The organism is Planctobacterium marinum, assembly GCF_020687805.1.
In the GTDB taxonomy this organism is placed as follows: Bacteria; Pseudomonadota; Gammaproteobacteria; order Enterobacterales; family Alteromonadaceae; genus Planctobacterium; species Planctobacterium marinum.
On record NZ_JAJEWQ010000001.1, the window covers coordinates 883,918 to 941,588 of the forward strand.

The 57,671-nt window shown below is 46.2% G+C and carries 47 protein-coding genes (2 of these 47 only partly in view); 28 read left to right on the forward strand and 19 right to left on the reverse strand.

Annotated features, from left to right (window positions below):
* From cysD to LJ740_RS23255, 6 genes are all read left to right on the forward strand, one after another.
* Positions 1-653, forward strand: the 3' portion of a protein-coding gene (gene cysD, locus LJ740_RS04045; RefSeq protein WP_229527763.1) for a sulfate adenylyltransferase subunit CysD. 262 nt of this gene lie to the left of the window's left edge; the window shows 653 of its 915 coding nt (coding positions 263-915); its start codon lies beyond the left edge, outside the window; it ends in the stop codon at positions 651-653.
* Entirely contained in the window at positions 653-1,246 is a 594-nt protein-coding gene (gene cysC, locus LJ740_RS04050; RefSeq protein ID WP_229527764.1) for an adenylyl-sulfate kinase, read from the forward strand. The genes cysD and cysC overlap by 1 nt, the downstream gene beginning before the upstream one ends.
* 6 nt (positions 1,247-1,252) lie before the next feature.
* Positions 1,253-2,053, forward strand: coding sequence for a 3'(2'),5'-bisphosphate nucleotidase CysQ (gene cysQ / locus LJ740_RS04055; RefSeq protein ID WP_229528040.1), 801 nt, complete (start codon positions 1,253-1,255; stop codon positions 2,051-2,053).
* Between the two features lie 3 nt (positions 2,054-2,056).
* Positions 2,057-3,478, forward strand: coding sequence for a sulfate adenylyltransferase subunit CysN (gene cysN / locus LJ740_RS04060; protein ID WP_229527765.1), 1,422 nt, complete (start codon positions 2,057-2,059; stop codon positions 3,476-3,478).
* A gap of 6 nt (positions 3,479-3,484) precedes the next feature.
* Positions 3,485-5,212, forward strand: a complete 1,728-nt coding sequence (locus tag LJ740_RS04065) for an SLC13 family permease (protein WP_229527766.1) — start codon at positions 3,485-3,487, stop codon at positions 5,210-5,212.
* Positions 5,213-5,864: 652 nt separating this feature from the next.
* Positions 5,865-8,327 (forward strand): S8 family serine peptidase, encoded by a 2,463-nt coding sequence (locus LJ740_RS23255; protein WP_324255589.1) that lies wholly within the window; start codon positions 5,865-5,867, stop codon positions 8,325-8,327.
* Positions 8,328-8,444: 117 nt separating this feature from the next.
* Here the strand turns inward: LJ740_RS23255 and cysS are convergent, their stop codons facing one another.
* Positions 8,445-9,821 carry a cysteine--tRNA ligase gene (gene cysS / locus LJ740_RS04085; protein ID WP_229527767.1) on the reverse strand — a complete coding sequence of 459 codons (1,377 nt, stop codon included), beginning with the start codon at positions 9,819-9,821 and terminating at the stop codon, positions 8,445-8,447.
* A 179-nt stretch (positions 9,822-10,000) separates the two neighbouring features.
* On the opposite strand from cysS, the gene LJ740_RS04090 reads away from it, so the two are divergent.
* Positions 10,001-10,492: a peptidylprolyl isomerase gene (locus LJ740_RS04090; RefSeq protein ID WP_229527768.1), complete on the forward strand. Its 492-nt coding sequence runs from the start codon at positions 10,001-10,003 to the stop codon at positions 10,490-10,492.
* 93 nt (positions 10,493-10,585) lie between these two features.
* On the forward strand, positions 10,586-11,323 hold the full coding sequence (lpxH, locus tag LJ740_RS04095) for a UDP-2,3-diacylglucosamine diphosphatase (protein WP_229527769.1): 738 nt from the start codon (positions 10,586-10,588) through the stop codon (positions 11,321-11,323).
* A 1-nt stretch (position 11,324) separates the two neighbouring features.
* Here the strand turns inward: lpxH and LJ740_RS04100 are convergent, their stop codons facing one another.
* The 4 genes from LJ740_RS04100 to LJ740_RS04115 form a co-directional block, all read right to left on the reverse strand.
* A complete protein-coding gene (locus LJ740_RS04100) occupies positions 11,325-11,957 on the reverse strand; it encodes a hypothetical protein (RefSeq protein WP_229527770.1) in 633 nt (210 codons plus the stop codon).
* 135 nt (positions 11,958-12,092) lie between these two features.
* Positions 12,093-12,797 (reverse strand): hypothetical protein, encoded by a 705-nt coding sequence (locus tag LJ740_RS04105; protein ID WP_229527771.1) that lies wholly within the window; start codon positions 12,795-12,797, stop codon positions 12,093-12,095.
* Positions 12,798-12,938: 141 nt separating this feature from the next.
* Entirely contained in the window at positions 12,939-14,372 is a 1,434-nt protein-coding gene (locus LJ740_RS04110) for an MBL fold metallo-hydrolase (protein ID WP_229527772.1), read from the reverse strand.
* 155 nt (positions 14,373-14,527) lie between these two features.
* A complete protein-coding gene (locus LJ740_RS04115) occupies positions 14,528-15,979 on the reverse strand; it encodes an alpha/beta fold hydrolase (protein ID WP_229527773.1) in 1,452 nt (483 codons plus the stop codon).
* A 142-nt stretch (positions 15,980-16,121) separates the two neighbouring features.
* Between LJ740_RS04115 and LJ740_RS04120 the strand changes: the two genes are divergently transcribed.
* A complete protein-coding gene (locus tag LJ740_RS04120) occupies positions 16,122-17,684 on the forward strand; it encodes a LytR/AlgR family response regulator transcription factor (RefSeq protein WP_229527774.1) in 1,563 nt (520 codons plus the stop codon).
* Here the strand turns inward: LJ740_RS04120 and LJ740_RS04125 are convergent, their stop codons facing one another.
* The 5 genes from LJ740_RS04125 to LJ740_RS04145 form a co-directional block, all read right to left on the reverse strand.
* The gene (locus tag LJ740_RS04125; protein ID WP_229527775.1) at positions 17,685-18,251 is read right to left on the reverse strand and encodes a DUF922 domain-containing protein; all 567 of its coding nucleotides are present in this window, start codon (positions 18,249-18,251) and stop codon (positions 17,685-17,687) included. It abuts the gene before it with no gap.
* A 45-nt stretch (positions 18,252-18,296) separates the two neighbouring features.
* Positions 18,297-20,225, reverse strand: a complete 1,929-nt coding sequence (gene recD, locus LJ740_RS04130; RefSeq protein ID WP_229527776.1) for an exodeoxyribonuclease V subunit alpha — start codon at positions 20,223-20,225, stop codon at positions 18,297-18,299.
* Positions 20,218-23,820: an exodeoxyribonuclease V subunit beta gene (gene recB / locus LJ740_RS04135; RefSeq protein ID WP_229527777.1), complete on the reverse strand. Its 3,603-nt coding sequence runs from the start codon at positions 23,818-23,820 to the stop codon at positions 20,218-20,220. The genes recD and recB overlap by 8 nt, the downstream gene beginning before the upstream one ends.
* Complete coding sequence (gene recC / locus LJ740_RS04140; RefSeq protein ID WP_229527778.1) at positions 23,817-27,242, reverse strand: exodeoxyribonuclease V subunit gamma; 3,426 nt, start codon at positions 27,240-27,242, stop codon at positions 23,817-23,819. The genes recB and recC overlap by 4 nt, the downstream gene beginning before the upstream one ends.
* A gap of 93 nt (positions 27,243-27,335) precedes the next feature.
* A complete protein-coding gene (locus LJ740_RS04145; protein ID WP_377307032.1) occupies positions 27,336-28,025 on the reverse strand; it encodes a methyltransferase domain-containing protein in 690 nt (229 codons plus the stop codon).
* A 120-nt stretch (positions 28,026-28,145) separates the two neighbouring features.
* Here LJ740_RS04145 and xthA point away from each other — a divergent pair, with 120 nt between their 5' ends.
* Both xthA and LJ740_RS04155 read left to right on the forward strand, forming a co-directional pair.
* Entirely contained in the window at positions 28,146-28,952 is an 807-nt protein-coding gene (xthA, locus tag LJ740_RS04150) for an exodeoxyribonuclease III (protein ID WP_229527779.1), read from the forward strand.
* A 17-nt stretch (positions 28,953-28,969) separates the two neighbouring features.
* Positions 28,970-29,614, forward strand: coding sequence for an energy-coupling factor ABC transporter permease (locus LJ740_RS04155; protein WP_229527780.1), 645 nt, complete (start codon positions 28,970-28,972; stop codon positions 29,612-29,614).
* Here LJ740_RS04155 and LJ740_RS04160 read toward each other — a convergent pair whose 3' ends face one another.
* The 3 genes from LJ740_RS04160 to yfbV form a co-directional block, all read right to left on the reverse strand.
* Positions 29,615-31,000, reverse strand: coding sequence for a GGDEF domain-containing protein (locus tag LJ740_RS04160; RefSeq protein WP_229527781.1), 1,386 nt, complete (start codon positions 30,998-31,000; stop codon positions 29,615-29,617).
* Positions 31,001-31,217: 217 nt separating this feature from the next.
* Positions 31,218-31,775, reverse strand: a complete 558-nt coding sequence (locus tag LJ740_RS04165; protein WP_229527782.1) for a phosphoribosyltransferase — start codon at positions 31,773-31,775, stop codon at positions 31,218-31,220.
* Between the two features lie 152 nt (positions 31,776-31,927).
* Positions 31,928-32,374, reverse strand: a complete 447-nt coding sequence (yfbV, locus tag LJ740_RS04170) for a terminus macrodomain insulation protein YfbV (protein WP_229527783.1) — start codon at positions 32,372-32,374, stop codon at positions 31,928-31,930.
* A gap of 522 nt (positions 32,375-32,896) precedes the next feature.
* Between yfbV and trxB the strand changes: the two genes are divergently transcribed.
* From trxB to infA, 6 genes are all read left to right on the forward strand, one after another.
* Positions 32,897-33,853 (forward strand): thioredoxin-disulfide reductase, encoded by a 957-nt coding sequence (gene trxB, locus LJ740_RS04175; RefSeq protein ID WP_229527784.1) that lies wholly within the window; start codon positions 32,897-32,899, stop codon positions 33,851-33,853.
* Between the two features lie 142 nt (positions 33,854-33,995).
* Positions 33,996-34,511 carry a hypothetical protein gene (locus LJ740_RS04180; protein ID WP_229527785.1) on the forward strand — a complete coding sequence of 172 codons (516 nt, stop codon included), beginning with the start codon at positions 33,996-33,998 and terminating at the stop codon, positions 34,509-34,511.
* Between the two features lie 2 nt (positions 34,512-34,513).
* Positions 34,514-35,362, forward strand: a complete 849-nt coding sequence (locus tag LJ740_RS04185) for a tetratricopeptide repeat protein (protein ID WP_229527786.1) — start codon at positions 34,514-34,516, stop codon at positions 35,360-35,362.
* A 124-nt stretch (positions 35,363-35,486) separates the two neighbouring features.
* A complete protein-coding gene (aat, locus tag LJ740_RS04190; protein ID WP_229527787.1) occupies positions 35,487-36,215 on the forward strand; it encodes a leucyl/phenylalanyl-tRNA--protein transferase in 729 nt (242 codons plus the stop codon).
* Complete coding sequence (locus LJ740_RS04195) at positions 36,215-36,907, forward strand: arginyltransferase (RefSeq protein WP_229527788.1); 693 nt, start codon at positions 36,215-36,217, stop codon at positions 36,905-36,907. Before aat ends, LJ740_RS04195 begins: the two co-directional genes overlap by 1 nt.
* Positions 36,908-37,001: 94 nt before the next feature.
* Entirely contained in the window at positions 37,002-37,220 is a 219-nt protein-coding gene (gene infA / locus LJ740_RS04200; RefSeq protein WP_229527789.1) for a translation initiation factor IF-1, read from the forward strand.
* Positions 37,221-37,346: 126 nt separating this feature from the next.
* Here infA and clpA read toward each other — a convergent pair whose 3' ends face one another.
* Both clpA and clpS read right to left on the reverse strand, forming a co-directional pair.
* A complete protein-coding gene (gene clpA, locus LJ740_RS04205; protein ID WP_229527790.1) occupies positions 37,347-39,620 on the reverse strand; it encodes an ATP-dependent Clp protease ATP-binding subunit ClpA in 2,274 nt (757 codons plus the stop codon).
* 17 nt (positions 39,621-39,637) lie between these two features.
* Positions 39,638-39,958: an ATP-dependent Clp protease adapter ClpS gene (gene clpS, locus LJ740_RS04210; RefSeq protein ID WP_229527791.1), complete on the reverse strand. Its 321-nt coding sequence runs from the start codon at positions 39,956-39,958 to the stop codon at positions 39,638-39,640.
* A gap of 193 nt (positions 39,959-40,151) precedes the next feature.
* On the opposite strand from clpS, the gene cspD reads away from it, so the two are divergent.
* Positions 40,152-40,370, forward strand: a complete 219-nt coding sequence (gene cspD / locus LJ740_RS04215) for a cold shock domain-containing protein CspD (RefSeq protein ID WP_229527792.1) — start codon at positions 40,152-40,154, stop codon at positions 40,368-40,370.
* Between the two features lie 209 nt (positions 40,371-40,579).
* On the opposite strand, the gene LJ740_RS04220 is transcribed toward cspD, so the two are convergent.
* Positions 40,580-42,808 carry an NADP-dependent isocitrate dehydrogenase gene (locus LJ740_RS04220; protein WP_229527793.1) on the reverse strand — a complete coding sequence of 743 codons (2,229 nt, stop codon included), beginning with the start codon at positions 42,806-42,808 and terminating at the stop codon, positions 40,580-40,582.
* Positions 42,809-43,088: 280 nt separating this feature from the next.
* Here LJ740_RS04220 and LJ740_RS04225 point away from each other — a divergent pair, with 280 nt between their 5' ends.
* The 8 genes from LJ740_RS04225 to LJ740_RS04260 all read left to right on the forward strand — a co-directional run bounded on the left by LJ740_RS04225 (position 43,089) and on the right by LJ740_RS04260 (position 50,878).
* On the forward strand, positions 43,089-43,736 hold the full coding sequence (locus tag LJ740_RS04225) for a pseudouridine synthase (RefSeq protein ID WP_229527794.1): 648 nt from the start codon (positions 43,089-43,091) through the stop codon (positions 43,734-43,736).
* 68 nt (positions 43,737-43,804) lie between these two features.
* Positions 43,805-44,368: a sugar O-acetyltransferase gene (locus tag LJ740_RS04230; protein ID WP_229527795.1), complete on the forward strand. Its 564-nt coding sequence runs from the start codon at positions 43,805-43,807 to the stop codon at positions 44,366-44,368.
* A gap of 245 nt (positions 44,369-44,613) precedes the next feature.
* Entirely contained in the window at positions 44,614-45,765 is a 1,152-nt protein-coding gene (gene mnmA, locus LJ740_RS04235) for a tRNA 2-thiouridine(34) synthase MnmA (RefSeq protein WP_267498132.1), read from the forward strand.
* On the forward strand, positions 45,765-46,394 hold the full coding sequence (gene hflD / locus LJ740_RS04240) for a high frequency lysogenization protein HflD (RefSeq protein ID WP_229527796.1): 630 nt from the start codon (positions 45,765-45,767) through the stop codon (positions 46,392-46,394). Before mnmA ends, hflD begins: the two co-directional genes overlap by 1 nt.
* A 15-nt stretch (positions 46,395-46,409) precedes the next feature.
* A complete protein-coding gene (gene purB, locus LJ740_RS04245; RefSeq protein ID WP_229527797.1) occupies positions 46,410-47,777 on the forward strand; it encodes an adenylosuccinate lyase in 1,368 nt (455 codons plus the stop codon).
* A gap of 125 nt (positions 47,778-47,902) precedes the next feature.
* Positions 47,903-49,132 carry an adenylate/guanylate cyclase domain-containing protein gene (locus LJ740_RS23260; protein WP_229527798.1) on the forward strand — a complete coding sequence of 410 codons (1,230 nt, stop codon included), beginning with the start codon at positions 47,903-47,905 and terminating at the stop codon, positions 49,130-49,132.
* Positions 49,132-50,274, forward strand: coding sequence for a cupin domain-containing protein (locus LJ740_RS04255; RefSeq protein ID WP_229527799.1), 1,143 nt, complete (start codon positions 49,132-49,134; stop codon positions 50,272-50,274). The genes LJ740_RS23260 and LJ740_RS04255 overlap by 1 nt, the downstream gene beginning before the upstream one ends.
* A gap of 142 nt (positions 50,275-50,416) precedes the next feature.
* On the forward strand, positions 50,417-50,878 hold the full coding sequence (locus LJ740_RS04260) for a GNAT family N-acetyltransferase (RefSeq protein ID WP_229527800.1): 462 nt from the start codon (positions 50,417-50,419) through the stop codon (positions 50,876-50,878).
* A gap of 156 nt (positions 50,879-51,034) precedes the next feature.
* Here the strand turns inward: LJ740_RS04260 and LJ740_RS04265 are convergent, their stop codons facing one another.
* On the reverse strand, positions 51,035-51,331 hold the full coding sequence (locus tag LJ740_RS04265; RefSeq protein ID WP_229527801.1) for a hypothetical protein: 297 nt from the start codon (positions 51,329-51,331) through the stop codon (positions 51,035-51,037).
* A gap of 66 nt (positions 51,332-51,397) precedes the next feature.
* Positions 51,398-54,409 (reverse strand): D-2-hydroxyglutarate dehydrogenase YdiJ, encoded by a 3,012-nt coding sequence (ydiJ, locus tag LJ740_RS04270; RefSeq protein ID WP_229527802.1) that lies wholly within the window; start codon positions 54,407-54,409, stop codon positions 51,398-51,400.
* Positions 54,410-54,573: 164 nt separating this feature from the next.
* On the opposite strand from ydiJ, the gene LJ740_RS04275 reads away from it, so the two are divergent.
* Complete coding sequence (locus LJ740_RS04275) at positions 54,574-54,789, forward strand: PGPGW domain-containing protein (protein ID WP_229527803.1); 216 nt, start codon at positions 54,574-54,576, stop codon at positions 54,787-54,789.
* Positions 54,790-54,898: 109 nt separating this feature from the next.
* Here LJ740_RS04275 and ppsA read toward each other — a convergent pair whose 3' ends face one another.
* Entirely contained in the window at positions 54,899-57,271 is a 2,373-nt protein-coding gene (gene ppsA / locus LJ740_RS04280) for a phosphoenolpyruvate synthase (protein WP_229527804.1), read from the reverse strand.
* 238 nt (positions 57,272-57,509) lie between these two features.
* Between ppsA and ppsR the strand changes: the two genes are divergently transcribed.
* A protein-coding gene (gene ppsR / locus LJ740_RS04285; protein WP_229527805.1) for a posphoenolpyruvate synthetase regulatory kinase/phosphorylase PpsR crosses the window boundary here: on the forward strand, positions 57,510-57,671 show its start. The gene runs 651 nt beyond the window's last position; only the first 162 of its 813 coding nucleotides appear in the window; its start codon is at positions 57,510-57,512; the stop codon falls past the right edge of the window.

A 57,671-nucleotide genomic window follows, 5' to 3' on the forward strand; every position in this document is an offset into this window, starting at 1 on the left:
AACTGATCAGTTATACCAACCCTGAAGGGGCAGATAACAAAGTAACGCCCTTCACCCATGGCAGTGCCAAATACACTGACATCATGAAAACGCAGGCGTTAAAGCAGGCTCTGGACAAGTACCAGTTTGATGCCGCATTTGGGGGTGCTCGCCGGGATGAAGAAAAATCTCGCGCCAAAGAAAGGGTTTTTTCCTTCCGTGATAAAAATCACCGTTGGGACCCGAAAAACCAGCGTCCGGAGTTGTGGAACATTTACAACGCTCAGATAAACAAGGGCGAAAGCATTCGGGTATTCCCCATGTCAAACTGGACCGAGCTGGATATCTGGCAATACATCTACATGGAAAATATTGATATCCCAAGTTTGTATCTGGCCAAACCCAGACCGGTTGTGGAACGAGACGGCGTTAAAATTATGGTAGACGATGAACGTATGCCGTTACTTGAGGGTGAAGAACCTCAAATGCTTTCGGTGCGATTCCGTACCCTGGGTTGTTACCCCCTTACCGGCGCAGTCGAATCGACTGCCAGCACATTACCGGAAGTTATTCAGGAAATGCTGTTGACCAAAACGTCGGAAAGACAAGGCCGGGTTATCGACCATGATTCTGCCGGTTCAATGGAGAAGAAAAAAATGGAGGGTTATTTCTGATGAGTCGCGATATCGTGTGGCACGAGCACAAAGTTGATAAAAACAGCAGAGCAAAACAGAATAAGCAAAAGCCCCTGGCCATTTGGTTTACCGGGTTAAGTGGTTCAGGCAAATCCACGTTAGCCGGGTTGCTGGAACAAAAGTTACAGGCTGAAGGAAAACACACCTATCTACTGGACGGTGACAATATTCGTCATGGTTTATGTGGTGACCTGGGTTTTTCAGACAAAGACCGGGTGGAGAATATTCGCCGTATCAGTGAAGTAGTGAAGTTATTTGTAGACGCCGGGCAAATTGTACTCACCGCCTTTATCTCACCTTTCAAAGCTGATCGCGCTTTCTGCCGGGAATTACTGGACGCACAGGAATTTGTAGAAGTATTCGTGGATGTGCCACTTGAGATCTGTGAACAACGCGATCCCAAGGGGCTGTATAAAAAAGCCCGTTCTGGTGATATCAAACACTTTACCGGATTGGATAGCCCTTACGAAGCACCGCTTTCTCCGGAGATTCACCTGAAAGTTAGCGACCAAACTGCAGAAGCCGTGACCGAAGACTTATACCAACAATTACTGCAAAAAGGATTTATTTAAGTGAGTATTTCTGAACAATTAAACACACTCCTGGAGCCCGTGATTGATATCACCCGTTCAGCGGGTGACGCCATTATGGAAATTTATCAGAAAGACTTCTCTATCTACGAAAAATCCGATGAAAGCCCGTTGACTGAGGCGGATTTGGCGGCTCATAAGATTATTGTGCAGCGTCTGGCTGACATTTCAGACTACCCCATACTGTCCGAAGAATCAGCGGATATCAGTTGGCAGGAAAGACAAACCTGGCAAACTTATTGGCTGGTAGATCCGTTAGACGGCACAAAAGAGTTTATTAAAAAGAATGGTGAATTCACCGTGAACATCGCCCTGATACACCAGGGAAGTCCGGTGCTTGGTGTAGTTAACGCCCCTGCCATTAACGAGATTTATGCCGGCGTTATTGGTGGTAGCTGTTTTAAAGAGCACAGTGACAAAAGCCGAAATGCGTTGCAACCGGCTAATTCAACACAGGCGCAACAACTCAAAGTGGTTGGTAGCCGTTCTCACCAAAGCCCCGAAATTGCAGGGTTTCTGGAAGCGCTGGGCAAAGACAGCGAACTGGTTGCAATGGGAAGTTCATTGAAATTATGTTTGGTGGCAGAAGGTAAAGCACACCTGTACCCTCGCCTTGGCCCAACCTCTGAGTGGGATACTGCCGCAGCACATGCGGTTGTGAATGCGGCCGGTGGTAAGGTAACTCTGATGCAGCAAAATGATGCTGGCATCTGGCAAGACTCCGGAGACGAGTTGCTCTACAACCAAAAAGAATCTGTTTTAAACCCCTATTTTTTAGTGAGTGCATAAACGATGCATAACGAAAACGAATTACTTCAAAAAGATGTATTAGCGTATCTTGAACAACATGAGCAAAAAGACCTGCTTCGATTTTTAACCTGCGGTAGCGTCGATGATGGTAAGAGCACTTTAATTGGTCGCCTGCTGCACGACTCCAAAATGATCTATGAGGATCAACTTGCCGCCGTTGTTAAAGACAGTAAAAAAGTGGGAACAACCGGTGAAAAAGTTGACCTTGCATTACTGGTAGATGGTTTGCAATCGGAACGAGAGCAAGGTATTACCATTGATGTTGCCTACCGTTATTTTTCTACGGATAAGCGCAAATTCATCATTGCGGATACGCCCGGGCACGAACAATATACCCGCAACATGGTAACAGGCGCTTCCACCTGTGATCTGGCTATCATTTTGGTAGATGCCAGACACGGCGTTCAGGTTCAGACTAAACGTCACTCTTTCCTGGTTTCACTACTGGGCATCAAAAATATTGTGGTTGCCATCAACAAGATGGATTTGATGGATTACAGACAAGACGTGTTCGAAAAGATCCGTTCTGATTTTAAGGCCTTCTCGAAAGATCTGGCCTTTGAAGACGTCAACTTTGTGCCTATTTCGGCCCTCAATGGCGACAATGTCGTTAACCCTTCCGAACATCTGGGTTGGTATCAGGGTGCGCCATTGATGCAAATCCTCGAAACTATCGAAATTGACCGCAATAAAAACAAAGAAGACTTCCGCTTCCCGGTACAGTATGTAACGCGTCCAAACCTTAACTTCAGAGGATTTGCAGGTACTATCGTATCCGGTGAAATTAAGATTGGCGACCAGATTACGGCACTGCCGTCCGGTAAAACATCGAAGGTGAAATCCGTTGTAACGTTTGATGGCGATTTACAATATGCTCACACGCCGCAAGCCGTCACCCTGACGTTAGAAGACGAAATTGATATTTCCCGCGGAGACATGATCGTCAAATCCGACAATCAACCGCTGAATTCTGACACCTACACAGCGCATCTGGTGTGGATGGCTGAAGAAGCCTTAATGCCTAACAAGCAGTATGCGATTAAGTTTGCAACGAAAAAAGTAACGGGTAGTATTTCATCCATTGAACACAAAATTGATGTTAATACCCTGGAAAAGAGTGACGCTGTACACCTGGAGTTAAATGAAATTGCCGAAGTGCAACTCAAATTAACCGAATCAGTGGCTGCTGACCCTTATACCCTAAATCGCGCCACCGGTGCCTTTATTGTTATTGATCGTATCTCAAACGCCACAGTGGGATCCGGGATGATAATTAAAGCCAATGAATCTCAAAAAAGCGCCGATTCGCAGGACTTTTCCGAATTTGAGCTTGAGTTTAATGCTTTAGTGCGCAAACATTTCCCTAATTGGCAGGCAATTGATATCTCGCAACTCAAAAAATAAGGTGATATGGAGTTAAATCAAATACTGGTACTTGGCATATTCCTGAGTACCATTTTGGGACTGGTATTTTCGAGTCGAAGTCCCAGCCTTATTTTTACCCTGGCGACAATGTCCCTGTTAATCACAGGGACATTATCTATGAGTAATGTACTGGGTAACCTGAGTAACAAAGGACTGGTTATTCTGGTACTTTTACTATTGGTCAGTATTGGCGTAGATAAATCCCGGGTTATGAAAACGCTGGCACGCAAGCTCATTACAGCAAACAAGCGTCTTTCAACTATAAAAGTCATCGTAATATCCTTTTTTAGCTCAGCCATTCTCAACAATACTGCCGTGGTTGCAACCCTGACCGGTCCTTTGATTCACAACCAGCATATCGCCCCTTCCCGCTTGCTCATTCCCTTGTCGTATGCGGCTATTTTAGGTGGCACAGTTACCCTAATAGGCACTTCAACGAATCTGATCGTAGACAGCTTTTTAATTGAACATGGGCAACCAGGATTTCAGTTCTGGGACTTTACACTGTATGGATTAACCGCCGGATTAACCTGTTGTGTGCTCATTTTCCTGCTCCAAAAGCTCTTGCCTGAGCTTGAGCCCAGAGCAAATGAGTTTAAAAACTACATCATTGAGGCAAAAGTTGAGGAAGATTCGCCACTGGTGGGGAAAACCATCGAGGACAATCACCTCAGAAACCTGCCCGAACTATTTTTAGTGGAAATTGTACGAAAACGGCAGTTAATCAGTCCGGTGCATCCGGAAACCATGATTCAGGCCGGTGACAAATTAATATTTTCGGGCAATATTGAACGTGTTGACAGTCTTGATCACTTGCCCGGATTGAGTTTTTTTGCAGACAGTAACGGCCTGTTAAGAGAAAATCTCACAGAGGTTATTATCACTAACCGCGCACCAATAATAGGAAAAACGCTTAAATCTGTGGGTTTCCGCTCTATGTTTGACGCCGCGGTAATGGGTGTTCGACGAGACGGTGAAAGGCTCAGTGGTAAGCTGGGGGAAATCAAACTCAAAGCCGGTGATTTTCTACTGTTAGCCACAGGAGCAGACTTTAAAACCCGCCCCAATCTAAACAATAACTTCTTTTTACTCAACGAATTGAAGGTAGAAAAGAAGCTGGATGGCTGGCAAGATATTCTCGCTGTCGGAGGATTTTTACTCTCTGTCGCATTGGCCGCCTTTAATATATTAGCGTTAGAACTCACCCTTATTTTTTTACTGGTAACCTTGGTGCTAACTAAGGTAGTCACCAGCAATGAACTAAAACGCAGCTTACCCACCAATTTGATAATCGTTATCGTCAGTGCTCTGTCTCTTTCCAGTGCCCTAGAAAGTACCGGCACGATAGATTTGTTCACAGAGGCACTGCAACCACTGTTGCTGAATGCATCACCATTTGCCGTGCTGGTTACTGTGTATCTGTGTACCCTGTTATTAACCGAACTAGTCACTAACAATGCGGCTGCAGCCCTGATGTTTCCATTTGCCTGGGGGATCAGTGCGGCAATGAATTTACCCATCATGCCCTTTGCTCTGGCAGTGGCCTTTGCCGCCAGTGCCAGCTTTATCTCACCCTGGGGCTACCAAACCAACTTGCTGGTTTTTAGTGCCGGCGAATATCGGTTCAGAGATTTTGTCAAAATAGGGTTCCCTATCTCAGTCTGCTTTTCTGCCATTGTGCTGTTTATGTTAAAGCTTCAATATGGCTTTTAACAGATCCCAGGTTTAATGACTGTTCAACGCGAAGTCTTGTACAAAAAAATGCTCGTTAGTGCAATCTAAGTGGCACTAAACCAACATCACCAACCAGAACGCCAATGCAGATACTTTTGTAAAAAACAACTATTCTGTAGCTTTATTACATAAATCCAGTTCCTGCGGAAATAAACCTCCCGATAGCAATACAAGCCAAATTCTGTAAACCCACCATTAAATTGCACAAAGCGTAATCAAAGACACTCGCAGGCCACAGATATAAATAGCTCCGACAAAAATATCCGGACAAAAATCTACCTGATAAGGTTATTTTTTAGTGTCGTTTCCAAATAATTTGAATTACATTTGATTACATTATGACTAATTGTGTAATCTTTTATTTACATAAGCTTACTTTTTTTAATCTTTTGAAAATCCTGCAGACCAACAAACACAACGTCTCCCACTTAATTCAGAAAAACAACAGAAATATTTAGGTGTTTATTCTTCTCATTCCTTCATTCTATTTACAGTGCATTTTCACAGTGATAAAAACTTTGTTCGAAATTAATTTACCCGGACATCAGGTCTGATCAGTCAGAAAAATCTAAAAAGATTCGGGGTGTTATTTTCGTACAAAAAACAACAAGTGTTTAAGGAAACAACAATAATGATATTCAATAAAACTACGGTTGCTTTGCTTTGCGCCGCCACTCTTGGCGCAACAGCTCATGCAGCACCAATGACAGTTGCAGAGCAAAAAGCATCAGCCCATGACCAAAACGCAAAACCCACCGGTTTTGCGCAATGGCGTGCAGAACAAAAAAGACAAAAGTACGCTGATACTACTGACCAAATCGTCGTTAAGCTTCGTAGCTCAAATGACGTTACTGCGTTAAAGATGGCTGGTGAAACCAGCAATACTATGAGTAAGGAAACCAACCGTACCGGTGAGACCAGCCTTGCTGATCGCGGTCAGAAAATTATGATGGATTTTGCTTTCAGAGCAGGAACCCCACTCTCTTTTGTAAAAAGTCACGGACAGGACAGTGTCGTTTTAAAGCTGCCTGCTGAATTGCATGTTAATGATGTTGATTTTATCACTTCAAAATTAGCCAGCTCAGCATATGCCTCAAGAGCGGAGAAGAACCCTAAACGTTGGCCAATGGCTGAAAACTCTCCCTGGGGTATTGCTAACGTACAGGCCGATCAGGTAAGCGACGCAAGCGCAAGCAACACGACAGTTTGTATTATTGATTCAGGTTACGATATCACTAACCCGGATCTTGCAGCTAATAATGCCTCTGGTACAAACGACAGTGGTACTGGTCAATGGTCAACACCAGGTGGCTCGCACGGTACTCACGTTGCCGGAACCATTGCCGCAGTCAATAATAATGAAGGCGTTGTCGGTGTGTTACCTAACACCAATGTCAATCTGCACATAATCAAAGTATTCACCGCGTCTGGCTGGGCTTACAGTAGTGACCTGGTTGATGCCATTGACGATTGTCAAACGGCTGGTGCCCAGGTGGTTAACATGTCACTAGGTGGCCCAAGCTCTACCACTTCAGAAAGCAATGCCATGCAGGCTTTTGAAAATGACGGTATGTTGTTAATTGCTGCTGCCGGTAACGATGGCGACTCGACTCATTCCTACCCTGCATCGTACGATGCGGTTGTCTCTGTTGCTGCCGTTGACGAATCTGGTCTGCACGCTGAGTTTTCTCAGTACACCTCTCAGGTAGAACTGTCAGGTCCGGGTGAGGCAATTTTATCTACTGTGGGCGTGGGTGATGGCCGTCAGGGCTTTATCACTTATAACGGTTCGACCACCGGTGATGACCGCGTCCTGCCGCAATCGCGTTATGTACAACAAGGTGGTAACTACGTTATTACAAACGTAAATGGCACTGTATCTGGCGAACTGGCCAGTTGTAGCATGAGCGCCGGTAACTATAGTTGTGGCAATATGTCAGGCAAAATCTGTATTGCCGAGCGTTATGAGAACCAATCTGGCTCTAACTATCCGGAAATCGATCCCGCCGAAGCCTGTGCCAACGCTGGTGCTGAAGGTGTTATCGTATACAGTAACTCGGCTCGCCCGGGCTTACAAAATCCTTTCCTGGTTGATGGTAACAGTGCAGTCGACATGCCAACAGTGTCGGTAAACCGCGCATTAGGTCAAAGCTTACTGGCTAACGTTGGCAGCAACGCAACCCTGGAAGTTCGTGGCAACACGGATTATGCGTATTACAACGGTACGTCTATGGCAACACCACATGTTGCAGGGGTAGCGGCACTGGCATGGAGCAACAATCCTACCTGTAGTGCAACCGAAGTTCGTAATGCATTGAAGCAAACTGCCTTGGATCTGGATTCTTCAGGTCGGGACAATCGTACCGGATGGGGTCTGGTTCAGACTAAAGCGGCTTCTGACTATATGGCGGCAAACTGTACTGGCTCTGGCGGCGGCTCAGGTGGTGGTTCAGGTGAAACTGAACTGACTAACGGAGTTGCTGTAACTGGTCTTTCTGGTTCTACGAACGATGAGCAGGTATTCACTCTGGATGTACCGGCAGGTGCCACTGATTTAGAGTTCACTATGTCTGGTGGTAGCGGTGATGCCGACTTGTATGTCAGCTTTGGTTCTGAGCCAGGCACGTCTAGTTACGATTGCCGTTCATGGAACTCAGGTAACTCTGAAAGCTGTACCATCAGCAACGTACAAACGGGTACTTACTACGTGAAGGTTCACGCCTACTCAACTTACAGCGGCGCTTCACTAACCGGTAGCTTCACTGACAACAGTGGCGGTGGTTCCGGTGGTCAGGGTAGCTCTGGTGAGTTGACTGATCTGTCTGCTTCTCGTAACAACTGGTTGCATTACACCTTTGACATGCCAGCGGGTATGAGCACAGCTGACTTCAGCATTTCTGGTGGCACTGGTGACGCTGACCTGTACATAAGAAAAGGGGCACAGCCAACTACCAGCAATTATGATTGCCGTCCTTATGAATCAGGTAACAACGAAACCTGTACATTTACAAACCCAGGACAAGACACCTGGCATATCAGCATCCGCGCCTACCGCACCTTCTCAGGTGTGACGCTGAGCTGGGATGTACAGTAAGGGAAAATCATCCCCTGGATAACTCGTCAAGGATGACGTTTTTTTGGATAGAAAAAAGCCGCGATAACAATATCGCGGCTTTCTTGTTTTGGCTTAACAGGGCGCGGTTTTCAGGTGCTATCCTCTGCGCCAGGTAGTACCACCAGGCCCATCTTCCAATACCACATTTAACGCGTTTAGCTCGTCTCTGGCGGCATCAGCTTGCGCCCAGTCTTTGGCTGCTCTGGCATCATTGCGCTTTTTGATAAGTGCTTCAATCATTGCCGCCTCATCATCATTACCAGCCCCACCCTGCAAATAAATTTCAGGTGACAATTGTAAAAAGCCCATCACATTTCCAAGGAATTTCAGGGTTGCCGCCAGACTTTGTTTTACCGTATCGCTTTGTGCGCGATTAATATCTTTTGCCAGTTCAAACAACACCGCAAAAGCCTCAGGAGTATTAAAGTCGTCATCCATAGCAGCATCGAACTTTGCCAGGTAACTCTGCACACACTCGGTAGTGTCGGTTATTTCGACACCGCGTAATGCCGTATACAAACGCTCTAACCCGGCTTTAGCCTGTTTGATATTGTCTTCTGAATAATTCAGCTGTGAACGATAATGTGCCGACATCAGGAAATAGCGCAACGTTTCAGCATCGTATTGCTGTAACACGTCTCGCAATGTAAAAAAGTTGCCCAATGATTTAGACATTTTTTCCTGATTTACCTGCACCATTCCGGTATGTACCCAGGTATTAACGTAAGGTGTATCAAACGCACAGCAAGACTGAGCAACCTCATTTTCATGATGTGGGAATATCAAATCCGAGCCGCCGCCGTGAATATCGAAGTGCTCTCCCAAATGTTTGTGATTCATCGCAGAACATTCAATGTGCCAACCTGGTCGCCCGGTTCCCCATGGAGACTCCCATCCCGGCTCTCCGGGTTTAGCCATCTTCCACAACACAAAATCCAGCGGTGCGCGCTTTGAGCTTTCTACTTCCACCCGGGCACCGGCGTTCAGTTGTTCCAGATCCTGTTTACCTAACTTGCCATATTCTTTGTAGGTGCCCACTTCAAACAAGACATCGCCGTTGTCAGCCTGATAGGCATGGCCTTTATCCACCAAACGCTGAATCACCGCGATGATCTCATCCATATGAGTGGTCACTCGCGGCTCTATATCCGCAGGTAACAGGCCAATACTGTCAAAATCTTTGTGCATTTCCGCAATGGTTTGCTCAGTGAATTGCGCAAGATCTTCGCCCCGCTCATTGGCGCGTTTGATAATTTTATCGTCTACGTCGGTAATGTTACGCACATAGTTAACTTCATACCCTTTGTGGCGCAGATAACGCACCATCAAATCAAAACTTAAATAGGTGCGGGCGTGTCCCATGTGACAAAGATCATACACTGTGATTCCGCAGACGTACATGCCTACTTTACCTGCTTGTAGCGGTTTAAAGGCTTCTTTCTTTTGGGTCAGTGTATTGTATATTTGCAACATGAAATGCGGGTTCCTTAATCCTAATTTATGCGTGGCGCAGTTTAACACTGCCCACCATTGGCTCCAACTTAATTCAGGAAAATCCCCAAAGAATTACAATGTTTGTTAAACTTGAGTTTTGCAGCTTTAGTCTCCATCTTGTGCGACTAAACACCAAACAGTGATAAACAGGAATAAATATGGTTTCATTACACACCAATTTCGGCGTCATTAAGATTCAACTGGACGCAGACAAAGCCCCCAACACAGTCGCTAACTTTTTGTCTTATGTAAATGATGGCTTCTATAACAACACTATTTTCCATCGCGTTATCAATAACTTCATGATCCAGGGTGGTGGCATGGAACCAGGCATGGGCGAAAAAAACACGAAAGATCCCATCGAAAATGAAGCGAACAATGGCTTAAGTAACAAAAAAGGCAGTATTGCCATGGCCCGTACTATGGACCCCCATTCAGCGACAGCACAGTTTTTTATCAATGTGGCTGATAATGACTTCCTTAACTTTCGCAGCGAAAGCCGTGACGGCTGGGGCTACTGTGTATTTGGCGAAGTTGTCGAAGGCATGGACGTAGTTGAAAAAATTAAAAACGTTGAAACCGGTAATAACGGTTATCATCAGGATGTACCTGTTGAAGACGTTATCATTGAAAAAGCGGTTGCTGAGTAATCTTCAATCATTGGGGCAGCAAACCTGTCCCTATTAATACCGTTGCCACGAAATATGTAACGGCAACGGTATCACTACAATCAGAATACCAACGTGAATCAAACACTCTTAATTGCCGACCTGCACCTCAGTGAAACCAGACCCGATATAACCCATTGTTTTCTGCAGTTTCTGCAGCAAATCGATACGGGTAACACCGATGCCCTGTACATTTTGGGTGACTTGTTTGAAGTGTGGATAGGTGACGATGAATCAAACGCGTTCACCCGCTCAATTGCTAACGCCTTACTGACACTCAAAGACAGCGGCGTGCCTGTGTATTTCATTCATGGCAATCGCGATTTCCTGCTGGGCAAAAAATATGCTGAACAAAGCGGTATGATACTGTTGCCCCAGCAGCAGGTTATCGATCTGTACGGCACTGCAACCTTAATTTTGCATGGTGATGAGTTATGCACCAAAGATCTGGCCTATCAGAAGTTTCGCCGCAAAGCGCGCGGCTGGTGGTGGCCCCGCCTGGTGTTAGCGTTACCGCTGAAAACCCGCAGAAATATCGCCAGAAAAGGCCGGGAAACCAGCAAACAAAATCAGCAACAACTCACTCAGGACATCATGGATGTTACCCCGGAAGAAGTGCTTAGCTATTTAGCGCGCTTTAATGTTTCACACATGATTCATGGCCACACCCACAGACCCGCAATTCATCACATTTCAACGACCATCGGAACACCGGCAAAGCGCATTGTTTTAGGGGACTGGTACGAACAAGGCAGCCTGTTAAAAGTCACAGCAGAATCCACAGAGCTGTTATCTATTCCCTTTGGCACATAGTTTAGTAACTGTTATCGGCCTCGGATGGTGTTTCAACTACAGCTTTGGTTTTTGGGTTTTTATCGACATTTTGCCAGCTAAATACGCCATAAAAAGACTGACAGGACTGGGTTACCTCACTGGCGTTCGGAATATAAATTTGCACCGTTGAGGAAACGGGATAAGTTAAGTGAGCACTACAAGCGGCACTTTGTCCGGTTCCCAGCACCACGACACTGCCTTCCTGTAACGCACAACGCACTAACATGTCTAAAGGTGAAAATTTAGGACAAATAGCATACTGAGTACGATACTCAGATATTTTTCCGGATGGAATAGAAAAAGACCACCAATGGCCATACTGGCTGAACGGGTTCTGACTATTCCAGGCGCGGTAAACGTCAAATGACTGATTAACCTGATAGGCCCTGGCCTGACACAAACCACCAAGATCATCCTCACCCAGCGCGCGCTTTACCAACTCAGGATTTTCAATTTCGGATAACATGGGGGCAAATACGGCAGGAGCCGTCACCTCTCCAACACAAACATTCGTGTTGGTTTTTTCGGTCGGATTCACAGCTGTGTTGTCTGCACGATGACTGGCACAGGCAAGCAGTAAAAAATGAGCACACAAGATCACAAATAATCGCATCTGAACAAACCAGTATCTACAAAGTTATGACGACAAGAATGACACAAATCCGAGAAAAATAAATACCCGACAGAGTTATTTATACCCGACATACACTATCAACGCTCACCGGGCCGGTTGAGCCTGACCACGGCCTTATTTTTCAGCCGTGTCGCTGGTTTGTTTTTCAAGGCTGGCTTTTATTTCAGGTACAGGTGGTGCAGGTAAAATCACCGTTACCGCTTCAACAGGAATGATGAGCGATTGATTGGCGGCAACATCAAACACAAACAGATAGTTGGTGGTTGAGCCCAATAGTTTTAATTTATCACTTGCACTAATTTGCTCTGCCTTTACGTTGACATAGTCGTCTTTGGACGCTTTGATGTCGCCGCTTCGCCACTGTGCGTACAGGGAAACAAACAGGTGTGCATAAACCATAAACATCACCACAAACCCCAACAACAAGCCCTGTCTCGACTTTGGCACATAATTAAAGAACAGAATAATACTGCGTTTCAGACTGTGAGGGGCTTTGAGCCATTTTTGTCGGATGGGATAGCAATAAATCAACACTAAATCAAACGCCCAGGCCACCACCAGCCCACCACTAAACATGACTAATGCTGCAGGCTCACTGATCCCGACTACCATCAGGTCAGCCACATCGGCAAATTTGAGGACGCTGATACCAAATTCGTTGTAGAAGGTTACGCTGTAAAAAATGCCGCATAAGGTCAGCATCAAATAGCTTACTGACAACATCAGACCGGGGTTGTCCCTAAAGTAGTCTAATAGCAGATTCAGCTGACTTTCGGGCTCTCCGCCACTTTTCAGAGATTCTTTTATACTGGGTTGCATGTATTTATTCTTATTGTTTCGGCTACGATAGACTACAACGCTTTTTCGCTGGTTTAAACCCCTTGTAAATCCTCACCATCACAGCATAGGGTTTACATCGAGGTGCACTCGCCATTTGGGCGACAATCGGTACCACAAACATCACATTGAATTAGCCAGGTAAGCACGGTTCATGGTTTCTACAGAAATAGCATTGTTTCTGTGATTGTTGACTAAACGCGTCACATTTAAGCCTTCACTTCTGACAAACTCGATAAATTGTTTGCTGTAACCGGGAAGAATGTCAGGAATCGTATTGTCGTTCGCGATTTCAAGAAAATCAGACTGAAAAATAATGCCACTTTGTTCAAAATAAGCAAACCCCTGGCGCCTGGAGCGCGCATTCTCCAGAACATAAAACCTGACATTATCCATTACCTGACCATGTATCAGGGTTTCAAATTTAAAGGTATCAATCTCTCTGGCAAAGCGCGGGTAGGCTTTGATTGCCGCAATGGTATAGTTGTCAGCAAAGATTTTGATGCCCATTTCAGCATAGGGTAACAGGCCTGAAATATGTTCGTTGTAAGGGTGAGTAACATAAACACCAGCGATGTCATGGTGGGGAAAGTGCTCCTTGATTAACGCAATGGTTTGTCGCGCCTGCTCACTGCGCATTGGTGCGCCAAACGCCATGATACTGTCGCCGGTGACGTTAACTAGCGTATTTTCTCTCGCCGTACCGTCGGCTATCAGGTATAAGTCTTGCCCCAGTTGGGTTAAGTGTAACGCCTGGTCCGGTTCTTTTGAAAACCGGGTATATCCAGCAGGTAAACGCAACTTTTCAGCATCAATCTTTTTCATTACCTGAAAACTTTCTATTCTGCTGATAAAGCTCGGCGCCTGATCTCCGTTGTAATGCTTGACCACAGAATGCGCAAAATAATGGCCTTGATTGGTTCGGTAATCATCGTATAAATAAACGCGATTCCTGGTTTTGTTGCTGACAGAAAGCAGGCGTAACGGGTTGCTGTTAAAAACGTACTCCATAACGACATTGTTTGAATTGCGTTGGACTACAGTGGTATGCCCGCTAATTTCATCTGATTGATATTCAATATGGTCAGCATTACTCAGCGCCAACAAAGGTCGAACCGCAAAAAAATCAAGGTTCATTAAGGTCAGGTTCTTGTATCTGGCAAAGCTATCCATACTCTGTTCAACAGCCCGTTTCCCTAATGGGATGCCATTTCGCTCATAACGCAGGCTCTCACTGTCGTTTTGAAAGTGAACTTCATCAAAATACAGCCCTCCCGTATTGTGATGTACAACATTTTGATAGTAGTGTTGATTTTTAAAGTCGATTTCAGTGATTTTGAACGCCTGATAGCGACCTGGTGCTGCAAAGTCCCAGGACTGATAGGGATCAATGCGTCCCATATAGCTATGCGTCAATGAAAATGCCTCAATAGACGTAGTGGAATGGTAATGGTTCTTTAGTGCCGCGAGGAAGTCATCAGCGTCATTCGCACCGACAAAAAAGCTATTACAGGCCAGCGTTAAAAAAATCAAAACTGTGTAAAAATTAAACCTCATGACAACTCCCTTTAGAAACCGGATTTTATTTTTTCAACCTGATTCCGTTGATTTATGTGTAATTACAGGTCGAGAATACCCTCCCCGGAAAAGAAAGAGTAGTCTGTACCTGGCCTCAATACAGACCTCCTTCTCATTGATTTGTAAGAATTTATTTATCTTTCCAAGGCAAAAACAGGCAAAGGTAACTGAATGGCTTGCCGGGATACAGGTTTGCCCAGCAAAAATTCCTTCATACGATTCAGGACATCTGGTGAACTGGTAAACAGATTATGTCCAGCATTGATCACCTTTATCTGAGTGACGTTGCGAAGACCACTCACTGCGTCGCTCTGCCCGTCAGGGTAAGTTCGGCCATCCAGGGTTCCGGTAAACAATAAGGTGGGAATATCGGCAACAGGCTTGCGGCGAAATTCCTCCCCCAAATCCAGTTGTGAGTCCAGTTTATTTAATGCTGGCATTGGGAAATTTAGGAATTGCCCTAATAGTGCGCTTTTAGCCTGAGCGTTTATTTCCTGCAGTTTTTCTGCACTGACGCCTGAGGCAATGTCCATCGCCAATGGCATTAGGGTGAAACTAATGGGCTCTGCGTCGAATATGCCCCGCTGCAAAACCTGTAACAACAACTCGGCGTTGCCTTTGTCCAGGTGATGATAAATATGAATCAAAAAAGTCAGGTAACGGCCCGGATCAGCAATCATTCTGCTGGCAAGCATCTGCATATGATAACGTTGCAATAGCATGGGTATCGCGGAACCATCGGGTTGTGGAATGGTCAGGGGTAATGGTTGCCGTTCCAGTTTTTGATGCACTCTTCGCATCAAAGCAGGCAAATCGGAGATATCAGTCCCAAGGGGTTGCTGATTTATCACCGTCTGAATTCTGGAAAAATAATCGTCTGTCAGTGCCGGCGATTTAACTGTTTGATTCAGACCCTCAGCGCTGGCAATCATGACTTTTTCTATCGTCTCAGGGAATAGTTTCATCGCACTGAACGCGAGGTGGCTACCATAGGAAATCCCCCATAAGACTACTTTTTCAGCGCCTAAATGTACTCGCAATTGTTCAATATCCCATGCATTTTGCTCTGTGGTGTAGCCATAGACATCTATACCCTGTTGCTTCCAGTAAGACAGGCATTCCAAAGCGGCTTTTTGATAACGGTGCTGAATTTCCTCATCTGACACTCGCTCAGTTAAGGCGATTTGTTGCCCTGAAGAACAGGTTTCTGCTTGCTCTGACTGGCCCGTGCCGCGCTGATCCAATGCGATGACATCCCCGAATTCTCGCAATGCCATAAACAGCGGATACCTCCGCCATTTTGCAGTGGCAATGCCCGAGCCACCGGGTCCTCCGGCCAGATATACAATGGGATGCCCTTTGGTCTTACCGGTTGCAGGAAAACGCACATAGTTAACACTAATCTGACGACTGTCAGGATTATTTCGATTTTCAGGCACCCTAAAAAAACCTTCATAAGCGGGACTGCTCTGGCCAGAATTGGATTTAAATTCAATCGCCGTTTCATTTTTTATCGGTCCTGAATGAGCCTGGACAGAAAACAAAATTAACATCAAGACGACTATAATAAGGTTATTTTTTCGCATATCATGACTCCTTTAAATTTTCTGTATTAGCTCCTTTAAGCCAGTTATTGGCCAGCAGAATTCGCTGATACCCCGCATAAAACAGGGCTGGCTTAGCCAACGGTAGGAATAATTCTACGAACGGTATTCGGACTCGATTTAAATGAACGACAGACAGTTAATGATTTGGTTATTTGTTTTCACGCTGAGTGGGTTAAACAGCAACCATGTTCACGCAAGTGCGTTTTTTACGCTGCCTTATAACAGTCCGGTTACCGTTTGCCCCTGGTCTGGTCAACCGGAAAGCCCGCCGGATTTCAATGCAACGCATTGCCAGACGACGCAACTGCGTCATATCGATCCACAAAAGACGATATTCTGGGTCCAGATTAAGTTTGATCTGGGCCAGTCTGCTGCCCAATTTACTCAGCCGCTGGGATTGTTTGTGTCTGCTAAAGCAGCCAGTTCAGTTTATTTGAATGGAACATTGCTGGGACACAACGGTCAACCGGCAGACACCAAAGCTGAAACTCCGGGCGCAATGGATACCGCTTTTCCTATCCCGGCGTCACTGTTAACCAGGTCAGAAAACAGCCTGGTTATGCTGCTTTCCGGGCAACATAGCATTATCTCACTGGATTATCCCGTGCATATAATCGGGATTGGCACATGGGGTAAATCAATTGATCAGATCCAACCTTATTTAATTGCTGGCCTGGTGTTACTGGGGGCTTTTTCGGTGGGTTTAGTCTATTTTTTAGTGTTGTGTTTTGGGCGCAACACAGCGCCGACAAAGATCCGCTTTCAATACCCAATGTTAGTCATTATGTGTTCGCTTGCGATGTTGCAGTTAAGTGCAGAATTGTCACGTGGATTGATTGAATACCCGTATCCCTGGCAAGATATTCGACTTATCACCATTACTGTATGCTCATATTGGTTTGGCGTCATGTTACTGTCTTATAACTCCATGAGAACTGCCCGAAAAAGAGCAATACACTGGATTTATCCCGGCAGTTGTCTCAGCTTGCTGGCAATAATCTTAGTGCCGAGCTTCGATGCCAAAGTCACCTTGGGAATATTGCTTCCGGTACTGTTTAACCTGGTACAAATTGCCTGTTACCTGCGTACACAAAATTCCCCGGAGTTAAGGCAAAGTCTGTTCATCCACCTGAGTATTGCGATTGTCATTTTCTTTAGTGCCAGTAGTTTTCACGAGTTTACTCATTTTGTGATTATCGCTGTGGTGCTGCTGGTAATTTTTATTCAGCAAGCCAGTGACTATAAAAAACAACAAAGTCAATTAAACAAGGAAAGCGCGCAAGTAGCCAAACTGGAGTTTCGATTGGCTCAGCAATCACAATATAACACCCCCACCAAATTGCAATTATCCTCGGCAGGCAAACTTGAACTCATTGATACGCCAGATATCGCCTACTGCAAAGCATCTGGTGACTATGTGGAGCTGCATTTGAAAAATCACCATGAAAAACTGTTTTCAGGTTCGTTAAAACAACTGGAAAACTTGCTACCTGATACCTTTTTAAGAGTACACCGGTCCTATCTGGTGAACCTGAATGAAGTGACATCATTGTTTTCTGAAAAACACAGCGAAAGCCCGCAACACTTTTTAGTTTTAAGCTCAAATCAGCATGTGCCCGTTAGCCGAAGACTGTTACCCCTGGTAAGAGACTCGTTGAAGTCAACGGCTATTTTAAGTAATTGATCACGGCTCCCGGCGACCGGTTATCACTGCGCCCTGAGTTTTGCCGTGTTGGGTTTCTGCATCATATTGTTTATTTAGTTGCTGATACTGGTTGATAATGGCATTTACTCGCTCATTGACAGCCACCTGCAATGCCTGGCAATCGGCAAAAATGTTAGGCTGTGACAGGAAATCATCAATGGCATTGGCCGCGTCAATTCCCAACGCCTGATGCCCTAATTCATGTTGCAGCAAAGCATCGTAAAACCGCGAAAACTGTGCGCTCAATTCGGTGTCATCTGCCTGTCCTTCAAGTTGCGGCAGCGTGATCACAATGGCCAGTTCGACACTGCGATCATTGACATAACAGCCGCCTGATAAATGTCGAAAACGATACAGAGGATTAATGTTCCACTGTGTTTTACCGTACCAGTGGCGGTTGTGCTTCTGGATAGGAGTACTGGCTCGCATGGCTTCCTGCAGTGTTTGTCCGGGTAACGGGTTCACTGCATAATGTCGGATTTCCTGGCTTTGTTTTACTGTTGCTAAAACCGGGTTAAATGGCGCTACTACACTACAAAGCAGCACAACCAGGCACCGAACTCTTGCTAAGCGTTTTCTGATCACCTTCGACTAACCTTTATTTGCCAATGCAAAGGCCAGCCCGGATGCCCGCAGACATCGTTGTTGCACCGCCTGTACAACTGCTGTTTCATCGCAAAACAGCATAAAACTACTCCGGGCACGGGTAACCCCCGTGTACAGTAATTCCCGATTGACCCGACCTTTTTCACCGGCCACAGACTCGGGTAAACACATCAATACATGCGCAAATTCCGATCCCTGGCTTTTGTGGGTCGTCATCGCATATAAGGTTTCATGTGAGGGCAACTGAGCGGGTAACAAGCTGCGAAACCCCTGTTCAGAATCCACAAACCATACCCGCAACAGGTCATCCTCATGTTGTTTATCACCCCGCATCACGATACCGATATCACCGTTAAACAATCGATTCTGATAATCATTACTGGTGATCATAATTGGCCTGCCGGCATAAAATTCATCGTCTACAGTAATTCTTTCGGCCTTCATCAACGCCTTGTGAATCAGAGAATTCAGCGTCTGCACTCCCCATTTTCCTTTGCGCTGAACTGCCAACACCTGCCATTGCGAGAGCACCTCAAAAGCCTTGCCAACAGCCCCTTCGTCAACGGCATCATGCAATCTTTCAAAGTGAGGCAAAATAGCCCTAATAAAATCCTGGTGATTGGCAGCAAATTGCCAGACAACATCATCACGCGATGATCTAAGTACATTTACTGTTTGCGATGTATCGCCGCTGTTAATGGCTTTAGCCAATGCACCGATACCGCTATCCGCGCCAAATCGCCAACTCTTTTGCAGATATACGATGTTATTAATAAAGGGGCTATGTACGGTTTCCGAAGCCTGTTGTTGTGCAGTAAGCAAAGCTGGCTGACGGGTCACGGCACTCAATTGCTGCAGCGCGTCAGGGGAATAAAAATTGCGCCCCGCTTTGAGGCTACATAGATCAGAAAATACCGAACCCACTTCCACGGATGCTAACTGATGACTATCACCCAGCAAAATCAACCGGCAGTGTTGCGGTAATGCGGCCAGCATTTTCGCCAGTAACGGCATATCAATCATTGATGCCTCATCCACCACTAACACATCCACGTTGAGGGGATGCTGACTATTGTGTCGAAAAAACACTGAACCAGGCATTGGCCCCAGTAAGCGGTGAATGGTGCTACATTCTGATGGAATGTTAGTGGAATTACTGGGCAGTTTTGCGATTGCACCGGAAACGGATTCCGTCAGGCGGGCAGCAGCTTTTCCTGTTGGTGCCACCATTTTAATAATGGGTTGCTTGCCGCCCTGCTGTCGACTTAGCTCACACAAAGACCACAGTATGCGTACCACTGTCGTGGTTTTCCCGGTGCCGGGACCACCCGCGATTACCGCAACGCCGCGCAGGCAAGCCAGCGCTACCGCGGTTTTCTGCCAGTTAATCTCCTCATCTTCGGTAACTGATGAATAAAGTTGCTGCAGGCAGTCGGCGACAGCCTGTTCGCTGTAGGGTGTTGCAGCGAGTGTCGTCAACTTCTCAGCTATCAGGTACTCGTATTGCCAATATCGGCTGAGATACAAGCGGTTCTGCGCTAATTTAAATAACCCTGACTGCTGCACAGCACTCTCTGTAAATAGTTGCTTTATTTTTTGCGCTTCAGGGAAAATGAAATCGGGTAAAAAAGGTTGCTGAATTAACGTTAAATCCAGGCACACATGCTGCTGACCTAATTGTTCGCTGAGCAGAGCTGCGGTCATCGCCAGTAACATTGCGTTGTCATTGGGTGTGTGTAACTCCCCAGAGCCATAGATCTGTTGCACCACATAAATTGCAAAGCTGCGATCAATTTCACGGATTTTTTGCCGTTCCAGCAAGCGATTTAACGGCGTCGTAAGGGCGGATTCCTGCCGGGATGAATTGTCATGCTGACGGAGACTGTAACGCCCAGGCTTCACCACATTATTCATGTTCGAATACTCCTTCAAATAAACTATCCAACGCCAAAATAAGAGATTCAGGAGGTGTAACAGTAAAGACACCACATTCCGGATAATGCGGGCTCATCCCTCTGAGAAACAAATACTGCGCCCCGCCAATATGGCGTTGATAAGCATAATCCTTCAGTCGATTTTTCAGATAACGATGCAACGCCACTGAATAGAGTACGGCCTGCAAATAGTAGTCGTGGTGCAACATTACCTGATGCAGTTGCTCGGGTTGGTAATCTTCAGGGGTTTCGCCGAGAAAATTAGATTTGTAGTCAGCCACAAAAAACTGGCCCCGGTGAAGATAAATCAGATCCAGATAACCTTTTAGCATCCCATTCAGCTGATTCAAATGATAATGACCAGCCAGGTCTGGTTGCCATGACTGAATTAACGTATTGAATTGTTTAACATTTACCTGATTCAAAGGCAAAAAGAACTCCATTTCAGTTAACTGTTGCCGCCGCGGCAGATCCCATAAGCGCAATGCCTCTTCGCCACCCGACAAAGGACTTTGCAGGGCCTCGACCAACCAGTCTGTAATGGCTGGGATATCCGATTCCGCCACACTGTATTTTTCAGCATATGCATGACACTGTGCGGTGATAGTCTCCGGTTTATCAAATTCACAGTGCTCCAGCACTTCATGCAAGAACGACCCGGCAGCCGCCCCTCTGGTGAAGCGAAAGCGCATAGCCAGCTCCGGGGCCAACACCGGGTGTTCAGACTCCTGCTGTTCGCCAAGACTACCTACCTCATCTGATTGTATCACTGCTTCATCGGCGGCCTTTAACTCCTCCTCAACAGCGAGGGACGCCACTTCCAGTTGTCTCGTACGGGATATCGCACTGTAGCTGGTCAACAACCAGGTTTGCTGAATGCCTTTTTGCAACTGTTTACAGGACAACGACTGTGTATCTGACGAAACGGGTGTAAAAGCATGTACCTCTTCCAGTTGAGCCTTACTCACAAGGTCAATGTTTACCGGTTGACCTTGCAACCGCTGCTCAATACGCATAATAATTTGCGCGGCCAGTGACGCCTGGTCAGTCTCAAAATCCAAAAGACGTCCGATAGCCGTAGAGGCAAAACCGGAGGTACCGCTTCTTGCTGACAAAGTATTGTTCCATACCCCTAACCAGCAGTGAAATTCAGCCCGGGTTACCGCAACATAAAACAATCGGATATCTTCAGCTAAACGCTCCTGTTGTTGTCGGGTTTTCAATGTTTCGTCATTTTCAATATTGTATTGAAGCCCTTGCTCTTCATCGTGGTAGAAGCCGCCACCACTGTCTTTGAAACGACTGGTAAAGGGCAACATAACTATCGGATATTGCAGTCCTTTGGAAGCGTGAATGGTACACACCTGCACCAGGTTTTGATCGGTGTCCAGGCGCCATTGCGTGCCCTCAATACCATCCGCTGCAAGCAAGTCGGGATTGGCAATGCGTTCTTCAAACCACAATATCAGCGGAGTTTTACCTTCTACCCGACCACTTTGAAATTGCAGGATTTCATTAAGGTGTCGCAAATCCGTTACACAGCGATGATGCTCCGGGTTATGTGCCATAATGCGCTTGTATAGTTCGAACGCCTGAAATACATATTCCAGCGCGGCCATTACGCCTTGCCATGACCAGATTTCAAAAGCGCGATTAAATGTTTGCAGAACCGATTGCCATTGCATGACATTCTGATTCAATGTCATCAGTTCATCCTGTTCGTAGGCAAACAGACCGTCCAACAATGCTGCTTTAATGGCGGTTTCAGACTTGTAACCTACAATGGCTTTTAACAGCAGTAACAAACTGTAGGCCACCGGACTTTTTAACACCGTATCCTTGCGCAAAAACACGCTGTCTATCTGCCGCTGGCGCAGTGCCTGTTGAATCAGTTGCGCTTCAAACCTGTCCCTAACCAGCACACAAATATCAGAGGCGGCAATTGCCTGACCGTCAATCTGCATTTTCGCCAGATAAGTACTTATCTGATTGGCGCAGACCTGAGCCATATCGTGAGAACTCTGGCCCCATTTTACAGCCACAGGTATGCCTTTTTTATCCACACTATCGGGTAAAACCGCCAATTGCATTGCCGGTACCATTGCACCATCCAGCAAGACTGGTTTTGCCTGTTTACCGGCTTCAACAGCATGAAACGGCATATCTTCGTGCATAAATCCGCTTTGACTTTGGGCAAATAATTGATTCACCGAGGCCACCAGTTGCGGTTGAGAGCGCCAGTTGGTAGACAAGGTATAGCGGGACATTTCAGGGACAAAATGTCTCGCCGACAGGTAAGTATGAATATCGCCGCCACGAAAACTGTAAATAGCCTGTTTAGGATCACCTATCATGATCAGCGCGCGATGCTGCGATGCTGCATCGTGTGCATACAAGGCCTTAAAAATAGCAAACTGAGTTTCATCGGTATCCTGAAACTCATCCACTAACGCCACCGGATATTTATCCTGAAGGAGCGTTTTCAGGTGCTGTTGTGCTTGCCTGGAATCCTCCGACAGGGCTAAATGCAACCGCGTTAACAGGTCATCCGGACTCAGTTCGGCATTTTGTTGCTTTTGTTTTTGCAAATGATTGCGAAAAAACAACAGCGCATCCCAAAAGAAATACTGTTGCCGGGCACTGCTGACCCTGGCTTCCTGTTCAGCCAAATTTTCAAAACGCGAAAAGGCGCTTGTATCAATTTCCGCAGACGACTTTTTGCGGGCTTTTTCAACCTTGTCAGGTGACAAAGTTAACCAACCATCATTCCCTAAATCCGGTACAGCCGCTTCGCCGGCGGCGAACAGTGCCATCCCTTCTAAAAATGCAGCCTTACTGATTTTCGACCTCGCGTTAAGGTCTGCCTCTGCTAACATCCGCGAAATTTGTTTTTCCTGCCACCAGCTTTTCGTTTCCCGTAAAGCCTCATCATACCCCTGTTGTACTTTGTGCCACTGTTGGTGGAGCGCTTCCGGGTTTGCGTCGCCGATATCCCGAAATAATACCGGGCGCATCTGTTGAATCAGATTTTCAGGTTTCGGACATTGTTTTAAATACCAGCGCAATGTCGCTTCCGATAATCCGGCCACGCGGATACGCCAATAGTCGCTACTGGCCTTTTTCAGCAAGGCGCTGTCATCCAGAGACAATGTTTCCTGCCAGGCTGCACCACTTTCAAAGGCATGTTCACTTAATACTCGCTGGCAAAATCCATGAATAGTAAACACGCTGGCCAGGTCCATTTCCTGAGACGCGATGAGTAAACGCTGCTGCGCCAGCGCCCTGTCCGGTAAAACATCAATTAATGTCTGGATGAACTCATCATCGCTTTGTCCCAGAACAAAATCTCGCCAGGCCTGACGAATTCGGGCCAAAATACGATCTTTGAGTTCCGCTGTCGCAGCATTGGTAAAAGTCAGAATGAGAATTTGAGCCACGTTCAGTGGCTGACATTGGTGCCCCAGGATCAGTCGCAAATACAGATTGCTGATGGTATAGGTTTTACCGGTACCGGCACTGGCTTCAATCAGTGCATTCTGATCTAATGGAAATGTCGTGATATCCAGTTTTTTCATTGCCATTGCTCCCTGGCAAGAATGGGTTGAAACAGTTCGTCTGCCAGTTGCGCAAACTCCGGCCAACATTCCTGCAACGCCGGATAAACACGAGCATTGTGAGGTTCGTCCGCTTCTCCGGGTAAAAACTGGCTGCCGATATAGGCGAAATGGGTTTTCGCCTCATCGTGCGTGTCAGCCCATTGCAGCGCGGTTTTTGGAAAGAAAGGCAAACAACGCACCTGCCCGACGAGCATAATGGTAATGAGTTTTTGCAATTCCTGACTTGCTTCTTCCATGGTTAAAGGGTCGAAAAATATGGATTTGTCCAGAGCTAAAAACCAACCTTTACTCTGGCGCTGTGCGGCAGCACAGTACAAACACCAGGTCATCCAACAGCTTAACCGGTCTGTGGCGCTGAGTTTGCCGGGCCGGTACAATATCATATCGTTGTTAGGCGCCAACGGTATCGCGCCCTGCAGTTCAACATTTACCCCCAGTACCGCAACCTGAGTAAAAATCCATTGGCTGTTCAGTTGGGTATCAGCCTTGCCCGTGATAGCTTCTAATTTGGATTTGAGTAATTGCGCCCGATCACTGAGTTCGCTTTGCTCCAATAACTTCAGGTTACCGATGGGCAATTGCCCTTGCTGCTCAAGAGCCAGCAACACAGAAGACTCAGAAGATCCTTGCAGCAATTGCTGTGTTGCCTGATACCGGGCCAGATTATCCAGATACAATGGCTCATCATCATGTAGCCCTTCCTGCAAGCTCGGAAACTGCGTTTTCCAGTAACTTTTGAACCAGGCCCGCACCGGATTGCGATAAAACTGTATCAAACCGGACAAGTCTGACTGTTGATTTGCCGCTAACAGGGCCTGTATTTCAGGGTAATCCTCAAGCCACTTTGTCAGCGCAGCGATGTCCAGTTGCGATGCGCGACAGAAGCTTACCGGCACAGGCTGTTGTTGCAGCGTATCGGCGACCTCAAACATGGTCTTGTCGTAGGATTGCGGCTGCTTCGCTGAAAAATAGCTTTTATCCCAGGGTTGCAATGGATGTGTTTTGAAAATATGTGCCCTGATGGCCTGCTCAGCGTCATCCACACTGCGCACCATATCGGCTTCCAAACAGGCTGTTTGCTGGCAATAAGCCAATAACTCCGACACTAAAATAGACGGCTCTTTGACTTCATTGCTCTTGTCATCCCGCCCCTGATAACTGAGGTAAAACTTATTTCGGGCTGATAACATGGCTTCCAAAAACAGGTAGCGATCATCCAGACGGCGGGAACGGTCGCCTTTGCGAGGTTGTGAACGACTGACCAAATCAAAACTGATCGGTGTGGTTTGTCTGGGGTACTCGGGTTCATTCATGCCGAGGATGCAAACGTGCCGGAAAGGAATACTGCGCATCGGCATCAGGGTGCAGAAGTTTAGTTTACCGGCTAAAAAGCGCTGTCCTACACCGGACTCATTCAGTGCGTCTTTCAGCATTTCCACAAATACCTGTTGACTGACTAAGCCTTGATAATGCTGCCCCTGCCCTTTGAGTTTTGCCACCGTCTCTTTGAGTTTTTGCAAACGATATTCATCGTCGGCTTCAACCTGGTAAAAACAATCCAGTACTGCCAGCGACTCAGATACTTTTCGCTCCAGCCCATGGGAACATCGACAAAACGCTGTCAACGCACGCAAGTCTTCCACAAAAGCCAGTAGCAGTCCCAGTGATTCTGTCAGTTGCCCTTCCACTTCATTGAAGGGTAACGTGCCCCCCATCAGCGATTCTTCGCCCGGATGGGCATAACCCGCCAACAGGCGTTGCAAACCAAAAACCCAGGTATTTTGTTGCTCTTCCGGCAAGTCCCAGTGTTGCTTTTCCAACCCGGACCAACCCCATCTGACTCCAGCCTGATAGCACCAGCGATGAAGTGCCTGTATGTCGTCCTGTTCAATCCCATAACGCGCAGCAATTTCCGGTACTTTGAACAATTCAAACACTTCACTGAGTGTCATTCTGGCGTTTTCCAGAGACATCAGCCGCAAAAAGCTCTCCACCAGACTATCTTCCTGTGCCTGGCTACGGTCAGAAATTGCAAAGGGCAAACCGCCTTGCTGTGCCAGTTCCTTGCTGATCAGTGGCCTGGAAAACACCGCCTCGATAAGCGGCGCATACACGGCCACATCCGGCATCATAACGATAATGTCGCTTAGATCACTTACATCACCGTTATCAAACCAGTGACAAATCTGATCCCTCAGCACCTCTAATTCCCGTAATCGGGAATGGGTAGCATGGATCTCAATGGAGTGATCATCCTCCCGCAAGATTTGCTTGGCGTGTTTTCCGTTGTTCTTTAACAAATCCGCCACTGACAGCGGCTGTCGGCTTCCCCGAAAACTCAACTGAAAGACCTCTTTTTGCACCCAACCCAGTAAATGCGATTGTTCGGGTGCCTGGAAAAGATCCTCCTGCAGCGGCTCTAAATCCGTTAACAGGGAAAGAAAATCTCGTCCGGGTTTACCCCAGGACGCCAGCAATGGATTCCCGACATCAGAAAGCGCAAACGCCTGCTGTTGTCGTATTTGCTGTTTCTCGTCAGGCTCGTCGAACAACGATAATTGCTGCTTCTGATACTGTTTGCTGTCGACCACATCCGCCCAATAGTGCTCTGACGGATTAAACCAAAAAATATAAACTTCGCGGCTCTGACTCAATGCCTGTAAAATTTGCAACTGCTGTACCGGCATCGATGAAATTCCGAATACATACAGCGCTTTATCAACCTGCCCGGTAGCTTTGTTAAGTTGTTCCAGCAGGGCATCGTGCATATTGGCTCTGTGCCAGGGAGACTCACCCGCCTGCTGTGTAAACTGACTAATTGCCCGCCATAACACAGGTTGCCATGCCTGAGCGCCAATATTGACATCAGGAAGTTGGTTTTCGCCCCTCTCCCAGGCCTGAATCCACTCGGGTCGATACATCAAATATTGATCGTAGACATCGGCAATTTTCGCACTTAATTGGTAGGCCTTAGGCAGTTCAGCTAAATCCGCTTCTGCACTGTCGCCGATGTAATTTTTGACATCTTCAAATTCGGGTTGCGCCAGTAATTGCGGCAACAGTTGCAGGATTTTCCAGGTTAAAAATTGTTTGTTAAACGCCGACTCATCCGGTAAATCCTCGATACTGGCCTGGTATAATTGCCAGATAAAACTGGATGGCAAAGGAAACTCAATATTGGCTGCAATATTGAGGGTGTTGGCGATATTGATCTTTAACCATTGAGACATCCCCGGGCTTTGCACAAGGATGGTATCAGGTTGCAGTAAGGCCACCAGGTCTGAATCCGAACCTTGTTCTTCAAAGGTTTGCAGCGCCAATTTCTGCAATAGGCTGGCCAGCAGTAATTCCATTTTATTTGACTGGATCAGGTGTAGCATCGCGTCGTTTTTCTGAATTATTATAGGCCTAAAGCTTAACACAGCTTTTTGACGAACCAGGTATCTATTCTGAACAGGCCAATTCTGAATATCTCAGCTGTTGGCAATAAGAAACACCACATCCTTATCCACCAACTGCATAGCCAGACCAAACTGTTGCGCCAGCCATTGAAATGTTGCTTCGGAATAAAAACAAATATGAGTGGGATCGTTTTTGTAGTGCCAGGTGGCAAACGCCGATTTGTCCAAAACGCGTTTGGTCATGATGGCTATCACCCCCTGCGGTTTGAGACTTTGTTGTAACTGCACAAACAAATCAGCGGGACTGGCGATATGCTCCAGCACCTCAGTCATAACAATAAAGTCATACTGGCGATGTAAAAGGCCGGGATTATGATGATAGAACAGGTCGTAGTTCGCCACGGTTAAGCCTTGCTCTAGCGCCATCTGGCTTAAAAAAGCGCCTTCACCACAACCAAAATCCAGGCCGGACAATTCCGCTAATGGCCGGCTTTTGCTCTGGTAATAATCTACAAGCGGTGCCAGTGTTCGGTTTAAAAAACGCCGATAGCCCCCATCCAGTTGCGTATTGTCGTGTTTGTCGTATTCGGCCTTTTCCAATGCCGGACTGAGAAAGAATTCAGGCAGAACAAATACCAGGTGGCAGTGCTGACAGTGCCAGTAATGACGGCGTTTATCCTGCCAGTAAAACTCCGTACTGACAGATCCACACAATGGACATGAATAGTGTGGCTTCATGTTGACCTGTTCGATGCGGTTCATGATTTGCGAAATTTTATTTATATCCTTACACAATTTGCTGATGAATCAACGGGCTTTTCCCTGTCAACCTTCGGCCTTGTTTGTTAGCATAGGTTCATCGAATCTTTGCTAAATTATCTGATGAAGTACATTTCTTTTAATATCAATGGCCTCAGAGCCAGACCCCATCAACTTGCCGCTTTGGTAGAAAAGCATCAACCGGACATTATCGGTTTACAGGAAATTAAAGTACACAATGATATGTTTCCGAAAGAGGAAGTTGAAGCCTTAGGGTATCACGTTTTCTATCACGGCCAGAAAAGTCATTATGGTGTCGCCATGATGTGCAAACAGCAACCGCTGGAAGTGCAATACGGATTCCCAACTGACGACGAAGACGCACAGCGTCGCATGATTATGGTAACGATTGAAGATGAACGCGGCGAAAAAGTCCGGGTGCTCAATGGTTATTTTCCCCAGGGGGAAAGTCAGGACCACGAAATCAAATACCCGGCGAAACGCAAGTTCTACGCCGACCTGATGAACTATTTGGGCAGTCACCACACTCCTGAAGAAAATATCATCGTAATGGGTGACATTAATATCTCCCCTACCGATCTGGATATCGGCATCGGCGAACCAAACCGTAAACGCTGGCTAAAAACCGGTAAATGCAGCTTTTTGCCGGAAGAAAGAGAGTGGTTGGGCCGCTTGATGGACTGGGGCTTCCATGACAGCTACCGAGAGCTGAATCCGGAAACATACGACCAGTTCAGCTGGTTTGACTACCGCTCACGTGGATTTGACGATAACCGGGGTCTGCGTATTGATGTCATACTGGGTACCAAATCTATGCAGCCCAACCTGGTTGAGTCCGGAATTGATTATGAACTCAGAGGCATCGAAAAACCCTCTGATCACGCTCCCATCTGGACTACCTATAAATAACAAAGGCATTAGTGATAATGACCCTGATTCAAGTCATTGCCCTGGTCGCCTGGCTGGCACTGCTGGTATTTACCCTTAAAAATGTCAATATCAGCAGATTGATAAGTGAACGCAAAGTGCAGCATTTTGTTTTTGGCAGTGCTGCCTGCCTGTTTACCCTTTGGTGGTTCCGTACTGGTATATACGACGGATTAAACGTTCATTTTTTATGGCTGACCGCCTGCGTATTGCTGCTGGGGTTGCGTTGGGCGCTTATCAGCTCCTCGCTGGCCCTGTTGGGTTTGACGCTGGTTGGCCTGGAAAAATGGTCGATGCTCGGTGTGAACGGATTATTGTCTGTGGTCGCACCGCTCACCTTGAGTTACGCGATTTACTCACTGGCCTTCCATCGCTTGCCAAAGCACTTTTTTATCTATGTCTTCGTCTGTGGCTTTTTCGCCGGGCTTGCCAGCCTGGTGCTGAAAATGGGCTTACTGGGTGGCTATTACAGTTTGGCCGGCGTTCACAGTTGGGATATCGTTCAGGACAACTACCTTATTCTGATCCCCCTACTGTTATTTCCGGAAGGTTTACTCAACGGCATGACCATGACACTGCTGATCATCTATAAACCTCATTGGGTCTATACCTTCCATGATAAGTTTTATATTGATGGCAAGTAGTTATACCGTACACACCTGATTTTTACCCTGCGATTTCGCCTGATAGAGAGCCTTATCCGCTCTTTCTAACAGGCTTTCCAGATCATCACCTGGCTGCATTTCAGTCACCCCAAAACTGGCGGTGAAATGAGGAATATCAGTGGCTTTGGCTGAATCCAGCATGCTGCGGATTTTTTCAGCGATTGCGACACTTTTTTGCAGGTCACAGGCTTGCAATAACAACACGAATTCTTCTCCGCCAAGTCGAAAAACCATATCGCTCTGGCGGATCAGACTATGAATTTCGCAGACCAGCTGCTGTAACACCTTGTCACCAACATTGTGCCCTAATTCGTCGTTAATGTGTTTAAAGTTATCGATGTCTAATAAGATAATACTGGATACCTGCTCCGGGTTCATTTTAGCCAACAATGCGGTCGCCGCCTGCTCCCATTTGTGGCGATTGTAGGCCCCGGTTAACTTGTCTGTTGTCGCCTGGCGGATCAACGCTTCCTCGATGCCCTCACGATGTACAACGGCTTCAGAATAACGACTCATCAGGCGATTAATATCTTTAGCCAGTTTGGCCAGCTCATCCCTGCCCTTGGGGCTCAATTCTGATGTGGCAATAGTTCCTTTCTGACCAGAAATAGACTGATGCAATCGGTCTATCTGATGATTAATATGGCGCATTCTCTGGCGGAAAGAGACAATAATTAACAGAGTCACATTGATGCCAATTAAAAAGGCACTAATACCCAGGCCACTATTTACGTAAAAAAACCGGGTTTCATGCTCTTCAGCCTGAGCACTAATATCAAGGGAAATCGCCTCCACTTCCCGCAAGACCTGAATGGCTTTGTCATCCAGTGATTGTGCCTGTTGTTCCAGTAGTGCCCATTGCTGATCTGACAGTGTTCCTGTTTGATTGAACAGCACCTGACTGGCATGAGTCTGAAAAGCTTCCCGGGCAGCTTCGAACTGATCAAACGCTGCCAGTATGGCCAGATGTGCAGATTTCTTTTTGACGATTTTGCCCTGCTCCAGCCCTGATTTGATCACCTGGGTAAGTTGCTGAATTTGTTGCTCTAACGCCGTCGAAAAGGCTTTGAACTTTTGTTGCATGGCCTGTTGCAGGGTGACGCTGCTGTTCCCCGCCAACTTCAACTCATAGTGCAGGCGTTCCATAAAAATGTGCTGTTCCAGCTGCAACACCTCGATTTCAGCAGCAATCTCAGAGATAGGTACATCAATGTGAGCCAATTCCCGGATTTCCTGACTAATTACCCGTAATTGCACAATCGAATACAACACCAATGCCAGGATAAAGGTCAGTAATACCGCAGAAAGCCCGCCGATTTTGCGGGTGATGGATTCGTCTAACCAGTGAAAAAGTCGAACAGCCATGTGGATTCTCTGAACAATAACCTTGTTATGATAACGGCCTTTTAGCAGTGCTGCCAATGTCCCAGGCTGGCAAACTACAATTAGCAGCTTTTGACTGCACTTTGCTTCACATTTTCATCAAAAATCTACAAAACTCTGCCTGAAAAACAACAAAGCCGCTTCTTTGAGCGGCTTTGTGGGAACAATGCGATCTTTGAACTACAGGGTGTTTTTTGTGTTACAGGATCACATCCAGAACATTGGCAATATCGGATTTACCCTCGCGAATTTCATCTTTCGTTAAACCCGATAACTCGTGAGGAAATACCAACCACTCAGCAGTTTCATGCACATAATAATCAGGAGTGATATTGGTTTTGTTATTGCTTGGCTTGTACCAGGGGGTTGCTATTCTGATATCTTTAGGTGTATTGAGTCGCATCAACTTTTTAGTTTGCTCAATCAGCGCGGCAATACTGCGCCCCGAATCAAACACATCATCAACTATCAGTAAACCATCATCAGCATTGGCATTTTCTACCAGATATTGCAGACCATGCACTTTAATGGTTTTCGATTGCTGGTTAATGCCATAGTAAGATGAAGTTCTTACAGCAATGTGATCCGTGTGTACTTTTTTGTAGTCAAAAAACTCCTGTACAGCAATACCAACCGGTGTGCCACCGCGCCAGATACCTATGATAAATTGCGGCCTGAAACCGTCTTTATACACCTCTGCCGCCAGACGGAAGGAGTCTTCCAGCAACGATTGGGCAGTAATAAAATGCTTATTCATTATGCGATCCAAATATCGATATGATTGAATATATTCAAAATTAGTAGGGTAAGAGTAATGCCTAACACACGGAGTGTCGAGTTAATGGCAGACAAGCGAGTTAATTTTGCACAAAATTGGAGCAGTGCGCCCCAGGTCGGTTCTTACGCCCATCAAAACAACTGCCTGGTGAACACTTTATCCAGTTCTTCGAAGGCGGTTTTGAGTAGTTGCGCTAACTCTTTGTAGCGGGGACGAGCCTTAGCGGATTGCAATTCGCAACCTTGTTGACGCATTTTGGTGTGTATTTCCTGATACCAGCCTTTGATAGCAGGCGGTAACGATTGCTTTGACCGATGACCCAGCCACATCAAACCTTGCAACGGCAAGCTCATAAAAAAAGCGGCAATTGCAATGGCCTGAGGAGCGTACTCAGCACCATGAATATTGATCAGCGAAGCGGCCGCTATCACGGCGGCTGGCGGCATAACCTTAATGGCAAACTCAGTGGCAAGCACGACTTTGCCGTCGGGAAACAATGAAAATAGTTGCTTCTGTCTTGGCCAGACTTTCATGTATTCCTGACCATCTCGCAAAATGGTACCGAAACTATGTGCCATGAACACTACCTCTTGCCGGTTGATGATACTAGGCGCCTGCGACATTAAATCGTTCAGACGCCTTAACCAGAGCCTGTTTTTCTTTAATGCATATAAATAATAGAACGAATTTCGTGCGAAAAAGTTCAACAGGCTTCTCTAATATTACCTTTATATCGGAAAAGCTGCCAAAAATTATTAATCACAATAATTGATTGCTTGTAACGATTTTTATCAATTGCGGAATATCAGGGAAGATTTAAACTCCGTGGGTACAGATAAAGTTTTGAAATGAAAACTCACTCTTGATTTAACAAGTTTCAACCCAACATCGTCACAAATTAGTTGGGAACCAAACAAGCGAAAGTCAGGTCCTGACAGGCAACACATTTTATGCTTCTGATGTTTTCAGAAGCACCCGGACAATACACAGGCCGGAATTAGAACCGACCGGGCAGTGAGATGAACTCAGGCCGCCAGCACCTCGCCGGCCACTTCAAGCTTACTCTGCCGGCACAGATTACAGTCACTTTGGAGATAACGATGTCAGAAGCCAGACATGTTAAATTATTGATTTTGGGTTCAGGCCCAGCAGGTTATACCGCCGCGGTTTATGCGGCCCGAGCCAACTTAAACCCGGTATTAATTACCGGTATTCAGCAAGGCGGACAATTAACCACCACCACAGAAGTTGAAAACTGGCCCGGCGATCCAGAAGGCCTGCAAGGTCCGGATCTGATGGTGAGAATGCAACAACATGCAGAAAAATTTGATACCGAAATCATTTTCGATCACATCAATGAAGCAGATCTGAAGCAACGCCCCTTTCGCTTAAAAGGCGATGTGGGTGAATACACCTGTGACGCATTAATTATTGCCACCGGCGCATCAGCAAAATACCTGGGCATGGAAAGCGAGCAAGCCTTCATGGGTAAAGGGGTTTCGGCCTGTGCTACCTGTGACGGTTTCTTCTACAAAAACCAAAAGGTGGCAGTGATCGGTGGCGGCAATACCGCCGTGGAAGAAGCGCTATATTTGTCTAACATCTGCTCCGAAGTGCACGTAATCCACCGCAGAGATACGTTCCGCGCAGAAAAGATCCTGACACAACGCTTACTGGACAAGGCAGAAAATGGCAATGTTACCCTACACCTGAACAAAACACTGGATGAAGTGTTAGGTAATGACATGGGTGTAACAGGTGTGCGTATCAAAGATACTCAGTCTGACACTACCGAAGATCTGGATGTTATGGGGCTATTCGTTGCTATTGGGCATCAGCCTAATACCAGCCTGTTTGAGGGTCAGTTAAACATGGAAAATGGCTACCTGAAAATCAACAGTGGTTTGAATGGAAACGCCACCCAAACCAGCATCGCAGGTGTTTTTGCCGCAGGTGATGTGTGTGACCATGTTTACCGTCAGGCGATTACCTCTGCGGGTACCGGATGTATGGCGGCACTTGATGCTGAAAAATATCTGGACGCCCTAAACGATTAGTCTTTATCCTCAGCAGCGCCTGTGCAAACAGGCGCGCTTTTCTGTTCGTCCCCCTTCGATTAAATCTCACTTTTTCTGGAATTTTCTTACCTAAATAGTCTATTCTTAATGGAATAAAAGTTTCATTGGATGAGGCATTGCTATGATCACCTTAAACCCCGAGACACTGGACTCTCTGAGTGCATTTTTCCAGTATGGCGTCCCCGGCATTGCCGCCATCTGGTTGTTCCTGTGTTATTCAATTATCACCCGAACTCAAAACAAAATTCACGAGGCCAGGGTCTTAGCAGCAGACAAAAAAGCCAGTTATGTCAAAACCCAACTGTTTTTGGCTGGCGCATTTATCGTCATATCGACGCTATTGTTTATTCCCAGTGTGTTGTACGTTTACATGAGTCCGGCCAGTAAAATAGCGATTTCTGTCAGGCCTTATCACGCCGATGACACACCGGTATTTGTTAGCAATGTCAAAGCCGATCTCGACGACGATGGGCGGGGCTTCGTATTTTTAAAAAATAACGCGTTGGTCCAATTTGAAAATAAAACCGTCGTCAGGCAACAAAGTATCATTCAGCAGAAAAACTTTGAGATCAGTAGTCTGAAAAAAGACCTGGTGCTTGAAAAGGCTAAATTTAACTCACAATTTGGGGCATTTTGATCATGAAAATGGCTCTTATACTGCTAACCCTGAGTTGTCTGGCGACAGCGCAATCATCTGATGAAGCGTCAAACTCAACGAAATCATTTAATTATTATTTCCAGAATGCTAAACAGGCCTATAGCAATGATAACTTTGATGTCGCTACCGGTTTGATAGAGCAGTCGATTCAGGTAAGCGCTTCACCAACGCAAAGAATTGACGCCTTAAATGCGGCCGGTTGGATAGCATTCTCCAAAGGCGATTACGAACAATCCAGGATACGCTACGCTGAGGCCGAACAGGTTGAGAATGTGCCCCTTGAGTACCCCACCAAAGGTAAGCTGCAATACAACAAAGCAATTTTAGAATACGTTGCCGGAGATTTAGATAAAGCCAGGTTGATGTTTAATCAGGAAGGTATGGTTGAGTCCCCCACCAGCCAACTCTTTTTGCAATCTATCGCCAAGGATGAAATAAAACATGAAATCAATCAACACATACAACAAGGTGTGTTGTACCGATATGAAAAGAATTTCGCTAAGGCCATCGAAAGTTACGACAAGGCATTGGGCCTCGCTCCTCAGAATGTAGAAGCACTGGAATTTAAGGGCTATGCATTACTGAGATTAGGCCAACTTGAAGAAAGCCAGGCAACACTTGCCCAGGCATACAAAATAGATCCTTACAGGTACAACACGGTACTGAACGCCTTAAAAGTTGCCTGCCTGCGCAGTGATACAGATCACATTAAAAAGCTGGTGAGTGAAAACGCCCTGATATTGCAAAATAACAAAGCAAACCTGCAGCATGACAAAGAGCTACAGCGAATGTGTGGAGAAAAATTCAGCACGATCGTGGCAGCGCTGTAAACTCATAAAATTTCATCGAATAACTGGGTCTACAATTCTTGAGGCCACAACGTTTGTGGCATAAAATCTAATTATTGATCACTGTAATTCGGCTCCGCTGTAGTAACCAGAGTACAAACTGAGAATGAGTATCCAGCTATTTCGATTGGATGATGCCGTCACATTTCCTCCCCCAGAGCTCGCCCTGGAAGAGCCCAATGGACTATTGGCTTTCGGTGGAGATTTGTCTGTTGAAAGACTGTTACAAGCCTATGAAAATGGCATTTTCCCCTGGTTTAGTGAAGGCGAACCATTGCTATGGTGGTCGCCAGATCCCAGAGGTATTCTGTATCTGGAGGATTTTCAGGTATCCCGCAGTTTTCGCAAATTTTTAAAAAAACATCCCTATAAAGTTACAAAAGATAGGGCCTTTGCTGACGTGATTGCCGCCTGTGCTGCAACGCCAAGAGACGACAAAGGCACCTGGATAACAGAAGACATGCAGCAAGCCTACGTCAGACTGCACAACGCCGGATTCGCCCACTCCATTGAAGTATGGGAAGGTGATGATCTCGTTGGTGGCTTGTACGGCATCGGTATTGGCAACGTGTTTTGTGGAGAATCCATGTTTCATCGTCGCAGCAACGCCTCAAAACTGGCGCTGTATCACCTGGTGCAATACATGAAGCATTTTGGCTGCCGCTTTATTGACTGCCAGATGCAAACCGAACACCTGAGTTCACTGGGTGCAGTATCGATTTCCAGGTTTGATTTTTTAAAACAACTTAAGCAAGAGTTGGGCAGAGATTATCCCAAAGGTTTATGGCGCAACGCGCTGGAACTCTCACCCTCAGAAACAGTCACGGTCACCTGATGAAATTTGGCATAACAGGCACCTTTGATTGCAGTTATTTGCCCGAAGAAAAGGAACGGTTGTTGGTGTTTGCCAGCTATCAGGACCCTGACCTGAAATCACAGTACGAAGTGATGCTGGCGCACGGTTTTCGACGCAGTGGCGAACAGATCTACCGCCCTAACTGTCCTGCCTGCGAAGCCTGTCAGTCGATACGCATCCCGGTCATAAAGTTCCAAGCCAGCCGCAGTCAAAAACGCGTGCTTGCCAGGAACCGACAGGTCAAGTCGCAGGTTAGCCGGCAACACAAAGAAGAGTACTACGCACTCTATGAGCGCTATATCAACACCCGGCATACCGATGGTTCGATGTATCCGGCAAATCCTGAGCAATATTATCAGTTTCTGTTCAGCAGTTGGTCACAGCCTATTTTTTTCGAATTCCGGGAAGAAGGCAAATTAGTAATGGTGGCGGTCACTGATGAGCTGGATGATGCGTTATCAGCACTTTATACCTATTTCGACCCTGACCTGGCGCATCGTTCACTGGGTACTCTGGCGATACTGACTCAAATCCACAAAGCCTTTGAATGGCAAAAACGCTATGTTTACCTGGGTTATCAAATCGACGCGTGTCAAAAAATGAACTATAAATCCAAATTCTTGCCCCATGAGCGTCATTTCAAGGACGGATGGCAACTAATAACGAAATAATTTGCACTCAGCCCTTTACAGTCGAACACTATTTGGGCAAAATCCCCGCCGCATTTGCATTATAGTATTGATATCTGAGGTTAGATTTTTATAGATGGCGAAAGAAGATTGTATTGAAATGGAAGGTACCATCCTGGAAACCCTTCCAAACACTATGTTCCGAGTAGAACTCGAAAATGGTCACGTTGTGACTGCGCATATTTCTGGAAAAATGCGTAAGAACTATATCCGTATTTTGACAGGTGACAAAGTCACCGTAGAGATGACGCCTTATGATCTAAGCAAAGGCCGCATCATTTACCGCGCCAGATAATTTCCGTTCGCAAGAACATTTCCGCGCCAGTACGACCACGCGCAAGAAAAACCATTTGGTGACACCCCTCACGGGTAATAAAAAAGGTGCTAATGCACCTTTTTTAATGTTTGTTTGCCACGTGGCTTAATGTTCTGCCTTACTGTTTTTCTTCACGTTTTCATAAGTGAAGGACAGTTTATCGGCTTTCACACCAATTTTCGCGACACCGCCATCCACCAATTCACCAAACAGCAGTTCATTGGCCAGTTGCTTTTTCACTTCTTCCTGCATGACACGGGCCATCGGTCTGGCGCCCATTGCTTTGTCGTAGCCTTTTTCGGCTAACCATTTACGCGCAGCATCGGTCACTTCCATAGACACGCCTTTGCCATCCAGTTGCGCCTGTAATTCTACGATGAACTTGTCCACCACCTGCAAAATAACGTCTTCGCTGAGGTGGTTAAACCACACGGTAGCATCCAGTCGATTGCGAAATTCAGGAGAGAAAGTGCGATTGATCTCAGACATGGCATCGTGGCTGTGATCTTGCTGTTTAAATCCGATGGATTTGCGAGTCGTTTCCTGCACACCGGCGTTGGTGGTCATGACTAAGACCACATTACGGAAATCCACTTTGCGACCATTGTTATCAGTCAGTGTTCCGTGATCCATGACCTGCAACAGGATGTTATAGATATCGCTGTGGGCCTTTTCGATTTCATCCAGCAACACCACGGAATAAGGGTTTTTAATTACTGCGTCGGTTAACAGGCCGCCTTGATCAAATCCCACATAGCCGGGCGGTGCACCAATCAAACGGCTGACCGCATGACGCTCCATATATTCAGACATATCAAAGCGCACCAACTCAACACCCATGACATTACTCAGTTGTTGCGTTACCTCAGTTTTCCCGACACCGGTAGGTCCGGCAAATAAGAAACAGCCTATGGGCTTTTTCTCATTACCCAGGCCACTGCGAGATAAGCGGATAGCGTCGGTCAAGGTATCAATGGCTTCATCCTGGCCAAACACCACCATTTTAAGGTTGCGCCCCAGGTTTTTCAGTACGTCTTTATCCGATGCGGACACCGACTTTTCCGGGATTCTCGCCATTTTAGCGATGATATGTTCGATATCAGGCACACCAATGGTTTTCTTACGACGCGAAGCAGGCAACAACCTTTGCCCTGCACCCGCTTCATCAATCACGTCTATCGCTTTATCTGGCAAGTGACGCTCATTAATGTATTTGGCAGACAACTCAGCAGCTGCCTGCAGAGCTTTGTTGGTATAGCGAATGCTATGGTGTTTTTCATAGCGGGATTTCAGTCCCATTAAAATTTTAGTGGTGTCGGATACGCTCGGTTCGGTGATATCAATTTTCTGGAATCGACGTGCCAGAGCGCGGTCTTTTTCAAAAATCCCCTGATATTCCTGATACGTTGTAGACCCAACACAGCGCAATTCACCACTGGATAGCTTAGGCTTTAACAGGTTTGAAGCGTCCATAACGCCGCCTGAGGCGGCTCCAGCGCCAATTATGGTATGTATCTCATCAATAAACAAAATCGCGTCAGGGTCCTGCTGAAGCTCTTTCAGAATACCCTTGAGACGTTTCTCAAAGTCACCACGGTATTTTGTCCCTGCCAGCAGGCCGCCCAAATCCAGTGAATAGATAGTGGCTGAGGCAATCACATCAGGCACATTTTCCTCGACAATACGAAATGCCAGACCTTCGGCAATGGCGGTTTTACCCACGCCAGCTTCGCCCACCAATAAGGGGTTGTTTTTTCTGCGACGGCACAACACCTGAATGGTGCGTTCCACTTCATCATCACGTCCAATAAGTGGGTCGATTTTACCCTCTTTCGCCAGCGCGTTAAGATTGCTGGAATATTTTGACAATAAAGACTGATTTTCTTCGCCTTCACTGCCCTCTTCCACCTCTTCGGCATCCGCCCCTGAACTGTCGTCTTCATTGCGACTGATGCCGTGCGAGATAAAGTTGACCACATCCAGACGGGTCACATCAGCTTTTTTCAGTATATAAACCGCCTGTGACTCCTGCTCACTAAAGATAGCCACCAGGACATTGGCACCGGTGACTTCTTCTTTGCCGGAAGACTGCACGTGAAATACCGCACGTTGCAATACCCGCTGGAATCCCAGCGTGGGTTGAGTTTCGCGATCGGCTCCTTCTTCATCAAGGATGAGCGGAGTGGTTTCTTTTACAAACTGGGTTAACTCTGCGCGAATGGCATCAATATCGGCACCACAGGCTTTTAGCGCCTCTTTTGCCGATGGGTTATCTAATAGCGCCAGTAACAGGTGTTCCACTGTCATAAATTCATGTTTATGCTCTCTGGCGAAAATAAACGCTTCATTCAGGGTTCTTTCTAAATCTTTGTTTAACATGCTTTCCCCTTTACAGACTATGCCTGTTCCATAGAACACAGCAGTGGATGCTGATGTTTGCGGGCATATTGATTCACCTGCATAACTTTCGTCTCGGCAACATCAGCGGTATAGATACCGCATACCGCTTTTCCGCGATAATGGACGGTTAACATAATTTGGTTGGCTTTTTCAGCGTCTAAGTTAAAAAACTGCATCAGAACTTCCACCACGAAGTCCATCGGCGTGTAATCATCATTGTTGAGCAGTACCTTAAACATGGAAGGCGGTTGCACTTTTTGTTTGACCGCTTCTAACTGCTTTTCCTGACCGGAATTTATAATGTCGAACTTACTCATAACTATAGAATAGACTCTAACAATCAAATAGGTTTAAACTTTGGTAAATTAAATTAATAAATTGTGAATTTGGGCTTGACACACTTAGGTCAAAAAATCTACAGTTTGTTACAAATAATAAGAAATCCCACATCACATAAGAGATAGTGGGGGCATTAAAAGTTCAGTTCAAGGAAAACTTAGGATCAGAAGTATGGCTGTTGGTAAAGTTAAATGGTTCAATAATGCAAAAGGCTTCGGTTTCATCGTACCAGATGGTGGCGGCGAAGACATTTTTGCACACTACTCCACTATTCAAATGGACGGTTATCGCACCCTGAAAGCCGGCCAGGAAGTTAATTTCGAAGTTGAGAATGGCCCTAAAGGCCTGCATGCTGAGAATATTACTTTCGAGCTAGAAGCCGAAAGATAAATCGCTTCAAAAACATGATTTAAAGAAGCGAATCCCGACATTCGCTTTTTTGCTTTGTGCCAGATGAAAACACAAACTGTTTAAACAACAGGTTCTGGTGACTTTCCTCTGTTCAAAGCAAGCGGCGCTTTTAACGTGTTTCAGCTTTATATTTTTTCACAAAAAAACCCGGCATCTGTAGCCGGGTTTTTGCTATTACTGGCGTACGCTTATTGATAAGCGGCCAGTGCTTTGTTCAGCGTTTCGCTGGGGCACATTGCTTTTGCAGTTTTTGCATCGTCCATCATGTAATAACCACCAATGTCAGTCTCTTTCGACTGAGTGGCATCGATTTCGGCAACGATTTGCGCTTCATTCTCAGCCAGCAATTTAGCCAGTGGAGCAAACTTACCTGCCAATTCGGCATCTTCAGTTTGTGCTGCCACTGCATCAGCCCAGTACATTGCCAGATAGAAGTGACTGCCACGGTTGTCCAGTTCACCGGCACGACGCAGAGGTGACTTACCGTTATTCAGTAAGGTCTCGGTAGCCGAATCCAGGGCATTTGCCAGGATTTGAGCTTTCTTGTTGTCGTTTTTAATCGCCAGATCTTCCAAAGAAACCGCGAGAGCCAGGAATTCACCTAAAGAATCCCAACGCAAGTGGCCTTCTTCAATGAACTGTTGAATATGCTTCGGTGCTGAACCACCTGCGCCGGTTTCGAACAAACCACCGCCCGCCATTAGCGGTACAATTGACAACATCTTGGCGCTGGTGCCCAGCTCCAGAATGGGGAACAGGTCAGTCAGGTAATCACGTAACACGTTACCTGTTACAGAAATGGTATCCAGACCGCGAATAGCCCGCTCCATGCTGTAACGAATCGCACGAACTGGGGAACGAATGGTAATATCCAGACCGTCGGTATCGTGCTCTTTTAAATATTCAGTCACTTTGGTGATCAGTTGCGAGTCATGTGCACGCTCGTCATCTAACCAGAAAATAGCCGGTGTTTCAGACTGTCGGGCACGGTTCACCGCCAGTTTAACCCAGTCACGGATAGGGCCATCTTTAGTCTGACACATACGCCAGATGTCACCTTCTTCCACCTGATGTTCAATCAGAACATTATCGTCCTGGTCGATAATACGCATGGTACCATCGGCAAACATTTCGAAGGTTTTATCGTGGGAGCCGTATTCTTCGGCTTTTTTAGCCATCAAGCCCACGTTGGGTACACTACCCATTGTCGTTGGGTCAAAGGCGCCGTGAGTTTTACAGAAGTTAATGACTTCCTGGTAAATAGTAGCGTAAGTACTTTCCGGGATAACCGCCTTGGTATCAGCAGCCTGTCCATCCGGTCCCCACATTTGACCAGAGTTACGGATCATCGCTGGCATAGAGGCATCTACGATAACGTCGCTGGGTACGTGCAGGTTAGAAATACCTTTATCAGAGTTAACCATCGCCATCGGTGGACGGGTGCGATAGCAGGCATTGATATCAGCCTGAATTTCGGAACGTTGCGACTCAGGTAAAGTAGAAATCTTATCGTATACACTGCCTAAACCGTTGTTCGGGTTAACACCCAATTCTTCAAACAGTTTACCGTGTTTCTCAAACAGGTCTTTGTAGAACACTTTAACGCAGTGACCAAATACGATGGGGTGAGATACCTTCATCATTGTGGCTTTTACGTGCAGCGAGAACAATACGCCAGTGGCACGAGCGTCTTCGATTTGCTCTTCGAAAAAGGCACATAACGCATTTTTGCTCATGAACATGCCGTCGATCACTTCACCCGCTTCCAAATCAATGCGAGGCTTAAGCACAGTCACTTCACCTTTAGTGTCGGTGAACTCAATACGCACATGACCTTCTTTATCGATGGTGGTGGATTTTTCGCTGGAATAGAAATCGCCGCCACGCATATGGGCTACGTGTGAACGCGACGCCTGACTCCATGCGCCCATGGAATGCGGATGCTTGCGGGCATAATTTTTAACGGCTTTCGGAGCACGGCGGTCTGAATTACCTTCACGCAATACCGGGTTTACTGCTGAGCCCAATACTTTAGAGTAACGCGCTTTGATATCCGCTTCTTTGTCATCTTTTGGATCTTCCGGAAACTCTGGTACAGCATATCCCTTGGCATTCAATTCTTTGATAGCTGCGCGTAATTGCGGGATAGAAGCACTGATATTGGGTAATTTAATAATATTGGTATCTGGCTCCTGAGTCAGATCACCCAGTTCAGCCAGCGCATCCGGAACTCTTTGCTCGTCGGTCAGGAAATCAGGAAAGTTAGCCAGAATTCGACCCGCTAATGAAATGTCACTCAACTCCACATCAATATCTGCAGCACTTGCAAATGATTTGATAATCGGAAGCAAAGAATATGTCGCGAGTGCCGGAGCCTCGTCTGTTTTGGTATAGATAATCTTTGACTTAGATGCCATGTTAAACCTCGATACTGTTGGTAATCCAACCGATAATTAGTCGAACGCAATTCAGCTAACGCGTATGTAGCCGAATTGACAATGGTACGAAAAGGGAAAATCCAGAACATAAACAATAGATGAAAATTAAAACAAGACCAACTTCACCTCAGGTTTTATGCTCTGCCATTAAATACGTTGATCTTCGCTCATTGAAACACTCAAGATCAACACACTTAAAGTTCGCGAAAGATGATATACGGCTAAATTATGTAATTACAACCGCGTAAGCCGTATAATTATGCAGAAAACCACAAAAAAATTGAATTTTATGCCTTTTAAGAAAAAAGCGTATGGCAACCCAAAGTTTACCCCCCGGAAGGAAAAGCCGCTCCACACCAGGGTTATTCTGTTCAACAAACCGTTTGATGTGTTATCGCAATTTACTGACGCCGAAAAACGTCAAACCCTAAAGGACTTTATCGATATTCCCGATGTATATGCGGCAGGCCGGTTAGACCGTGACAGTGAAGGGCTACTGGTTCTTACCAACGACGGGAAATTACAAAACAAGCTCGCTTCGCCAAAACACAAAACCTCAAAAACCTATTGGGCGCAGGTTGAAGGCATTCCCGAAGAAACCTCTATTCAGGCCTTGTGTGACGGTGTAGAGCTAAAAGATGGTTTAACCGCACCGGCAAATGTAAAAATAATCCAGGAGCCGCAAATTTGGCCTCGCAATCCCCCGATTCGCGAGCGCAAGTCCATTCCCACCACCTGGCTTAGTATCACCATCACGGAAGGCCGCAACCGCCAGGTGCGTCGCATGACAGCCCACATAGGTCACCCCACCCTGCGCCTGATCCGGTATCGCGTCGGCAACTGGACCATTGATGGCATTGCCAATGGTGAATATCAGGAAGTTTCTCAGCGTCCAGGGTCAGCATAGCGGAAATTTAGCTGAACATTGTTTGCAGATCGTTGTCGAAGCCTCTCTGGCAATAATAAGGTGAAACTATGAATGAAAAGCAAAAAATGATTTCAGGAGAAATGTACTCCCCGGGCGATCCCGAACTGGTTGAACTTCGTCGGCAGTGCAGACTGAAGCTGGAAAAATTGAATAGCACCAGCCAAACCTTACCCGATGAAAGAGCAGAAATTATCAAATCGTTGTTTGGTCGTACCGGACAGCAAATATATATAGAATCAGACTTCAAATGTGATTACGGGATGAACATTCATGTGGGCGAAAACTTTTATGCCAATTTTGGCTGTGTCTTGCTGGATGTCGCTCCGATAACCTTTGGTGACAATTGTATGCTCGCGCCTCAGGTTGGTATTTATACGGCTTCTCATCCCTTGACCCCAAATGCCCGCAATAGCGGCAAAGAGTTCGCGAGTCCCATTTCCTTTGGCGATAATTGTTGGGTTGGCGGGATGGCTGTTGTCAACCCAGGAGTTAAAATCGGTGATAATGTTGTGATTGCATCCGGTGCAGTTGTTACTAAAAGTTTCCCCGATAACGTTGTTGTTGCAGGGAATCCAGCGAGAATCATCAAAGAAATTGATCCCTTGTTATAACCGCACAAAGCTATGCTGAGTCGGCGCAATTCCGAAATATCTGCATCTGGCCAGCAGCAAAATCACTGCAATGCATTCGGTACGGTTCCTCAGTGTCTGCCTTAACGTTGCCAAAAAGCACTAACTTTTCTTCTGTTTTAGATGGAATTGGAATGAATATCCCACTTTAATTTGTTAAAATCGCGCCCCATTTTAAGCAGCCCGAAACAAACAAGGTACGACAGCAATTTCTATGAGTAATTTCTATGTCAGTTTTTGATCCCACGGCAATTACACAGTACGGCGAAGAAATCATACCGGAGCAGACCAAAGTCATCGTTGGTATGTCGGGTGGTGTGGATTCTTCCGTTTCCGCCTATCTGTTGAAAGAGCAAGGCTTCCAGGTGGAAGGCTTGTTTATGAAAAACTGGGAAGAAGACGACAATGACGAATACTGTGCTGCCGCTGAAGATTTGCAAGATGCCCAGCAGGTAGCTGACAAACTCGGCATTGAATTGCATACCATCAATTTTGCGGCTGAGTATTGGGACAATGTATTCGAGTATTTTCTGGCAGAATACAAAGCCGGCCGCACACCAAATCCCGATATTATGTGCAACAAAGAAATCAAGTTTAAAGCATTTCTGGAGTTCGCCGCAGAGGAATTAGGTGCCAATTACATCGCTACCGGCCATTATGTGCAAAGACGTAAAGATGGCGATAAGTGGCAAATGTTGCGTGGCCTGGACGACAATAAAGATCAAAGTTACTTTCTGTACACATTAGGAAGTGAGCACGTTGCGCAAACTCTGTTCCCCATCGGGCACATGGAAAAGTCTCTGGTGCGGGATATTGCTAAAGAACAAGGGTTAATTACTCACGATAAAAAGGACAGTACCGGTATCTGCTTTATTGGCGAGCGCAAATTTAAAGATTTCCTCGGTAAATTTTTACCGGCACAACCTGGCAAGATTGAAACCGCGGAAGGTGAAGAAATCGGCCAGCACGACGGCCTGATGTACCACACCCTTGGACAACGCAAAGGCCTGTTCATCGGTGGCACTAAAAATCACGGTGATGAACCCTGGTATGTCGTTGATAAAGACGTTGAGAACAATGTGCTGATCGTGGGCCAGGGCGCTAATCATCCTCGCCTGTTTTCCAATGGCCTGGTGGCAAAACAACTGCACTGGGTAGCCCGAGAAAACCCGGTTACCGCCGGCAGTACTTTGCGCTGCACAGTCAAAACCCGATACCGTCAGCAGGATATCGATTGCCAGTTGACTATTGATGAACAAGGTCAGTGTCAGGTGCTGTTTGATAAACCACAAAAAGCGGTAACACCCGGCCAGTCTGCAGTATTTTATGCCGATGAAGTTTGCCTTGGCGGCGGAATTATTGAGAGTTATATACGTTAATGAATCGATTTGATGAAATCCAACTGCCGCTGGCTGGTGTTTGCCAGGCCGCAATTCTGGTGCAGTCAATTGCCCGCAGCAAGCCTTACTCTGAAGATGCTTATCAAACCACTATCAGCTCCATTGTGGCTACCGATCCTGATGCTACCGTGGACGTTTATGGCGCACTTAAAAACCTGAAACTGGGATTTGAAGTACTGATTGCACAACTGGGTGATAAAGCCACTAAAGATCAGGAAATCACCCGCTACGTCGCCAGCCTGCTTACGTTAGAGCGAAAAATAACGCAAAGTGACGGCAAACTGGCGGCCATTGGTCAACGGATTGAAAATATCAAACGCCAGACCAGTATGATGTCCTTATTTGAAAACCAGATGATTGCGAATCTGGCCAGTATTTACAAAGATAATGTGAGTCCGCTACCGCATAAAATCCAGGTAGCTGGCGATCCGGCCTCTCTGAAACAACAATCCATCCAGGACAAAGTACGCGCCCTGTTATTAGGTGGTATTCGCTCAGCGGTTCTGTGGCGGCAATTGGGTGGCAAACGCCGAAACATTATTTTCCAACGCGGTAAAATTTTGCAATCTGCAGAGAACACTTTAAAGACTATTAATCAAACTTTCTAAAACGGGGACTCCTGAATGGAACTGTCTGCTTTAACTGCCATTTCACCAGTTGATGGTCGATATGGTAACAAAACCACTGAATTACGCTCAATTTTCAGCGAATACGGCCTATTAAAATACCGTGTTGAAGTAGAGGTTCGCTGGCTGCAAGCCCTTTCGAATCAGCCTGAAATTACAGAAGTGCCTCAGTTTGATGATGCGGCAAACGCCCTGTTAGATAAAATTGTTGCTGAGTTTAATGAAGCAGATGCTCAGCGCATTAAAGATATTGAACGCACCACCAACCATGATGTCAAAGCGGTTGAATACTTTTTGAAAGAAAAGGTACAGGACAATGCAGCGTTAAATGCCGTTAATGAATTTATTCACTTTGCCTGTACGTCAGAGGACATCAACAACTTGTCCCACGCGTTGATGCTACGCGCCGCCCGTGATGAAGTCATTTTGCCATGGTGCAACAAGCTGGTTGATGCCATTGATGCGCTGGCAGGCGAATATCTGAATGTACCTATGATGGCTCGAACTCACGGGCAACCCGCCTCTCCTACCACTATGGGCAAAGAGATGGCAAACGTCAAAGCGCGTCTGGCACGTCAGGTAAAACAAATCCATGCGGTTGAGTTGTTAGGTAAAATCAACGGTGCAGTGGGTAACTACAATGCCCACTTGTCCGCTTATCCCGATGTTGACTGGCATGGATTTTCTGAAAAGTTTGTAACCAGCTTAGGTATTACCTGGAACCCCTATACTACGCAGATAGAGCCGCACGATTATATCGCTGAGTTGTTTGATGCCATTGCCCGATTTAACACCATCATTCTGGATTTCGATCGCGACGTATGGGGTTACATCGCGCTGGGTCACTTTAAACAAAAAACCATTGCTGGCGAAATTGGTTCTTCCACCATGCCACATAAGGTTAACCCGATTGATTTTGAAAACTCAGAGGGCAACCTTGGACTGGCTAACGCCGTTTTCGGCCACCTGGCCACTAAACTGCCTGTTAGCCGTTGGCAACGGGATTTAACGGATTCAACCGTTTTGCGTAATCTGGGTGTCGGTGTTGGTTATGCACTGATTGCCTACCAGGCCACCCTGAAAGGCATCAGTAAGTTGCAGGTAAATGAACAAAGTCTGTTAGACGAACTGAACAACAACTGGGAGCTTCTGGCTGAGCCAATCCAGACAGTCATGCGCCGTTACGGCATTGAAAAACCCTACGAAAAGCTGAAAGAGTTGACCCGAGGCAAAAAGGTAAACCAACAAATTATCGCTGAATTCATCGATAACCTGGCGTTACCGGAAGAAGCCAAAGTGGCGTTAAAGGCCATGACACCGGCCAACTACATTGGCATGGCGAAACAGCTCACCGAGCAGCGCTAACCCGTTTTATCGCCGGTTAATCAGTGCCAGTCTCACGGCTGGCACTGAATGTCCCAAATTTAACACTCTTTTCAGGCCACATCACATAAGCTAACTACACTGACTTTACCCTGTAGTTGAATAATGTGAATACCCCAAAATTAGACACAATTCTGTTGGCCGGTGCTAACCCACAGCAGCCGGAGCAATATCAATCTATACGATTCTCCAATGTACTCAGTCTGGTGGCTTGCGGTGTAATCCTGTTGCAGTTACCTGTTCAGCTTTTACTGTGGTCGGCACACAGTCCAATACAAATCCTGTTAATTTTAAGTCACGCATTTTTAATGACCGGCGTTCCGTTACTCAACAGAGCGAGCCGATATTGTGCCGCCCGGCTGTGCCTGATTTTGCTGTATTCCAGTTACATTGGGCTGTCGTCGTTTAATTATGACTTTTTAACCCCTATCCATTACTTTTTCCTGATTGCCCTGTTCGCAATCCCCTTTCTCCACTTTGACTTAACCACCAAAGAAGTGGTGTATATGATGCTATGGTTTCTGCTGGCCTATTTGTTTTGGGAAACTGCCCTTGTGGTTAATCCGTTAAATTTGGAAAGCGATCTGGCGACGGCAATTTTAAGTAAAAGCGATAAGCTCAGTTTTGGTATCAGCTGCTTTTTAACCGGTTATTTTATTTACGTGTCATTGAAGTCCAGTTGGAAAACTATCCGCAAAGAGCAGTTTAAAACCAATATGCTGCTGCTCAACATTCTCCCCAAAGAAGTCGCTAACCGCCTCAACCAGGAGGAAAAACCCATTGCCGATCACTTTGACAATGTCACCATTTTATTTGCTGATATTGAAGGATTTTCCAACCTGGCCAAACGCTATCCACCAGGTGAACTGGTGTCATTACTCAATCAGTTGTTTTGTCGATTCGATCGCTTAGTCGCCAAATTCGGCTTAGAAAAAATTAAAACCATTGGCGATCAATATATGGCCGTAGCCGGTTTGCCGGTTTACCAGGAGAAACACGCCATCAATACCTGCAAATGTGCTATCCGCATGCAGGAGGAATTTATTCTCTGGGCCAGAGAAAATAAGCTAAGCAATACGCTGCGCATAGGTATCAACAGCGGCCCCGTTGTGGCCGGCGTTATTGGTATGCATAAATTCAGCTACGACTTATGGGGTGAAGCAGTAAATTTGGCCTCTCGTATGGAAAGCCAGGGCTATGCCGGAAAAATACAGGTCAGTGAGGCCACTTATGACCTGGTCAAAGGACAGTTTATGTTTGATTACCAGGATACTATTGAAGTTAAAGGTATGGGCCCGCAAAATGTCTACTGGATTAACGAACCCTATTCGGTTTAATGACAACACTCAAAATTAACAGCGCTGAGTTTTTAGCGCACTATTGGCAAAAGAAACCGCTGGTCATCAGGCAGGGCTTCCCGAACTTTACTGATTTCACCGACGAGCACGAGTTGGCCGGACTGGCCATGGAAGAAGAGATTGATAGCCGTATTATTTCCTTTGCAGACAATAGCTGGGAAGTAAGCTGCGGTCCCTTTGACGAGTTTGCGACAGTTTGCCAGGGGCAATGGACGCTATTGGTGCAGGGACTGGAAAACTATCTGCCAGAAGCTCAGGCAATGATGGACGAGTTTGATTTTATTCCCGGCTGGCGCAAGGATGATGTAATGATGAGCTATTCAGTAGCCGGTGCCGGTGTTGGCCCTCACCTTGATCAATACGACGTATTTATTGTGCAGGGTAAAGGCTCCAGACGTTGGCAGGTGGGTCTACCCGACGACTTTGAGGAAATCACTCCTCACCCTAAACTACGGCAGATTTCGCAGTTTACGCCCATCATTGACGAGATTTTGTATCCGGGAGATATCGTTTACATTCCGCCCGGACACCCGCACAACGGTGTCGCACAGGAAGAATGCCTGAACTATTCCATTGGTTTCAGGGCTGCCAACCAGATAGAACTGCTCAACAGTTTTTGTGATCACCTGCTGGACAACAACTGGCAAGGTAAACGCTACACAGACCCTCAGTTGGCTGTACGAGCATTATCATGCGAGTTGCGTACTAACGAAACCGAGGCCTTCAGAAACCTGCTGAAACAGACCATTGACTCACCTGAGTTTGAAAACTGGTTGGGCACTCACCTGACTGATGCCCCGAAGTTTATTACCGAGCCCCCTGATGAAGATTATACCCCTGAACAGGTTCACCAGCTTTTAGCCAACCAGGTTTCTTTTATTAAAAGTCCGGGGGTCCGTCATTTGCACTATCAGGTGAATGACTCAGACAAGCGGTTATCCACATTCATTAATGGGGATTATTATGCCTGGCCTGTAGATGATCAAAAACAGGTATTTTTATTACTCAATTCAACAGTTTGGCTGCCTGACAAGAAAATAAATTTCAATTTTAGTTCACAATTTATTCACAACTTGTCTACAATGTTAAATAAGGGCTTATGGATAATACAATCTGATTAAATAGTACAATTTTGAATACTCATACTTATGCATTCATATTGATTTTTTATTCAGAAATGTTACAACTATGGCTCTCGGAGCATGGCTGGTAACAATATTAATAAAGAACCGGTTGAAGTAAACTTACGCAGACACAACAAGTATGAACGAATTCACTATTGAAAAAGTGAACTGGCGTCATTCCAAACGAAGGCTAAAGCGATTACGCGACAGAGTATTTGTTTGTGAGTGGCGAATCCCACGCCAGTCAGAATTTGACCAACAAGATCCCAACTCAGAACATGTTTTGGTTGTTGATTCCGATGGCACAGATATCGCCACAGGACGTATAACGCCTGATGGTGAAATCGGCAGAATAGCGGTGATCTCGCACCATCGCAGCGACGAAATATACGATGTGCTGTACACTTCCCTATTGCAAATTGCGAAAGAAAAAGAACTGAACGACGTCTATGTGCAATGCGAATTAGAAGGCGTTGACCATTTCGAGTCTCAGGGCTTTCAGGCGATAGGTTCAGTGTTTATGGACTCAGGTATCCCGCGACAGCGTATGTGTTGTCCGGTAAATGACTTTTCCTGGTCAAAGGTTGAACTGACACATTAACGTCAGTTTCTTACAAATTCGCAATCTGCGATCCTGAGCAAGCTCATAATCAGAGCGGTAACCGGTGATTTATAATCTATATCACTAAACACCCTGATGGCGCATTGCGGCTGTCCCGTTAGCTATTACAAGTTTTACCCTTGTAATTCAATGAAGTCAGACGCAAGTTCTGTCGATAAGCACCTGCTGTTTTTGAGCTTCTTCCCTGTTACCTTCTTTTATAGCCACGGCTTGGCTCACTTTAGCTTGTTCACACTTGTCAGATAACTCTTTTTTGGCCATGTAACTTTGATCTTTTTGCTGTTGCATCAGGCCTTTTGCTCCGCTGTAATTTTCACGATCTTCAGGAGCCTTGTCCGCTTCATAAGGGGGTGCCTGAGTGGCACTACAGGCCACCACTATCATACACACCGACAACAACATCGTTTTATTGAACAGGCTTTTTCCTTTCATCTTTTTTCTTTCATGTTATTTCTTACGCCTTTGTTTGAAAGGCCATCAGCGAATAAGTTCCCACCGCTAGCGAGAAAGTTGCTCCGACAACACCTGCAATGGATGTCTGGGTTTAAACTGTTTAATTCGTGCCACCTGGCTGCGACAGGAATAGCCGGTAGCCAGAATTTGTGAAGGCTGATATTGACTGACTGGTTTTTCCCAACTCATGTCAAACAATGTTAAAGATTCCTGCAAATGCTTTGCTTCGTGGCCAAATGTACCAGCCATGCCGCAACACCCCACCGACTCCACTTTCAGCGTTAAGCCAAACTCAGTAAAAATGTTTTGCCACTGTTTCTCACTCTGAGCCAGCATAGTTTTTTCCGTACAGTGCCCAAACAGCACATATTCCTTATCCTGTTTAATTTGCGGCTTATCACTCAATGTTGCTAACCATTCGTGCACCAATAAAACATTGAAGTCGCCGCGCTGCTCTCCCAATACAGTTTGGTATTCGTCGCGGTAACAAAGCACCAGTGACGGATCGATACCCACCATTGGGATGCCAAGTTCGTGTAATTGATTTAAGAAGGCCGCGGTATCAGATGCAGTTTTAGCAAACTGCTGCAAAAAACCTTTCACATGCTGAGGTTTACCATTGGGTTTAAAAGGCACCAAAATTGGGCTAAATCCCAGTTGACGAGCTAACAGCATGAGTTCGTGCACAACGGAAGCTTCGTAATAACTGGTAAAAGGGTCCTGAACGATCAGTAATTTATTTTGCTTGTCCGCTTCTGACAACGACTGCAACTGCGCAAGATCAAAAGATTCAATGCCAGATTGACTTGCCCGTTGTTGCAAAGTAGGTTGCGACAAAATTGGAGAATCCACATAGCCGACGGTTTTCTCCAATAGTTTATTAAACCATCGCTGTTTCAGAAAAAAGTTGGGTAAACCCGGCAATTTAGCCATTTTCGGCGCCATAGTTTCAATATTCGCCACCAGCATATCCTTCAAAGGCCGGGTATAACGCTGGTAATACATGGCTAAAAAGCGTGCCCGAAAAGTAGGTACATCCACATTGACCGGACATTGGTTAGTGCACGCTTTACAGGCAAGACAATGATCCATGACGTCAAACACTTCTTCAGAAAAGTCAGTTTGGCGTTGTGCGGACAATGAATTTCGGACTCTGCTTAAAAACGGCTGCCTGGGGGCGACTTCCAACGCCACAGGATCTGAACCTTGTTCACTTAACAGCCTTAGCCATTCTCTGAGCATACCGGCGCGCCCTTTTGGCGAGTGACGCCGGTCCCGGGTGACTTTGGAGGACGGGCACATTGGACTTTTAGTATCATAATTAAAGCACAAACCATTGCCATTACAGCTCATAGCTGGGGCAAATGAGTCTCTGACTTCAATGGCAATCTGACGATCAAAGTCACCACGCTTGACATCAGACACCCTAACCAGTTGTTCGTCAGAATGCAGCGGCGTACAGATTTTACCAGGGTTCATCTGATTGTGAGGGTCAAACGCGGTTTTTATCTTGCGCAACTCGGTAAACAGCTCTTCCCCAAAAAATGCCGGACCGTACTCACTGCGGTAACCCTTTCCGTGTTCACCCCACATGAGTCCGCCATACTTGGCCACCAGGGCCACGACTTCGTCAGAAACCTGCTGCATTAGTTCTGCTTGTTTTGGATCGCACATGTCCAGCGCCGGTCTGACGTGCAACACGCCAGCATCCACATGGCCAAACATACCGTACTGCAACCCCTTAGAATCCAGCAATGCCCGAAATTCCATGATGAAATCCGCCAGATTTTCCGGTGGAACGGCCGTATCTTCAGCAAACGCTATGGGTTTTTCCCAGCCTTTGGCTTTGCCCAGCAAACCTACCGCTTTTTTACGCATCCCGTAAATTTTACCAATGGCGGCAAGGTCTTCGGTCATCTGGTAGCCAATCACACCCGCTTCACCGTTCGCTATCTGACTGTCCAGCATGGTCTGCAATCTGGCTATTTTGGCGTCAATCTGCTCTCTTGAGTCATCGTTGTATTCAACAATGTTAAGACCATCAATGGTTTTCCCGGGCACATCACTAATCAAGTCACTGACCGAGTGCCAGACAATGTCAGCTTTAGCTAAATTTAATACTTTACTGTCTACCGTTTCGACTGATGTAGCCTGCGCAGCCACCATCGAGGGCGCATGGCGCAGTGCTGACTCAAAGGAATCGTACTTGATATTGATCAAGACTTTATTCTTTGGAATGGGTGTCACGTTTAATTTGGCTTCAGTGATAAAGGCCAGTGAACCTTCAGAACCTGCCAGTACACGGCTGACATCTATTTTCTGTAAATCGTCTGAAACCGCATGTTCTAAATCATAGCCGGTCAAAAAGCGATTTAATCGGGGGAATTTAGCCAGTATCTGTTCACGTTTTTCGATACAGCTGGCCTGTAGTTGCGTCAGGATTGCCTGATAGCGCGGCTCTTGCTGGCTATCTGCGGCAATGGGAGTTGTTTCCAGTACCGTGCCATCAATCAATACCGAAGTCAGCCCCAATATATGGTCACTGGTTTTGCCATAAACCAATGAGCCTTGCCCTGAGGCATCAGTATTGATCATGCCACCAATCGTAGCGCGGTTACTGGTGGACAAGTCAGGCGCAAAGAAAAAACCATGAGGACGCAATACATCATTGAGCTGATCTTTCACCACTCCGGTTTGCACTCTGACCCAGCCTTCCTCAGCATTTATCTCAAGTACTTTGTTCATGTGACGGGATAAATCCACCACTATGCCCTGAGTCAGGCTTTGCCCGTTAGTACCGGTGCCACCCCCTCTGGCAGAGAACTTTACGCTGTTATGCTTTGCTGCCAGACAGCCGATGACTTTTAAATCTTCGGTGTTACGTGGTAATAACACTGCCTGCGGCAGACGCTGATAAATAGAGTTGTCAGTAGCAACCGCCAATCTGGCTGAGTATTGGGTTTCTATATCCCCTTTAAATCCTGCGGATTTTAGTTGCGCTAAAAAGTCCAGATATTCTTTGGCAATAGACTGCTGACTGTCTAGAAGAGGTAACATAGGCTCCGGCGTGTCGTGAAAGCAATATAAAGTAGCACTGATTATAATGATTTAACGCAAAATGTCCTTTAAAGATCACACGACAAACTTTGTAACAGATGAAATTTTGGTCAGAGTGCCAAACCTATTTATAGTTAGAATTGAATAAACAGCTGTGGGTATCCATGTTAAACAAACCTATCAGAATCACACTCGGCAGTATCGGGGTTTTTATCGGTATTGTGTTCGCTATATTACCGGGGTCTATATTATTCCTGGTAGCCGGGTTGTTCTTACTCAGCTTTGACTTCCCACTGGCACGTCAGTGGCTGAGAAAGAGTCAAAAAATGATGAGCTGGGGAGCCAGAAAGTTGGACAAGGCAATTTATAGTCGCCGTTAGCTGCAACGGATGTATTCAACTACCTTGCCAGAAGGTTACTGCTGCAAAAAGATGGCATAAAAAAACGGAGCATAAGACAGCTCCGTTTTTTATATTCAAGACATTACCGTTAGCTTAAATTCTCTGCCACGTATAACCAGGTTTCTACCACGGTATCCGGATTCAGAGAAACACTATCGATTCCCTGCTCCACCAACCAGGCTGCCAGGTCTTCATGATCTGAAGGACCCTGACCACAAATACCGACGTATTTGCCTTTCTCTTTGGCCGCTTTAATTGCCATGCCCAGCATCATTTTCACTGCCGGGTCACGCTCATCAAACAAATGCGCAATCAGACCAGAGTCTCTGTCCAGTCCCAGTGTTAACTGCGTCATGTCGTTAGAGCCAATGGAGAAGCCGTCAAATATATCCAGGAACTGATCAGCTAACAAAGCGTTGGACGGTAATTCACACATCATGATCACGCGTAATCCATTTTCGCCTTTTTTCAGGCCCTGCTCAGCTAACAAATCGATGACCTTTTGGCCTTCTTCCAGGGTGCGCACAAATGGGATCATGATTTCCACGTTAGTCAGCCCCATTTTATTTCTGACTCGCTTAATCGCCTCGCACTCCAGGGCAAAACAATCGCGGAAATCTTCAGAAACATAACGGCTGGCACCGCGGAAGCCCAACATTGGGTTTTCTTCGTCCGGCTCGTATTGGTGGCCGCCCACCAGGTTAAAGTACTCGTTAGACTTAAAGTCAGACATACGTACGATGACTTTTTGTGGATAGAACGCACCGGCAATAGTGGCGATACCTTCCACCAGACGCTCAATGTAGAACTCGGTGGGAGAAGCATATCCGGCAATCATGTCACTGATCTCTTCTTTTAAATCCTCAGGTTGAGAATCAAAGTTGAGCAATGCTTTAGGGTGAATACCAATCATGCGGTTAATGATGAACTCCAGACGCGCCAGACCAACACCGTGATTCGGTAAACGTGCAAAATCAAAAGCACGATCCGGGTTACCCACATTCATCATGACCTTCATGGGCGCTTCTGGCATTTGATCGATACGGGAAGTCTGTACATCAAACTCCAGCTCGTCGCCGTAGATAAAACCGGTATCACCCTCAGCACAAGATACCGTTACCTTGTCGCCGGTGCTGATCACATCGGTGGCATTGCCGCAACCGACTACCGCAGGAATGCCCAGCTCGCGCGCAATAATGGCCGCGTGGCAGGTACGTCCACCGCGATTGGTTACAATCGCAGAAGCCTTCTTCATGATGGGTTCCCAATCAGGGTCCGTCATGTCAGTTACCAGCACATCACCTTGCTGGATCTTGTTCATTTCGTCGATTGAGTCCAGCACCTTAGCGGCACCAGCACCAATCTTATGACCAATTGCGCGCCCTTCACACAAGGTGTTGGCGTTGCCTTTTAACTGGTAGCGTTCAATGGTTTGTGAATCTTCGCGGCTCTTAACCGTCTCAGGGCGAGCCTGTACAATATAAAGCTTGCCATCTAAACCGTCTTTGGCCCATTCAATATCCATGGGGCGTTGGTAATGGGCTTCAATGATAAGCGCTTGTTTTGCCAACTCCATCACTTCGTCATCAGACAAAGAGAATTGACGGCTGTCTTGTTCCGCTACGTCAACAATCTCCACCTGTTTGCCGTGAGATGTATCAGCAGAGTAAATCATTTTAGTCAGTTTGCTGCCCAGGTTACGGCGCAATACCGAAGGATAACCTTTGCCCAGTAATTCTTTGTGAACGTAGAACTCATCCGGGTTTACTGCACCCTGCACTACCATTTCCCCTAAACCATAGGAAGAAGTGATGAATACCACGTTTTCAAATCCTGATTCAGTATCGATACTGAACATAACACCGGAAGACGCCTGGTCACTGCGTACCATGCGCTGAATACCAGCAGACAGGGCAACACCTTTGTGGTCATAACCCTGGTGAACACGATAGGAAATGGCGCGGTCATTGAACAGCGATGCAAATACGTGTTTGATAGCTACCAGAACATTGTCGTAGCCTTTTACGTTAAGAAAGGTTTCCTGTTGTCCGGCAAAAGAGGCGTCAGGCATATCTTCAGCGGTAGCCGAAGAGCGCACCGCAAACGAGGCGTCTGACTCGAACGCAGACTGAATCTGGTCAAATGCGGTTTTAATGGCCTCTTCAAGCACAGGCTGGAACGGTGTATCGATGATCCACTGACGAATCTCTGCGCCGGTTTTTGCCAACGCATCCACATCGTCTACATCTAATGTGTCCAGCACATCGTGAATACGATCATTCAGTCCGCTTTGCTCAAGGAATTCGTTAAAAGCATGTGCTGTGGTAGCAAAACCGCCAGGCACCTGAACGCCAGCATTGGCAAGATTGGAGATCATCTCTCCCAGTGAGGCATTTTTTCCACCTACACGCCCCACATCATTCATACCTAATTCTTCGTACCAAAGAATGTATTCTTGCACTACCGACTCTCCCGATTAACAATTAACTAAATAATAAAAAACTAGACCAATATTTGAATTAATTCGAGCTTGGGGTTAGCTTGCCATTGGAAAAAAGCATTGCGCCTTAAGTGCTGAAAATTGACTCGCTTCATGTGACCGCTGCCCTTATGGGACGGGCATTGTAGAGGTTTAGTTATAAAAAAGAAAATCTTATTTTATTTCGTAATAATATTACTACATTTTGGAATTTTGCCCTATGCGTACAGCGTTTTATATATCTGACGGAACTGCCATCACTTCAGAGGTTTTTGGCCATGCACTGCTGTCTTTATTCCCGATCCAGTTCGATCACGTGACAGTCCCATTCGTTGAAACCGAAGAAGAAGCCAATAAAACTGTTCGTAAAATTTCTGAAAGT

Coding starts and splice junctions, on each gene's coding strand:
- LJ740_RS04110 (WP_229527772.1), bottom strand. CDS start 14,372: ATGAGGTTTAATTTTTACACAGTTTTGATTTTTTTAACGCTGGCCTGT.
- LJ740_RS04265 (WP_229527801.1), bottom strand. CDS start 51,331: ATGAAAGGAAAAAGCCTGTTCAATAAAACGATGTTGTTGTCGGTGTGT.
- cysC (WP_229527764.1), top strand. CDS start 653: ATGAGTCGCGATATCGTGTGGCACGAGCACAAAGTTGATAAAAACAGC.
- xthA (WP_229527779.1), top strand. CDS start 28,146: ATGAAGTACATTTCTTTTAATATCAATGGCCTCAGAGCCAGACCCCAT.
- purB (WP_229527797.1), top strand. CDS start 46,410: ATGGAACTGTCTGCTTTAACTGCCATTTCACCAGTTGATGGTCGATAT.
- LJ740_RS04195 (WP_229527788.1), top strand. CDS start 36,215: ATGAAATTTGGCATAACAGGCACCTTTGATTGCAGTTATTTGCCCGAA.
- LJ740_RS04120 (WP_229527774.1), top strand. CDS start 16,122: ATGAACGACAGACAGTTAATGATTTGGTTATTTGTTTTCACGCTGAGT.
- LJ740_RS04255 (WP_229527799.1), top strand. CDS start 49,132: ATGACAACACTCAAAATTAACAGCGCTGAGTTTTTAGCGCACTATTGG.
- LJ740_RS04260 (WP_229527800.1), top strand. CDS start 50,417: ATGAACGAATTCACTATTGAAAAAGTGAACTGGCGTCATTCCAAACGA.
- LJ740_RS04165 (WP_229527782.1), bottom strand. CDS start 31,775: ATGAATAAGCATTTTATTACTGCCCAATCGTTGCTGGAAGACTCCTTC.
- LJ740_RS04090 (WP_229527768.1), top strand. CDS start 10,001: ATGGTTTCATTACACACCAATTTCGGCGTCATTAAGATTCAACTGGAC.
- recD (WP_229527776.1), bottom strand. CDS start 20,225: ATGAATAATGTGGTGAAGCCTGGGCGTTACAGTCTCCGTCAGCATGAC.
- ydiJ (WP_229527802.1), bottom strand. CDS start 54,409: ATGTTACCTCTTCTAGACAGTCAGCAGTCTATTGCCAAAGAATATCTG.
- infA (WP_229527789.1), top strand. CDS start 37,002: ATGGCGAAAGAAGATTGTATTGAAATGGAAGGTACCATCCTGGAAACC.
- mnmA (WP_267498132.1), top strand. CDS start 44,614: ATGTCAGTTTTTGATCCCACGGCAATTACACAGTACGGCGAAGAAATC.
- cysS (WP_229527767.1), bottom strand. CDS start 9,821: ATGTTGCAAATATACAATACACTGACCCAAAAGAAAGAAGCCTTTAAA.
- aat (WP_229527787.1), top strand. CDS start 35,487: ATGAGTATCCAGCTATTTCGATTGGATGATGCCGTCACATTTCCTCCC.
- LJ740_RS04105 (WP_229527771.1), bottom strand. CDS start 12,797: ATGCAACCCAGTATAAAAGAATCTCTGAAAAGTGGCGGAGAGCCCGAA.
- recB (WP_229527777.1), bottom strand. CDS start 23,820: ATGAAAAAACTGGATATCACGACATTTCCATTAGATCAGAATGCACTG.
- yfbV (WP_229527783.1), bottom strand. CDS start 32,374: ATGGCACATAGTTTCGGTACCATTTTGCGAGATGGTCAGGAATACATG.
- LJ740_RS04230 (WP_229527795.1), top strand. CDS start 43,805: ATGAATGAAAAGCAAAAAATGATTTCAGGAGAAATGTACTCCCCGGGC.
- LJ740_RS04185 (WP_229527786.1), top strand. CDS start 34,514: ATGAAAATGGCTCTTATACTGCTAACCCTGAGTTGTCTGGCGACAGCG.
- clpS (WP_229527791.1), bottom strand. CDS start 39,958: ATGAGTAAGTTCGACATTATAAATTCCGGTCAGGAAAAGCAGTTAGAA.
- recC (WP_229527778.1), bottom strand. CDS start 27,242: ATGCTACACCTGATCCAGTCAAATAAAATGGAATTACTGCTGGCCAGC.
- LJ740_RS04145 (WP_377307032.1), bottom strand. CDS start 28,025: ATGAACCGCATCGAACAGGTCAACATGAAGCCACACTATTCATGTCCA.
- LJ740_RS04115 (WP_229527773.1), bottom strand. CDS start 15,979: ATGCGAAAAAATAACCTTATTATAGTCGTCTTGATGTTAATTTTGTTT.
- LJ740_RS04155 (WP_229527780.1), top strand. CDS start 28,970: ATGACCCTGATTCAAGTCATTGCCCTGGTCGCCTGGCTGGCACTGCTG.
- LJ740_RS04100 (WP_229527770.1), bottom strand. CDS start 11,957: ATGCGATTATTTGTGATCTTGTGTGCTCATTTTTTACTGCTTGCCTGT.
- LJ740_RS04180 (WP_229527785.1), top strand. CDS start 33,996: ATGATCACCTTAAACCCCGAGACACTGGACTCTCTGAGTGCATTTTTC.
- LJ740_RS04225 (WP_229527794.1), top strand. CDS start 43,089: ATGCAGAAAACCACAAAAAAATTGAATTTTATGCCTTTTAAGAAAAAA.
- LJ740_RS04220 (WP_229527793.1), bottom strand. CDS start 42,808: ATGGCATCTAAGTCAAAGATTATCTATACCAAAACAGACGAGGCTCCG.
- trxB (WP_229527784.1), top strand. CDS start 32,897: ATGTCAGAAGCCAGACATGTTAAATTATTGATTTTGGGTTCAGGCCCA.
- LJ740_RS23255 (WP_324255589.1), top strand. CDS start 5,865: ATGATATTCAATAAAACTACGGTTGCTTTGCTTTGCGCCGCCACTCTT.
- clpA (WP_229527790.1), bottom strand. CDS start 39,620: ATGTTAAACAAAGATTTAGAAAGAACCCTGAATGAAGCGTTTATTTTC.
- cysN (WP_229527765.1), top strand. CDS start 2,057: ATGCATAACGAAAACGAATTACTTCAAAAAGATGTATTAGCGTATCTT.
- LJ740_RS04160 (WP_229527781.1), bottom strand. CDS start 31,000: ATGGCTGTTCGACTTTTTCACTGGTTAGACGAATCCATCACCCGCAAA.
- LJ740_RS04275 (WP_229527803.1), top strand. CDS start 54,574: ATGTTAAACAAACCTATCAGAATCACACTCGGCAGTATCGGGGTTTTT.
- LJ740_RS04065 (WP_229527766.1), top strand. CDS start 3,485: ATGGAGTTAAATCAAATACTGGTACTTGGCATATTCCTGAGTACCATT.
- hflD (WP_229527796.1), top strand. CDS start 45,765: ATGAATCGATTTGATGAAATCCAACTGCCGCTGGCTGGTGTTTGCCAG.
- cspD (WP_229527792.1), top strand. CDS start 40,152: ATGGCTGTTGGTAAAGTTAAATGGTTCAATAATGCAAAAGGCTTCGGT.